The sequence below is a fragment of the Ensifer sp. M14 genome (genome assembly GCF_003355565.1).
In the GTDB taxonomy this organism is placed as follows: domain Bacteria; phylum Pseudomonadota; class Alphaproteobacteria; order Rhizobiales; family Rhizobiaceae; genus Ensifer.
Genome location: NZ_QJNR01000004.1, coordinates 4281983 through 4339653, shown reverse-complemented (window position 1 = coordinate 4339653; position 57671 = coordinate 4281983). Strand labels below are relative to the sequence as shown.

Annotated in this window: 47 protein-coding genes and 1 pseudogene (1 of these 48 cut by a window edge); 35 read left to right on the top strand and 13 right to left on the bottom strand. The window is 62.0% G+C overall.

Annotated features, from left to right (window positions below; genetic code table 11):
* The 4 genes from BLJAPNOD_RS21025 to BLJAPNOD_RS21010 all read right to left on the bottom strand — a co-directional run.
* Window positions 1-2400: the 5' portion of an efflux RND transporter permease subunit gene (locus BLJAPNOD_RS21025; protein ID WP_115421028.1), read on the bottom strand. 720 nt of this gene lie to the left of the window's left edge; the window shows 2400 of its 3120 coding nt (coding positions 1-2400); its start codon is at window positions 2398-2400; its stop codon lies off the left edge, out of view.
* An 8-nt stretch (window positions 2401-2408) separates the two neighbouring features.
* Window positions 2409-3617 (bottom strand): efflux RND transporter periplasmic adaptor subunit, encoded by a 1209-nt coding sequence (locus BLJAPNOD_RS21020; protein ID WP_244610985.1) that lies wholly within the window; start codon window positions 3615-3617, stop codon window positions 2409-2411.
* A gap of 107 nt (window positions 3618-3724) precedes the next feature.
* Complete coding sequence (gene hemA, locus BLJAPNOD_RS21015) at window positions 3725-5080, bottom strand: 5-aminolevulinate synthase (protein WP_115421026.1); 1356 nt, start codon at window positions 5078-5080, stop codon at window positions 3725-3727.
* 512 nt (window positions 5081-5592) lie between these two features.
* Window positions 5593-6381 (bottom strand): DeoR/GlpR family DNA-binding transcription regulator, encoded by a 789-nt coding sequence (locus BLJAPNOD_RS21010; protein ID WP_077504665.1) that lies wholly within the window; start codon window positions 6379-6381, stop codon window positions 5593-5595.
* A gap of 259 nt (window positions 6382-6640) precedes the next feature.
* On the opposite strand from BLJAPNOD_RS21010, the gene BLJAPNOD_RS21005 reads away from it, so the two are divergent.
* From BLJAPNOD_RS21005 to BLJAPNOD_RS20970, 8 genes and pseudogenes are all read left to right on the top strand, one after another.
* Window positions 6641-7459 carry an inositol monophosphatase family protein gene (locus BLJAPNOD_RS21005; protein ID WP_115421025.1) on the top strand — a complete coding sequence of 273 codons (819 nt, stop codon included), beginning with the start codon at window positions 6641-6643 and terminating at the stop codon, window positions 7457-7459.
* Between the two features lie 26 nt (window positions 7460-7485).
* On the top strand, window positions 7486-8547 hold the full coding sequence (locus tag BLJAPNOD_RS21000; protein ID WP_077504667.1) for an ABC transporter ATP-binding protein: 1062 nt from the start codon (window positions 7486-7488) through the stop codon (window positions 8545-8547).
* A complete protein-coding gene (locus tag BLJAPNOD_RS20995; RefSeq protein WP_077504668.1) occupies window positions 8544-10184 on the top strand; it encodes an iron ABC transporter permease in 1641 nt (546 codons plus the stop codon). Before BLJAPNOD_RS21000 ends, BLJAPNOD_RS20995 begins: the two co-directional genes overlap by 4 nt.
* Window positions 10185-10249: 65 nt before the next feature.
* Window positions 10250-11230, top strand: coding sequence for an extracellular solute-binding protein (locus BLJAPNOD_RS20990; RefSeq protein WP_077504669.1), 981 nt, complete (start codon window positions 10250-10252; stop codon window positions 11228-11230).
* A 146-nt stretch (window positions 11231-11376) separates the two neighbouring features.
* Window positions 11377-11484 (top strand): annotated as a pseudogene (locus tag BLJAPNOD_RS36030) (peptide-methionine (R)-S-oxide reductase); the annotation flags it as partial.
* Window positions 11481-11987, top strand: coding sequence for a peptide-methionine (S)-S-oxide reductase MsrA (gene msrA / locus BLJAPNOD_RS20980; protein WP_077504671.1), 507 nt, complete (start codon window positions 11481-11483; stop codon window positions 11985-11987). The pseudogene BLJAPNOD_RS36030 and the gene msrA, both read left to right, overlap by 4 nt.
* Window positions 11988-12262: 275 nt before the next feature.
* Entirely contained in the window at window positions 12263-13495 is a 1233-nt protein-coding gene (locus BLJAPNOD_RS20975) for a putative DNA modification/repair radical SAM protein (RefSeq protein WP_077504672.1), read from the top strand.
* Window positions 13495-14964: a UdgX family uracil-DNA binding protein gene (locus tag BLJAPNOD_RS20970; RefSeq protein ID WP_115421024.1), complete on the top strand. Its 1470-nt coding sequence runs from the start codon at window positions 13495-13497 to the stop codon at window positions 14962-14964. The genes BLJAPNOD_RS20975 and BLJAPNOD_RS20970 overlap by 1 nt, the downstream gene beginning before the upstream one ends.
* A gap of 139 nt (window positions 14965-15103) precedes the next feature.
* Here BLJAPNOD_RS20970 and BLJAPNOD_RS20965 read toward each other — a convergent pair whose 3' ends face one another.
* Window positions 15104-16072, bottom strand: coding sequence for a LysR family transcriptional regulator (locus BLJAPNOD_RS20965; RefSeq protein WP_115421403.1), 969 nt, complete (start codon window positions 16070-16072; stop codon window positions 15104-15106).
* Window positions 16073-16235: 163 nt separating this feature from the next.
* Here BLJAPNOD_RS20965 and BLJAPNOD_RS20960 point away from each other — a divergent pair, with 163 nt between their 5' ends.
* The 9 genes from BLJAPNOD_RS20960 to pcaD all read left to right on the top strand — a co-directional run bounded on the left by BLJAPNOD_RS20960 (window position 16236) and on the right by pcaD (window position 24880).
* Window positions 16236-17426, top strand: a complete 1191-nt coding sequence (locus tag BLJAPNOD_RS20960) for a muconate/chloromuconate family cycloisomerase (protein ID WP_115421023.1) — start codon at window positions 16236-16238, stop codon at window positions 17424-17426.
* Between the two features lie 2 nt (window positions 17427-17428).
* Window positions 17429-17719: a muconolactone Delta-isomerase gene (catC, locus tag BLJAPNOD_RS20955; RefSeq protein WP_115421022.1), complete on the top strand. Its 291-nt coding sequence runs from the start codon at window positions 17429-17431 to the stop codon at window positions 17717-17719.
* 73 nt (window positions 17720-17792) lie between these two features.
* Entirely contained in the window at window positions 17793-18731 is a 939-nt protein-coding gene (gene catA, locus BLJAPNOD_RS20950) for a catechol 1,2-dioxygenase (protein WP_115421021.1), read from the top strand.
* A gap of 108 nt (window positions 18732-18839) precedes the next feature.
* Entirely contained in the window at window positions 18840-20198 is a 1359-nt protein-coding gene (locus tag BLJAPNOD_RS20945) for a Rieske 2Fe-2S domain-containing protein (protein ID WP_115421020.1), read from the top strand.
* The gene (gene benB, locus BLJAPNOD_RS20940; RefSeq protein WP_115421019.1) at window positions 20195-20683 is read left to right on the top strand and encodes a benzoate 1,2-dioxygenase small subunit; all 489 of its coding nucleotides are present in this window, start codon (window positions 20195-20197) and stop codon (window positions 20681-20683) included. The genes BLJAPNOD_RS20945 and benB overlap by 4 nt, the downstream gene beginning before the upstream one ends.
* 42 nt (window positions 20684-20725) lie before the next feature.
* On the top strand, window positions 20726-21748 hold the full coding sequence (benC, locus tag BLJAPNOD_RS20935) for a benzoate 1,2-dioxygenase electron transfer component BenC (protein WP_115421018.1): 1023 nt from the start codon (window positions 20726-20728) through the stop codon (window positions 21746-21748).
* Window positions 21745-22533, top strand: a complete 789-nt coding sequence (gene benD / locus BLJAPNOD_RS20930) for a benzoate diol dehydrogenase BenD (protein ID WP_115421017.1) — start codon at window positions 21745-21747, stop codon at window positions 22531-22533. The genes benC and benD overlap by 4 nt, the downstream gene beginning before the upstream one ends.
* 42 nt (window positions 22534-22575) lie before the next feature.
* Window positions 22576-23922 (top strand): MFS transporter, encoded by a 1347-nt coding sequence (locus BLJAPNOD_RS20925; RefSeq protein ID WP_115421016.1) that lies wholly within the window; start codon window positions 22576-22578, stop codon window positions 23920-23922.
* 139 nt (window positions 23923-24061) lie between these two features.
* Window positions 24062-24880, top strand: coding sequence for a 3-oxoadipate enol-lactonase (pcaD, locus tag BLJAPNOD_RS20920; protein WP_077504682.1), 819 nt, complete (start codon window positions 24062-24064; stop codon window positions 24878-24880).
* A gap of 358 nt (window positions 24881-25238) precedes the next feature.
* Here the strand turns inward: pcaD and BLJAPNOD_RS20910 are convergent, their stop codons facing one another.
* On the bottom strand, window positions 25239-26162 hold the full coding sequence (locus BLJAPNOD_RS20910) for an AraC family transcriptional regulator (RefSeq protein WP_115421014.1): 924 nt from the start codon (window positions 26160-26162) through the stop codon (window positions 25239-25241).
* Between the two features lie 190 nt (window positions 26163-26352).
* Here BLJAPNOD_RS20910 and BLJAPNOD_RS20905 point away from each other — a divergent pair, with 190 nt between their 5' ends.
* From BLJAPNOD_RS20905 to BLJAPNOD_RS20880, 6 genes are all read left to right on the top strand, one after another.
* Window positions 26353-27825 (top strand): alpha-glucosidase/alpha-galactosidase, encoded by a 1473-nt coding sequence (locus BLJAPNOD_RS20905; RefSeq protein WP_115421013.1) that lies wholly within the window; start codon window positions 26353-26355, stop codon window positions 27823-27825.
* A gap of 150 nt (window positions 27826-27975) precedes the next feature.
* Entirely contained in the window at window positions 27976-30054 is a 2079-nt protein-coding gene (locus BLJAPNOD_RS20900; RefSeq protein WP_115421402.1) for an ABC transporter substrate-binding protein, read from the top strand.
* Window positions 30055-30132: 78 nt separating this feature from the next.
* Window positions 30133-31146, top strand: a complete 1014-nt coding sequence (locus BLJAPNOD_RS20895) for an ABC transporter permease (RefSeq protein ID WP_077504685.1) — start codon at window positions 30133-30135, stop codon at window positions 31144-31146.
* The gene (locus BLJAPNOD_RS20890; RefSeq protein ID WP_115421012.1) at window positions 31143-32264 is read left to right on the top strand and encodes an ABC transporter permease; all 1122 of its coding nucleotides are present in this window, start codon (window positions 31143-31145) and stop codon (window positions 32262-32264) included. Before BLJAPNOD_RS20895 ends, BLJAPNOD_RS20890 begins: the two co-directional genes overlap by 4 nt.
* A gap of 10 nt (window positions 32265-32274) precedes the next feature.
* Window positions 32275-33945: an ABC transporter ATP-binding protein gene (locus tag BLJAPNOD_RS20885; RefSeq protein WP_077504687.1), complete on the top strand. Its 1671-nt coding sequence runs from the start codon at window positions 32275-32277 to the stop codon at window positions 33943-33945.
* A 17-nt stretch (window positions 33946-33962) separates the two neighbouring features.
* On the top strand, window positions 33963-35333 hold the full coding sequence (locus BLJAPNOD_RS20880) for an alpha-glucosidase/alpha-galactosidase (protein WP_115421011.1): 1371 nt from the start codon (window positions 33963-33965) through the stop codon (window positions 35331-35333).
* A 212-nt stretch (window positions 35334-35545) separates the two neighbouring features.
* On the opposite strand, the gene ugpC is transcribed toward BLJAPNOD_RS20880, so the two are convergent.
* From ugpC to BLJAPNOD_RS20850, 6 genes are all read right to left on the bottom strand, one after another.
* Complete coding sequence (ugpC, locus tag BLJAPNOD_RS20875) at window positions 35546-36634, bottom strand: sn-glycerol-3-phosphate ABC transporter ATP-binding protein UgpC (RefSeq protein WP_077504689.1); 1089 nt, start codon at window positions 36632-36634, stop codon at window positions 35546-35548.
* A gap of 9 nt (window positions 36635-36643) precedes the next feature.
* On the bottom strand, window positions 36644-38890 hold the full coding sequence (locus BLJAPNOD_RS20870; RefSeq protein ID WP_115421010.1) for a glycoside hydrolase family 2 TIM barrel-domain containing protein: 2247 nt from the start codon (window positions 38888-38890) through the stop codon (window positions 36644-36646).
* A gap of 11 nt (window positions 38891-38901) precedes the next feature.
* On the bottom strand, window positions 38902-39717 hold the full coding sequence (locus tag BLJAPNOD_RS20865) for a carbohydrate ABC transporter permease (protein WP_077504691.1): 816 nt from the start codon (window positions 39715-39717) through the stop codon (window positions 38902-38904).
* Entirely contained in the window at window positions 39714-40610 is an 897-nt protein-coding gene (locus BLJAPNOD_RS20860; RefSeq protein WP_077504692.1) for a sugar ABC transporter permease, read from the bottom strand. The genes BLJAPNOD_RS20865 and BLJAPNOD_RS20860 overlap by 4 nt, the downstream gene beginning before the upstream one ends.
* A gap of 105 nt (window positions 40611-40715) precedes the next feature.
* Window positions 40716-41984: a sugar ABC transporter substrate-binding protein gene (locus tag BLJAPNOD_RS20855; RefSeq protein ID WP_077504693.1), complete on the bottom strand. Its 1269-nt coding sequence runs from the start codon at window positions 41982-41984 to the stop codon at window positions 40716-40718.
* A gap of 134 nt (window positions 41985-42118) precedes the next feature.
* Window positions 42119-43165, bottom strand: coding sequence for a LacI family DNA-binding transcriptional regulator (locus BLJAPNOD_RS20850; RefSeq protein WP_115421009.1), 1047 nt, complete (start codon window positions 43163-43165; stop codon window positions 42119-42121).
* 378 nt (window positions 43166-43543) lie between these two features.
* Between BLJAPNOD_RS20850 and BLJAPNOD_RS20845 the strand changes: the two genes are divergently transcribed.
* The 8 genes from BLJAPNOD_RS20845 to BLJAPNOD_RS20810 all read left to right on the top strand — a co-directional run bounded on the left by BLJAPNOD_RS20845 (window position 43544) and on the right by BLJAPNOD_RS20810 (window position 51778).
* Window positions 43544-44431, top strand: coding sequence for an amino acid ABC transporter permease (locus BLJAPNOD_RS20845; RefSeq protein WP_115421008.1), 888 nt, complete (start codon window positions 43544-43546; stop codon window positions 44429-44431).
* Window positions 44431-45192, top strand: a complete 762-nt coding sequence (locus tag BLJAPNOD_RS20840; RefSeq protein WP_115421007.1) for an amino acid ABC transporter ATP-binding protein — start codon at window positions 44431-44433, stop codon at window positions 45190-45192. Before BLJAPNOD_RS20845 ends, BLJAPNOD_RS20840 begins: the two co-directional genes overlap by 1 nt.
* 31 nt (window positions 45193-45223) lie before the next feature.
* On the top strand, window positions 45224-46051 hold the full coding sequence (locus BLJAPNOD_RS20835; protein WP_115421006.1) for an ABC transporter substrate-binding protein: 828 nt from the start codon (window positions 45224-45226) through the stop codon (window positions 46049-46051).
* 167 nt (window positions 46052-46218) lie between these two features.
* Complete coding sequence (locus BLJAPNOD_RS20830) at window positions 46219-47109, top strand: polysaccharide deacetylase (protein WP_115421005.1); 891 nt, start codon at window positions 46219-46221, stop codon at window positions 47107-47109.
* On the top strand, window positions 47106-47999 hold the full coding sequence (locus BLJAPNOD_RS20825; protein WP_115421004.1) for a polysaccharide deacetylase family protein: 894 nt from the start codon (window positions 47106-47108) through the stop codon (window positions 47997-47999). Before BLJAPNOD_RS20830 ends, BLJAPNOD_RS20825 begins: the two co-directional genes overlap by 4 nt.
* Window positions 47992-49353, top strand: a complete 1362-nt coding sequence (locus tag BLJAPNOD_RS20820; protein ID WP_115421003.1) for an MmgE/PrpD family protein — start codon at window positions 47992-47994, stop codon at window positions 49351-49353. Before BLJAPNOD_RS20825 ends, BLJAPNOD_RS20820 begins: the two co-directional genes overlap by 8 nt.
* A gap of 63 nt (window positions 49354-49416) precedes the next feature.
* The gene (gene argH, locus BLJAPNOD_RS20815; RefSeq protein ID WP_244610984.1) at window positions 49417-50796 is read left to right on the top strand and encodes an argininosuccinate lyase; all 1380 of its coding nucleotides are present in this window, start codon (window positions 49417-49419) and stop codon (window positions 50794-50796) included.
* 73 nt (window positions 50797-50869) lie between these two features.
* Window positions 50870-51778, top strand: a complete 909-nt coding sequence (locus tag BLJAPNOD_RS20810) for a LysR substrate-binding domain-containing protein (RefSeq protein ID WP_077504702.1) — start codon at window positions 50870-50872, stop codon at window positions 51776-51778.
* Between the two features lie 37 nt (window positions 51779-51815).
* On the opposite strand, the gene BLJAPNOD_RS20805 is transcribed toward BLJAPNOD_RS20810, so the two are convergent.
* Entirely contained in the window at window positions 51816-52685 is an 870-nt protein-coding gene (locus BLJAPNOD_RS20805) for a DMT family transporter (RefSeq protein WP_115421002.1), read from the bottom strand.
* A 369-nt stretch (window positions 52686-53054) separates the two neighbouring features.
* On the opposite strand from BLJAPNOD_RS20805, the gene BLJAPNOD_RS20795 reads away from it, so the two are divergent.
* The 4 genes from BLJAPNOD_RS20795 to BLJAPNOD_RS20780 all read left to right on the top strand — a co-directional run.
* Window positions 53055-54578 (top strand): sugar ABC transporter ATP-binding protein, encoded by a 1524-nt coding sequence (locus tag BLJAPNOD_RS20795; protein WP_077504705.1) that lies wholly within the window; start codon window positions 53055-53057, stop codon window positions 54576-54578.
* A gap of 15 nt (window positions 54579-54593) precedes the next feature.
* Window positions 54594-55598: an ABC transporter permease gene (locus BLJAPNOD_RS20790; protein WP_115421000.1), complete on the top strand. Its 1005-nt coding sequence runs from the start codon at window positions 54594-54596 to the stop codon at window positions 55596-55598.
* Between the two features lie 74 nt (window positions 55599-55672).
* Entirely contained in the window at window positions 55673-56632 is a 960-nt protein-coding gene (locus tag BLJAPNOD_RS20785) for a substrate-binding domain-containing protein (RefSeq protein ID WP_077498022.1), read from the top strand.
* Window positions 56633-56776: 144 nt separating this feature from the next.
* Window positions 56777-57671, top strand: an 895-nt coding sequence (locus BLJAPNOD_RS20780) for a sugar phosphate isomerase/epimerase (protein WP_147294566.1), incomplete at its 3' end; no start/stop codon positions are given.

The following is a 57671-nucleotide window of genomic DNA, read 5'->3' as shown; positions in this document are numbered from 1 at the left end:
CTCGGCCGGGCCGGAACCTGCCACGACTTCGGCGATTGCCGCCAGCGGCACGACGTTTCCATCGGCCGTCCTCAGTGGCATGCCTTCGATCAGCGAAATATCGACCTCATCGCCAGCCTCCACCTGTACCCTTACCGGGACCCGACGGCCCTGCAGATCGATGTGGGCAAGCTCGCGACTGATATCTCCGACAGTGGCCACGCGCACGGCATCCGATAGCGCGTCGAGACTGATACCGAGTTCGGAAACGAGATCCCGGTCGGGGACGATCTGCAGCTCGCTGCGAAGGGCGGGGCGCAGAGACATCACGGTTCGGAACTCAGGCATCTGTGCCATCGCCGACGACAGGCTGTCGCTTGCCAGTTCCAGGCGGCCGGGGTCATCGCTGAGAAGAGTGAGTGCGAATTGGCGGCTGCCGGTCAACCCCAGTTCGCTGCTGCGGATATCCGCAATTGCTGCCAGTTGTCTGGTGACATCGGCGGCGACCTGCTGGCGTGTCCGGCTGCGTTCGCCCGGCGCCGTCAGCATCAATTGAACGGTGAAGGACTGCTGGTTCGGCGGACCGAAATTGAGGTCGCCGCGGTAGGCGTAGATGTGCTGGACATCCGGGTCCTTCTTCAGGGAGCGCGCAATCTCGACGGATTTCTGCATCATCGACGAGGCGCTGGCGCCGTCGGCCATGTCGATTGCGAAAGCCAGGCGGGTCCCGTCTTCCGTCGGAATGAACCCGCGTGGCAAGGTCGGCAGCACCGTCAGGAAAGGCACCACGACGGAAAGCAGGCCGAGCGTTACCGTCACGAGGGTCATGTCGAGGCGGAGGCTTCGCCCGCCGAGCGACACTGTCTGCCGGCCGATCGATAGCCGAAGCAGTCGCGTGTAAAAACCATGGCTACTTCCGGATTTGCTGGGCTTGCCGGCTGGCTCGGGCTTCAACAGCGCCACTGCCAGCAACGGCGTGATCACGCGTGCGACCAGCAGCGACAGAAGCGTCGCGACGGCAACGGTCAGTCCGAATTCCCGAAAATATCGACCGGGCAAGCCCTCGATCAGCGCAAGCGGCAGGAAAACCGCGGCAACGGTCAGCGATATCGCGGTGACCGAGCCGCCTATTTCTTCCGTCGCATCGATGACCGCGCGCCAGATCGTCTTTCCCATCTCGCGGTGACGCGCCACGTTCTCGATCTCCACGATGGTGTCGTCGACCAGAAGGCCTATTGCCAGCGTCAAGCCCAACAGGGAAACGAGATTGAGAGAGAAGCCGAGCGCTTCCATGGCAAGAAAGGTCGGGATCACGGCCAGCGGCAGACCGATGGCAGCGATGAGCGTCGAGCGACGATCCCGCAGGAACAGAAAGACGACTGCGATGGTGCACAGCGCGCCCTCGGCCATGGTCCGCATCGTGCCGGTAAAATTGTTGCTGATATAGCTGGCGTTCTCGTCGAGCAGCGTGAATTGCACCATGGTTTCGGCATCGTCGAGACTCTGAACTGCAGATTTTATCTGCTCGAACGTCTCAACCTCGTTGGCCCGCTTTTCGGCAAAGATCGTCAGGGCGACGATCGGAACGGCATCGAGCGTTGCGAAACTCGAAGGGTCGCTCCAGGCATCCTCGATCCTGGCAATGTCGGAAAGCCGGTCGCTGGATCCGGCACTGGTTCTGACAGGAAGCGTGCCGAGATCCTCGACCGACATCGGTGTCGACACGGTGCGGATCGGCTCATCGAAACCGCCGGTCTTCACCGCACCGGAAGCCCGGTTGTCGCCGACCGTACGCAGCGCCCGACTGACATCCTGTGGCGCCAGGCCACGGGCGACCATTTCATCCCGCTGCAGCCAGACCCTGATCTCCCGTTCGCTGCCGCCAACCCGGGCAATCCTGCCGACGCCGGGCACTTTTTCCAGGGCGGGGCGGATGCGGTCGTCGACGCGCCGGGAGATCGCCGGCAGCGACAACTGGTCGGAGCGCAGAGCATAGGTGGCGATTGCGAGCCGCCGTATGTTGGAAAGCTCGATCGAAGGCTCATCGAGATTGACCGGCAATTGGCTCCGGATCACCCGCATCGCGGCCTGTATCCGATCCAGGGCGACTTCAGGCGGAACGTGGGCGGCGAATTCTGCATTCAACACGACGCTGCCGTCGCCGATCGTGGCGTCCAGCCGATCAAGCCCTTCGATGTCCTCGAAGGCATCTTCGACCTTTTGCGCCACCTGCATTTCCAGGTCACTCGGCGATGCCGCCTGCTGGCGCAGCATGACTGTGACGACTGGAAACTCCATTTCCGGGAAGCGGTTGACCGGCAGCGAGGTCAAGGACAGCCACCCCATCGCCGTCAAGACGAGAAACAACGCAACACCAACGGCAGGACGCTCGATCGACCATTTCGAGACGTTGATGGCCATCGGATGCCTCACAGGTTGGAAGCGACGACGGCGGCGGGCAGAACCGGCGTGACGCGCATGCCGGCGCGCACCAGACCGCCCGCGCGCAAGACGACCTGCTCGCCGGCCGATATCCCGGACACGATCTGAACAGCCTCGGCGGTCTTGCGACCGGTGACGACGGCGCGCGTTTCGACGGTTCCGTTCGCCACCAGCTGCACCTGGCTGCCATCGGCCGTGGGCTGGACGGCGCTGAGTGGAAGGACAATCTGCATCTGCTCCGTCGTGCGGATTTCCGCCCGCGCAAAAGCGCCGAGCCTGGGCGTGGCGGTCGGCGGAAGGGCAATGCGGACGCGCGCCATTCTGGTCGATTGTTCGATCCGCGGCGATAGATGCCGGACGGTGCCGGCAAGCGGCCCCATGCCCGAGATGTAGATCGACGCCGTCGTGGCAGGTCCGATCCGATCCATCATGCGCATGGGGACCAGAGCCTCAAGCTCGAAAAGTCCGCCCCTGGCGATGCGAAACAACGGCGTCTTGCCCGTGGCGATGTCGCCCACACGCGCGAAACGCTCGACGATGATACCGGAGGCGGGGGCACGCACGCGTGTTCGCTCGAGATGGGCAGTCAGTTCACGACGCTTGACCAGCGCTATGGCTCGCTCCGCCAGGGCGACGCGTTTCGCCTGTTGCGCGGTCGCGCGCTTGGCCTCGGCGACAAGGACATCGGCCTGACGCTGCTCGAGAACGTCGAGCGACGTTACTCCGGATTTCGAGAGCGGGTCGGCGCGAGCCAGGGCCTTGCTGGCGAGATCGAGGTTCGTTTGCGCAAGGGCTATGTTGCTCTCACTCTGGGTCAAAAGGGCATCGGCGCGCTCGATCTCGACGTCGTTCATGGCGAGCGCGATCTGGTCGAGGTCGGATGTCAAGACGGCCAGAACCTGGCCCTCTTGCACCGTATCGCCTTCCTCGACCAGGATGGAGAGAATGCCGGCGCCTTCGCTCTCCGTCCCCACAAGCACATCCTCCCGGGCGACGATCGACCCGGAGACGGTGCTTGTGGTCGTGAGGGCGCCGGGTGAAGCGTTGACGACCGATACACTCATCACGACGGCATCCTGGGCAGAGGTGGCGACCGCCAGTGCCGACCCTGCGGACGGGAAGAGGTTGCCGACAACCATCGGGTAAGCTGCCGCAAGCAGGGCCGCAACGGCAACGAGTGCGACCGAACCGACCATTCGCCTCCGCCCGCGTTTCGTTTCCGGCTCGGCCTCGGGTTCTCCGGGTGCTGGTGATGCATCGAAACATGTCGGTCGTCTGTGGATCATGACGACACCTCTTGCGCCTATGAGTGCATCTCGTGGACGGGGACATCGTCGCCCACCGTCGCGGGCATCAATGCCATCACTTTTCGACAGCCCTGGCATTGCGCGGGGTCGGGCAGAGACAGCCTGTTTGCCACGCGCCAGCGAGGCATCGTCGGTCCGATCGGCCGGGTGCGGGCGAGGTGATGCTCCGACCAGACCACATCGAGCGCGTCGACGAGATAGTCGATGTCTTCGTGACTGTGCAGCGGCGACGGGGTGATCCTCAGCCTCTCTGTGCCGCGCGGCACGGTCGGGTAGTTGATCGGCTGAATGTAGATATCGAAGCCATCGAGCAGCCGGTCGGAAACGGCCCGGCACTTGGCCGCGTCGCCGACGACGACCGGAACGATATGGCTCGGATTGTGCATATGCGGGATGCCGGCGGCGTCGAGCTTGTCGCGCAGCATGCGCACCCTGTCCTGCTGCGCCCTGCGCTCGCCCTGGCTGGTCTTCAGATGCCGGACGGAGGCAAGCGCACCGGCTGCGAGCATCGGCGGCAGTGCGGTTGTAAAGATGAAGCCGGAGGCGAAGGAGCGTACGAAATCGACAACTGGTCCCGTCGAGGCAATATAGCCCCCGACTACGCCGAACGCCTTTCCAAGCGTGCCCTGTACGATCGTCAGGCGATCCATGACGCCGTCGCGCTCGGCGACGCCCGCGCCACGGCGACCATAAAGCCCGACCGCATGGACTTCATCCAGATAGGTCATGGCCTTGTAGCGGTCGGCAACGTCGCAAAGCTCCTTGATGGGGGCGATATCGCCGTCCATCGAGTAGACGGATTCGAAGGCGACGAGCTTCGGCAGATCCGGCTCGACTTGGGCCAGACAGCGGGCGAGATCCTCCGGACTGTTGTGCTTGAAGATCCGGTAGTCGGCGCGCGAATGGCGGATACCCTCGATCATCGAGGCGTGATTGCCAGCATCCGATAGAACCACGCATCCCGGCAACTTGGCTGCAAGCGTCGACAGCGCCGCCCAGTTCGACACGTAGCCGGATGTAAACAGCAGTGCTGCTTCCTTGTGGTGAAGATCGGCCAGTTCGCGCTCGAGCAGCACATGCGCGTGGTTGGTGCCCGCGATGTTGCGCGTGCCGCCGGCTCCGGCGCCGGACAGGTCCAGCGACTGGTGCATGGCATTTCGGACTTTTTCGTGCTGTCCCATCCCGAGGTAGTCGTTGGAACACCAGACCATGACCTCGCGAACACGATCTCCCTCGTGGAGTCTGGCGTGCGGAAAGGCGCCGGCCATGCGCTCGATATCGGCAAAGACGCGATATCGCCCTTCCTGGCGCAGTCCCTCCAGGGCGTTGGTAAAAAAGACACCGTAGTCCATTGCCCCCTCCTCAGTGCGGTTGCCCGTGCTGTTGGCTCGATCTGTCCGGAATGGTCGATCTCGAGCCCTCGTATGGTAGGGCTTTCAGGGAAGGCGTGACACAGACTTAGGTTCCGCGAGGTTTTCGACGTAGGTGCCCGCCCTGCAAGACCAAAGTCTGATGCAAGATCTTGCCATCGGTAGATCGCACGACGGAAAAGGGTGCGAGGATCGTGGCCACGACCTGGAGACCGACCTTGGCGCAATCGTTGCATGACCGTTGTGCGTTGGATCCGGCAATGTTGGCATTGCTGCCGAGGCGCGGGTCGGTGATCGGCTGTCAATATCGATGCCCTGAAGCATTGGCACGGTTATCGCGTGCACCCCGAAGTTCGCGCAATCGGCTGCGAGGGCGCAAGCCCGCATGAGACGGAGCGAAACACGATGTCCTCACGGTGAAGAGGGTACGGCTTCGTGCGAAACCCTTTCGGTCCTGCAACCGGGATGACCGGTTCCGCGCGATGAAAAACGGCCTACTCGCCCGCGACGACGAGCCCCGGCACGGCCGCTGCAAGCGCTTCGAAGCCGGGTTTCTGGCGGGCTTTGGCATCGGTGATGAGGTGGGCCATCTCGCCGGTCTCACAGAAGACTGAACGGCTGACGACACCGACCTTGGAATGGTCGGCCAGGATGATCGCGCGGCCGGAGTTGCGCACCATGGCACGCGCGATCTCGGCGCCATGGAGGAAATAGTTCATCGCGCCCATCGTGGCGTCGACCCCCCAGGGGGCAAGCAGTGCAATGTCCGCGCGGTAGCGCTGGATGTCGTTGATGGTTGCCTCGCCATACGTCTCCATCGGGTCCTGCTTGACGTTTCCAGCGAGCAGGATGACGCGCGTGCCGCGCGAAAGCTCGCCCGCCCGTTCCGTCAGCTGGCTGGCCACGTCGATGGAATTGGTGAGGATGGTGAGGTTGCTGAGGCCGCTCGGGCCGGCGAGTGCCTCGGCCATGGTCGAGCTGGTCGAGCCCGCATCCATGAAGATGGTCTGCCCGCTTTCGAGGAAGGCGAGGGCGGCCGCGCAGATCGCGCGCTTCTCTTGCAAACGCTGCGAGATGCGCACGCCGAAGGTCGTGTCTTCCCGCGTTACCGGCACAGCGCCGCCGCGCACCCGACGCAACTCCCCGGCCATCTCCATTTCCATGAGATCGCGGCGGATCGTTTCGCGCGACACGCCGAAATCATCGACGATGCGGTCGATCGATACCTGGCCATAGGCCGCAAGCAGCGAACGGATTTTCTGCTGACGCTCTTCTTGCCACATCGCGAAGCCTCCCTTGCCGCTTCTTGATATGCGACGCCTCGCATTGCCACAAGTGACATGTGGATCGCCGCATAAAAACACATATTGCCACTAAAAACACATATTGCCACATACGCAAATTGCCTGTAGGTAGATCGCAGAGGTCGCAGACGGCCCGAACAATTTCTTCAATCAGTCGGAAGCCAGAGCCGGCGCCCATCCTGCATGCACTGCGGGAGCGATGGCGGCTGCCGACAAACGGGAAAGCGTAAAACAGAGAATGACCAGCGCCGCCCTCATCGAAGACAAGCATGTGGCATTCGCCGTGGAACTGGCGGATGTCGCTCGGGCCGTGCTCAGGGAAAACCGCCTGGCGCGGGTCGACGTCTCGGTCAAGGCGGACCGCAGCCTTGTGACGGCCATGGACATCCTCATCGAGGACCGGCTGCGCAGCATGATTGCAGCGCGGTATCCCTCCCACGGCATCATCGGCGAGGAGCGCGACTGGGTGCGCCCCGGCAGCGAGCATGTCTGGGTGCTCGATCCGATCGACGGTACGACCGCCTTCATCGCCGGCATGCCGGTCTACGGCACGTTGATCGCGCTTGCCATCGGCGGCGTGCCGCATCTCGGCGTTATCGACATTCCGGCAATCGATTCCCGCTGGATCGGCGCTGAAGGCCGGCGCACGACGCGCAATGGTCAGAAGGTCAGCGTGCGTTCCTGCCCCTCGCTTGCCGAGGCGATCATGACCAACAGCAACCAGGATTATCTGGCACAGAACGAACGTCCGGCGCTCGACCGGCTGCGCGCGGCCACCAGCGCGCGGGTCTATGGCGGGGCGAGCCTCAACTATGGCCTTCTTGCCGATGGGCGCACCGATCTGGCGCTCGACGGGGGCCAGAAGGTTTTTGATTTCGCGCCCTTCCGGCCCATCGTCGAAGGCGCCGGCGGTATCGTCACGGACTGGTCCGGCGCGCCGCTGACGCTGGAAAGCTCCGGCCAGCTGCTGGGGGCGGGCGACGCCAGGGTGCACGCCCAGGCGCTCGATCTCGTCAAGGACATGAAATCCGGCTCTGCCGTTTCGGCCAACGCATAAGCCTGAAGACAAAGAAGAGGGAACTCATGGGCATAGCGATCTCCAACCTGTCGGTGCGATACGGCGCCGAGACCGTCATTTCCGGCTTGTCGCTGGATATTCCGCAAGGCTGCTTCTTCACGCTGCTCGGCCCCTCCGGTTGCGGCAAGACCACACTGCTGCGCACCATTGCCGGCTTTGCGCCGGCAAGCGGCGGCCAGATCCGTTTCGGCGGCCGCGATGTCACCGAACTCCCGCCCCACAAGCGCGCGATCGGCATGGTGTTCCAGGACTATGCGCTCTTCCCCGACAAGACGGTGGCCGACAACGTCGCCTACGGCCTGCGCGCCCGCGGCGAAAAGGGCGGGGGTGTCGAGCGCAAGGTGAAGGCCGCACTCGAGCGGGTCGGCCTTGGCCATCTGCTTTCGCGCCATCCGGCAGCGCTTTCCGGCGGCCAGCGCCAGCGCGTGGCGCTCGCCCGCGCGCTGGTCATCAAGCCGACTGTCCTGCTGATGGACGAGCCGCTTTCCAATCTCGATGCGAAACTCCGCGTCCAGATCCGCGAGACGATCATCGAATTGCAGCGCGAGGCGAACATCACCACGGTCTTCGTGACGCACGACCAGGAAGAAGCCCTGTCCATGTCCGATCTGATCGGTGTGATGAACAAGGGCAAGGTCGAGCAGCTGGGCACGCCGCAGCAGATCTATGCGACGCCGCGCACCGGCTACGTCGCCGATTTCGTCGGAGCGGCGAACCGCACCGAAGTTGCCGTGCGCCCGACCGCTCCCGGCCGCGTCGAGGTCGATGTCGCCGGCAGCCGCCTGCTGGCAACCGACGCGCTGGAAGGCCCCGCCGAGCACGGCCTCCTCGTTCTTCGACCGGAGGATCTGAAGATTTCTTCAGCACCGGTAGCCGGTCTGCAGTCGTTGCCGGCGACCATCCGTGGCCGGCAATATCTCGGCGCCCGCACCAGCTACAGCGTCGAATGCGCAGGCGGCCTCGTCCTCAATGCCGAAATGCACGGCGCAGGGCACGACGCCTTCCTGCCGGGTGCCGCTGTCCACCTCGGCTTCGATCCCGCCGCGGCAAGGGTGATCCGGTCATGAACCCGTCCGCTCTGCGCTCCCCCTGGCCCTGGTTTTCCGCGCTGGCGCTTGCTCTTCTCGGCGTCTTCGTCGTCTATCCGCTGCTTTACATCTTTACCGCGAGCTTCTTCGGAGACGGCGGCTCGGGTTGGGTCCAGCTCATGCATGATGGGCGCAGCCTAGCGGCCATCGGCAATACGCTGGTGCTCGCCTGCGTCGTCACCTTGTGTTCGACGCTGATCGGCGTGCCCCTTGCCTATGTCTCGGCGCGCTTCCGTTTCCGCGGCAAGCTGCTGATCACGCTGCTGCCGCTTATCACCTTGGTCATTCCGGAAGTCGTGACGGCGCAGACCTGGCTGATGATCCTTGGTAACAACGGCGTCATCACCCGCTTCCTGAAGGGCCACGGGATCTTCCTTCCGAGTTTCTACGGCTGGTTCGGCCTCATCACCTCGATGAGCTTCATCTACTACACCTATGTCTACATCGGTACGGTGGCGGCCATCGGCAAATTCGATGCGCAGCTCGAGGAAGCCGCCCAAAGCCTCGGAACGGCGCCGGTGCGCTCGCGCTTCCATGTCATGTTGCCGGTCATTCGCCCGGCGATCCTTGCCTCGGCGCTGCTTGTCTTCACCATGGTCGTCGGCAATTTTGCGATCTCGACCATCCTTGGCCATAACGTGCCGCTGCTCTCGGTCGCGATCTACCAGGCGGCCGTGGCGGAGGGGGCAAGCAACCTCACCATGCAGAGCACGCTTGCCAGCACCTCCGTGTTGATCGTCATGGGTCTGCTCTTCGTCAACCGCCGCATCATCGCCGGGGGCCGCTACGAGATCGTGCAGGGCAGGGGCGCCAAGCCCCAGCCGCTGAAGGGTGGCCAGGGCGTGCTCGTCAGCGCTGCGGCCGGCGTCGTCGTTGCCATCTCGCTCTTGCCGCTCGTCACCATTGCCGTCGGCGCCTTCACGGTTTCGCGCGGCCCCGTCATGCGCTGGGGCGAATGGACGCTCGACAACGTGGCCCGCGTCTTCATCACGGCGCCCGGTCCGTTGGTCAACTCGATCCTCTACGCCGGCATCGCAACGCTCATTTCGGTCGCCTTCAGCACGCTGGTCAGCTACCTCGTCGTCAAGAAACCGAACCTGGTGACGCCGCTGATCGACTATGTCTCGGCCATTCCGCTGGCGCTCTCGGGCACCGTTCTCGGCGTCGGGCTTCTCGCCTCCTTCAACGATGGCTTCCTTTCGCTGACCGGCACCTCGACGATCATCGTGCTCGCCTATGTCATCCGCCGCATGCCCTTCGGCATGCGCAACGGTCAGGCGATCCTGCACAACATCCCGAACTCCATCGAAGAAGCCTCGATCAGCCTCGGCTCGCCGCCGTTCAGGACGTTCCTGCGCGTGGTGCTGCCGATGATGCTGCCCGCCGTCGCCTCGGCCGCGATCCTGACCTGGACGACCACCGTTTCCGAACTCTCGGCCTCGCTGCTCGTCTATTCCGGCGGCCGCGAAACCTTGCCGATCCAGATCTTCCGGCTGATCGACTCGGGCCTGATGGCCTATGCCTCGGCCTATGGCCTGGTGCTGGTCGCCGTGATCCTGCTGCCGGTCGTGATCGCCACGACCGTGTTCAAGGTGGACCTGTTCGGTTCGAAGTGAAGATCAACGACCATCCGGCCGCGTGAGGGACGCGGCCGATCTCAGACCAACCAGGAGGAACTGCCATGATGAAACTTGCCGCAACGACCATGCTTCTCGCCGGCTTTGCCGCCGCGGGCGCCGAGGCCGCCGATCCCGTAATCTACACCACCAACCCGGTCCCGGCCGTCGAGGCCGTGCAGGCCGTCATCAAGGAGAAGACGGGGGTGACGACCGGCATCATTACCGGCGGCAGCGGTGTCTTGCTGCGCCGCATCGAGGCGGAGAAGGCCGCCCCCCAGGGCGACGTCTTCTGGTCGTCCTCGGCCAACACCATGGGCGCTTTCAAGGATGTGCTCGAACCCTACACCTCGCCGGAATTGGCCGCGATGCCTGCGGACCTGCGTGTTCCCGAAGATTACTTCCAGCCCGCCAACGTCCATGTCGTTACCGTGATGGTGAACACCGAACAGCTGAACGGCGCCGCAGCGCCGGCCGACTGGAAGGACCTCGCCGATCCGACCTGGAAGGGTCGTATCGTCCTGCCCGATCCGGCCAACAGCTCGACCGGCTACACGATCGTCTGGGGTCTGTCGAAGCTGCTCGATGAGACGACCTACAAGGCGCTGGTTGCCAACCTCGTCGTCAGCAGTTCGTCTTCGGCCGTGCCGAAGGGCGTGGCCATGGGCGAATATGCCGTCGGCTTCACCTTCGAGACGAACAGCTACAGCTATGTCGACGGCGGCCAGACGGAGATCAGCATCGTCTACCCGTCCTCGGGAACCTTCACGACGCCGGAATTCGCCGCGCTGGTCAAGGGTGCGCCGGCTGGCGACAACGCCAAGAAGACAATCGATACGCTGCTCTCCAAGGAAGCGCAGATCGAGCTGCTGAAGGTCGCCTTTCGCCGTCCGAGCCGCACGGACATCCAGGTTTCCGACTTCGTGAAGCTGCCGGAACTCGCCTCGATCAAGGTCTTCAAGATCGACGAGGAAGAGGCCGCCCGCAGCCGCGATGCATTCCTCGCGGAATGGGCGGCTCTGCCGAAGGCCGGGTCGAGCAAGTAGCGATCCTGCCGCGCAAGGAAGCCGCCTCGGGCTCGCGCCTCAACGCGACTTCCTTACGGCGTGGGGTGGTGTGCGGGCAACTCTCCCGCCTGCACGCCACCATCCCTGACTTGCGTTGCGCCGGGTCTGAAGTCTTTGCCTGCGCCGGGCTGCGTTCTTGGATCAACTCCGCGGCACTGCGGTTCATTCCGCTCGGCGAAATGGACGCCGGGCGCTATGGTGCCTATCTCAAGCAAGTGGAGACTAACAAATGACCGAGAAAGCTGTTTTGGCTGGTGGCTGCTTCTGGGGCATGCAGGATCTGATCCGAGCGCTGCCCGGTGTCATCGAGACCCGCGTGGGCTATACCGGCGGCGATGTGGCCAATGCCACCTATCGCAACCATGGTACACACGCTGAAGCCATTGAGATCGTTTTCAATCCCGAGATGATCAGCTATCGCCGGATTCTGGAGTACTTCTTCCAGATTCACGATCCAACCACGCTCGACCGGCAGGGCAACGATATCGGCACCTCCTACCGATCGGCGATTTACGTTCTTGGGGATGAGCAGCGGCGAATAGCCGAAGATACCATCGCGGATGTGGACGCGTCGGGCCTTTGGCCAGGAAAAGCCGTGACATCGGTCGAGCCGGCTGGCGACTTCTGGGAAGCGGAGCCGGAGCACCAGGACTACCTGAAGCGTTATCCGAACGGCTACACTTGCCACTTTCCGCGGGCGAATTGGGTGCTGCCCAAGCGGGAGGCGGCCGCCTAGGCTGCAGCCTGCCTGGCAACGGTGGAAGGCGTTCCGGCTCGAAAGCTGGAACGTCGGATACCCTCGCCGTTGCGGCCCCATGCCCATCGCTGGCCCGCCGGAACGAGTGGCTCCAACCGCCTCGCTCGAAGGTGCCATCGATATCGCCCGGCCCGCGGCCGTCGCTATCCCCAACGGTCTTCGGCCAGCCTGCAAAATCGCAAAGCCGCGCACGAGCCGGATTGCAGCAGCTTGAATGTTGACGCAAGTGCGAATGGAACATATAGTGAACAAACATGAAGAAGTCACTCAAAGAACGGCTCGCAATCCTCTCGGATGCGGCAAAGTACGACGCCTCGTGCGCTTCGAGTGGAACCGTCAAGCGAAGCTCGGCGGACACCGGCGGGTTGGGGTCGACGGAAGGCTCCGGCATTTGTCATGCCTACGCTCCCGATGGCAGATGCATTTCGCTCCTCAAGATACTGCTGACGAACTTCTGCATCTACGACTGCGCCTATTGCATCAACCGGTCGTCAAGCAATGTCGAGCGGGCCAGGTTTACGGTCGAAGAAGTCGTCTGGCTGACGATGGAATTCTACCGGCGCAACTATATCGAAGGGCTGTTTCTCTCATCCGGTATCATTCGGTCATCGGATTACACGATGGAAGAGATGGTCCGCATCGCCCGGGCTTTGCGCGTTGACCACAATTTCTCAGGATACATTCATCTGAAATCCATCCCCGAGGCGTCGCCGCTTCTGGTCGAGCAAGCCGGTCTTTATGCCGACCGGCTTTCCATCAACATCGAACTTCCGACCGATGCGGGCCTTGCGGCCTACGCGCCGGAAAAGCGGCCGGGTAATATCCGCAGATCGATGGGGGAGTTGCGGCTGAAGATCGATGAGGCCAATGACGCGACACTGCAGACCAAGCGAAGGAAACGCTTCGTGCCGGCGGGTCAAAGCACACAGATGATCGTCGGAGCCGACGAGGCAAATGACCGAGTGGTCCTTGCCACGAGCGCCAGGCTCTATGGCAGCTACGGATTGCGCCGGGTGTACTATTCGGCCTTCAGTCCCATTCCCGATGCGTCCCGCAAGCTGCCGCTGATCAAGCCACCGATGATGCGCGAGCACAGGCTTTATCAGGCGGACTGGCTCTATCGTTTCTATGGGTTCGACATCGATGAGATTACCGCCAACCAGCCGGATGGCATGCTCGATCTCAAGCTTGACCCCAAGCTTTCGTGGGCGCTGGCCAATCGGCATTTTTTCCCGCTCGACGTCAATGCCGCGTCGAGAGAGGCGCTGTTGCGCGTTCCAGGCCTTGGCACGAAGGCCGTGAGGGCCATTCTTTCTGCACGTCGTTTGCGTCGTCTGAGGTTGGAGGATCTCGCCCGCCTGCACGTCTCGGTCAAGAAGGTGCGTCCATTCCTGTCGACGGAGGGCTGGACGCCGCACAAGTTGATCGACCGATCGGATTTGCGCTCGATGTTCGAGCCCAGGCCCGAACAGCTGGATCTGTTTTGATGCGGGTCGTTGCCCTGGAAGGACGTGGAGAGCTGGGCGAATGGCGCGATGCGGCGCGCAGGCTGCTGCTGGCGGGTGTGCCGCCAGAGGCGGTTGAATGGCATCAAGGGGCCGGTGCAAGCGCCGATCTGTTTGATCGGGAGCGCGGTGATCCGGAGAAGCAAGCGCCGTTGGAGCATGCCTCACCGGCGTTGACTGTGCCCAGGCTGTTCCTTGACCTTGCGGTCGCTGCCATTTGTCATGCCGATCCGGTTCGTTTCGGCGTTCTCTACCGCGTTCTCCATCGGCTGCAACGGGATCGAAACCTGCTGGGTATCGCAACGGATGGCGATGTCGCGGCTCTGCACGGATTGGCGAAATCGGTCCGGCGCGACAGCCACAAGATGACGGCCTTTGTTCGTTTCAAGGAGGTCGGTCCGTGTGGAGAGGCCGTCCGCCGCCGGTTCGTCGCATGGTTCGAACCGGATCATTACATCGTCGCTCGGGTCGCACCGTTCTTTCACAGGCGGTTTTTCGACATGGATTGGATGATCGCAACCCCGCGCGGCATCGCCGCTTGGGACGGCAAGGTGCTGGAGGTGTCGTCAACTCCGGGCCAAAAGACCTCGTTGTCGGACGACACCGAAGAACTCTGGCGCACCTATTTTTCCAGCATTTTCAATCCTGCGCGACTGAAGGTGAAGGCGATGCAGGCGGAAATGCCGAAGAAGTATTGGAAAAATCTGCCGGAGGCCTCGCTCATACCCGCGATGATCGCAGGTGCGGAGGCGAGCGTCGTTGCCATGGGCGAGCGAATAGCTAGAGACCCGCCGGCCTTTCATGCGCGCATTGAGGCCGCAGCAAACGCGCCGCGAGATGAGCCGCCGCCGTTGCGCGGGACATGGGAGGGCCTTCGTGCCGAGGCTGCCGGCTGTACGCGGTGCCCGCTCCATTGCAGCGCCACGCAGACGGTGTTCGGAGAAGGGCCGACCGATGCCCCAATCATGATCGTCGGCGAACAGCCCGGAGACCAGGAGGATCTGGCAGGGCGACCCTTTGTCGGACCGGCCGGCAAGCTTTTTGACGCGGCGGCGCACGAAGCCGGGCTCGATCGCCGTTCCCTCTATGTCACCAATGCCGTCAAGCATTTCAAATACGAGATGCGTGGCAAGCGGCGCCTGCACCAAAGACCCGATGCCGGCGAGGTCGAACATTGCAGATGGTGGCTCGATCTGGAGCTGGCATTGGTCAAGCCGAAGCTGGTCGTGGCGCTGGGGGCGACAGCGCTGTTCGCGCTCACCGGCGAGCGCCCGAAGATGGCCGATGTCAGGGGATCGATACGGCGCTCAGACCATGGTCCGGCCGTGTTCGTCACAGTTCATCCATCCTTCCTGCTGCGCATTCCGGATGCCGCGCGCCGAGAGGTCGAGATGGCCCATTTTAAGCGGGACCTTGCCACAGTCGCTGCGTTCGAAGCGCGCTGGTCATGAAAATGGTTCGGCTGGTCGCGAAACTCCGGCCGGCAGAGATGGCCGATTGCCGTGCGCGGCTGTCAGGCCGGGACGCACGTCGCTCCGGCGATGGCTCGAAGTCGAAGCGACCGTCTTGCCAGGCCGGGTATGGTGCCTGTTAGAACGTCTCAAGGTGCGCGGCTGGGCTGCCGTCCGAGCCATGGTTGGGAACAAAGTTGTATGCCGGATCCAGCCAGGGCGGGTTTTCCGCGTACATTTCCTCGATCAGCCGTTTGACAAGTTCGATGTACCGGGAACTGTCGCCGACGCGATGGCTGAGGATGACCGGCGAGGTTGCGCCCTCTCCCTCAAGCAGACGGTAGTGCACGTCTGACCGCATCTGCCGTGCGGAGGAGGGGATGATGCACACGCCGGCTTCGGCGGCCACAAGTCCGAGGGCGGTCTGGATTTCCCGCACTTCCTGAACCTCGGCCGGACGCGCGTCATGGCTCTGCAGCAGGTTCAGCACATGGTCGGCATAGCCGGGGCGGGGTTCCTTGGGGTAGACAATGACCTTCTGACCGGCAAGGGCGGCGACCGCAAGCGGCGAAGCGTCTTCCGCAAGGGCGGTATCCTTCGGTATTGCCACGACAAGACGTTCCTCGCGCAACACCATGCCGACCACGTTCGGGTCGCTGTGCCGCAGACGACCGAAGCCGATGTCGATGCGGCCCTCCTTGAGCGCCGGGATCTGCTGGACGGAGACCATTTCCAACAGCTGGATGTCCACTTCCGGGGCGTGCTGGCGCAGTTTTCGCACCAGCGACGGCAAACCGCCGTACAAGGTCGAGGCAACGAAGCCGATGGACACGACGCTGTTCTGGTTCAAGCCGACGCGGCGGGTTGCCGCCTGCATCTGTTCGACCCGGCCGAGCACCTGCAGCGCCTGTTCGTAAAACAGGCGTCCCGCCTCAGTCAGCCGGACCGGGCGGCTCTTGCGGATGATGAGCGGGACGCCGAGGTCCTCCTCAAGCAACTGGATCTGCCGGCTCAGGGGCGGTTGGGCGATGTGCAGCATCTGGGCTGCGCGGGTAAAATTTCGCTCGCGTGCGACGGCGACGAAATAGCGAAGCTGGCGAAGATCCATCATTTGCTTGCACCCCTTATACCGATTTCGCAGGTGTCGAGGATATGCTGCACCGCGGGAAGTGCAGATAGCGTGACACTTTTTCGCCTATGATACCAGAAAGGTATCGTAGCAGACGCAATTGATGTTGGACGGGACTTCGCGCCCGGCGCAAAGTCGCCTCATGAACACGACCTTGACATCCGTTGGCCCGACCGCAGCAGCGTTCCCCGTCGTGGAACGCATCGAGACCCTGCTCGTCGATCTGCCGACCATCCGGCCGCACAAGCTCTCGGTGGCGACCATGAACGGTCAGACCCTGATGCTGGTCAAAGTCTATTGCAGCGACGGCATCGTCGGCATCGGCGAGGGCACCACGATCGCGGGGCTGGCCTATGGCGGCGAAAGCCCGGAGAGCATGAAGCTCGCGGTCGATACCTATTTTCGGCCGGTCATGGTCGGTCAGGACGCAACCGCTGTTCGGGCGCTGATGGCGCGCATCGGCAAGATGGTCAAGGAGAACCGCTTCGCCAAATGTGCGGTTGAAACCGCGCTGCTCGATGCGCATGGCAAGCGGCTCGGCCTGCCCGTCAGCGAGCTGCTGGGTGGGCGCATGCGAAGCCGTCTGCCTGTCGCCTGGACCCTGGCGTCCGGTGATACGAAGACCGATATCGCCGAGGCCGAGAAGATGCTCGACCTGCGCCGGCACCGGATTTTCAAGCTGAAGATCGGCGCACGACCGCTGCGCCAGGACATCGCCCATGTTGCGGCAATCAAGCGGGCGCTGGGCGAGCGTGCCTCGGTGCGGGTCGATGTGAACATGGCGTGGAGCGAGATAGATGCTGCCTTCGGTATGGCCGCCCTGGCGGACGCCGGTTGCGACCTGATCGAACAGCCGGTCGCCTCGGCTGCGGCACTGGCGCGGCTCGTGCGTCGCTTTCCCGTCGCGCTGATGGCCGATGAATCGCTGCACGGCCCCGAAAGCGCGTTCGAGATCGCGAAAGTCAGCGGTGCGGACGTGTTCGCCGTCAAGATCGAACAAAGCGGCGGGCTGTTCAATGCCCAGCGGGTGGCGGCGATCGCCGACGCTGCCGGCATCGGCCTTTATGGCGGCACGATGCTCGAAGGAGCCTTCGGCACGGTGGCATCGGCGCAGGTGTTCTCCACCTTTCCGAACCTTCAATGGGGCACCGAGCTGTTCGGGCCGCTGCTGCTGACGGAAGAGATCCTGGCGACACCGCTCATCTACAGCGAGTTTGAGCTGACGGTTCCCTCCGGACCTGGGCTCGGCATCGAACTCGATGAAGAGCGTCTGGCCTTCTTCACGCGCGATGAACTGCGCAAGACAATCAGCGTTGCCGGGCAAGGAGGCTGAACATGCTCTTTCATGTGCGCATGGACGTGAACATTCCAGGCGATCTCCCTCAGACCGAGCTGGCGGACGTCATCGCCCGGGAAAAGGCCTATTCGCAGGACCTGCAGAAGAGCGGCAAATGGCGCCACATCTGGCGCATCGTCGGCCAGTACGCCAACTACAGCGTCTTCGACGTCAAGGACAATGCGGAACTGCACGAGATCCTTTCCGGCCTTCCGCTGTTCAAATTCATGGATATCGAGGTGACGCCGCTCGTGCGGCATCCCTCGGCGGTTCGCGACGACGATAGCTAGACCATCTCTGGCGCCGCGCCCGGGAGGACGCGAATGGCGCGAATTTATTGAACAATCCAAGAGGAGGATGAAAATGAACGTGCAGATCTTCGACAGGCCGGAGACACAGGACTTTCTCAAGGTTCTGAGCGGCCTCAGCAACAGCAACGGCAACCCACGCGTCAAGCAGATCGTCCATCGGATCATGTCGGACCTGTTCAAGGCGATCGACGATCTCGATATCACCCCCGATGAATACTGGACCGGCATTGCCTGGCTCAACGAGATCGGCGCCACCGGCCAGGCGGGGCTGATCTCGCCCGGTCTCGGCCTCGACCATTTCCTCGACGAGCGCCTCGACGCGATCGATGAGGCTCTCGGCATCGAGAACCCAACCCCACGCACCATCGAAGGCCCGCTCTATGTGGCAGGCGCGCCGGTATCGCACGGCTTTGCCCGCCTCGACGACGGCACCGACGAAAACGGCCACACCCTGATCATGCATGGCACCGTATTTGGCGCCGGCGGCAAGCCTTTGCCGGGCGCCACCGTCGAAGTCTGGCACTGTGATACGCGCGGCTTCTATTCCCATTTCGACCCGACGGGAAAACAGGCGCCGTTCAACATGCGCCGCACGATCGTCGCGGATGAAAACGGCTGTTACAAGTTCCAGAGCATCGTGCCGCATGGCTATGGCGTGCCACCCGGCAGCCCCACCGAGCGGCTGTTGTCGGCACTCGGCCGTCATGGCCAGCGCCCGGCGCATATCCACCTGTTCATCAGCGCCGGCGACCATCGCAAGTTGACGACCCAGATCAATATCGAAGGCGATCCGCTGGTTGACGACGATTTCGCCTATGCGACGCGAGACGGCCTGGTTCCGGCCGTCACCGAACGGACCGACGAGGCCAGCATCAAGGCCAACGGTCTGGCCGGCCCCTTTGCGGAGATCAGGTTCGACATCCACCTGACGGCCCTGGTCGACGGCATCGACAACCAGGTCAACGAACAGCGCAAGCGCGCAGCCGCCTGAGCGGCAAAACCGGCGGCCCGGATGGGCCGCCCCCCCAACAATCATCGTCATCGACGACTGTGTTGCAAAGGCTGCGCCCGATGGTGCGCGCTTTGCGGGAGATAGATCATGTCTGCGATCATCGACAAAGCCCGGGACCTCAATCATCTGCTGGCCACCGCCGTGCAGGACGACAAGGAGGCCGGCATATTCCGTTGCCGCCGCGATATCTTCACCAACGAACACCTGTTCGAGCTGGAGATGAAGCACATCTTCGAAAGCAACTGGGTCTATCTCGCCCATGAGAGCCAGATCCCTGACAACAACGACTACTACACGACCACTATCGGTCGGCAGCCGGTGGTCGTCACGCGCGACAAGCACGGCGAGTTGCACGCGGTCATCAATGCCTGCGCCCATCGCGGCGCGATGTTGTGCCGTCGCAAGCACGGCAACAAGGGCAGCTTTACCTGTCCGTTCCATGGCTGGACTTTTTCCAACAACGGTAAGCTTTTGAAGGTCAAGGACGAGAAGTCGACGCAATACCCGCCGCAGTTTGCCAAGGATGGCTCGCACGACCTGAAGCGCGTCGCCCGGTTCGAAAGCTATCGCGGCTTCCTGTTCGGCAGCCTCAAGCAGGATGTGCCAGCGCTCGAGGACTATCTCGGCGAAACCAAGGTGATCATCGACCAGATCGTCGACCAGGCGCCTGATGGCCTGGAAGTTCTGCGGGGCAACTCGTCCTACGTCTATGACGGCAACTGGAAACTGCAGATGGAGAACGGCTGCGACGGCTATCACGTCAGCTCCGTGCACTGGAACTATGCCGCCACCATGGGGCGGCGCAACGAGGAGGGCACGAAGGCGGTTGACGCCAACAGCTGGAGCCGCTCGGTCGCAGGCGTCTACGGGTTCGAAAACGGCCATATCCTGTTGTGGACCAACACCATGAATCCCGAGGTCCGGCCGGTCTACAGCCGGCGGGAGGAGATCACGGCGCGGGTTGGTGAGGACAAGGCCGATTTCATCGTCAACCAGACGCGCAATCTCTGCCTCTACCCGAATGTCTTCCTGATGGATCAGTTCAGCACCCAGATCCGCGTCACACGGCCGATCAGTGTCGACAAGACCGAGATCAGCATCTTCTGCTTCGCGCCGAAAGGTGAGAGCGCCGCCGACCGCGCGTTGCGCATCCGCCAATACGAGGATTTCTTCAACGTCTCCGGCATGGGCACGTCCGACGACCTGGAGGAATTCCGGGCCTGCCAGCAAGGCTATGCCGGAACGACAGCGCTCTGGAACGACCTGTCGCGCGGCGCGCCGTTGTGGATCGATGGCCCCGACGAAAACGCCAAGCGCATGGGCATCGAGCCGTTGTTGTCAGGAGAGCGCAGCGAGGACGAGGGGCTCTTCGTCCGCCAGCATGAATACTGGGCCAAGGTGATGCGTGACGCGCTGACAGCCGAAAAGAGCGGAGTGGTGGCATGAGCATTTCCTACGACGCCATCTGCACCTTTCTCTATCGCGAAGCGCGCCTTCTGGACGATCGCCAATGGGACGAGTGGCTGACCTGCTATGCCCCGGACGTGACCTACTGGATGCCGGCCTGGGACGATGATGACCAACTCACCGAGGATCCGCATTCCGAGATTTCGCTGATCTATTACCCAAGCCGCGACGGGCTCGAAGACCGGGTGTTTCGCATCAAGACCGAGCGCTCCGGCGCCTCCACGCCGGAGCCGCGCACCAGTCACAATGTGACGAATGTCGAGGTGCTGGAGGATCGGGGCGATGAGGTCGATCTGCGCTACAACTTCCAGACCTTGAACCATCGCTACAAGGTCACCGACCAGTTCTTCGGAACCATGTTCGTCACGCTGCAAAAGCACGGCGACAGGCTGCTGATCGCCAGCAAGAAGATCGTGCTGAAGAACGATTACATCCGCCAGGTCGTCGACGTCTACCACCTGTGACGCGCGTCGGCGGTCGGAACAGGGACTGAAGAGGAGGGTTCCATGAGCTGCTACAAGATCGCATTGAACTTCGAGGACGGGGTCACCCGTTTCATCGAATGCAAGGCCGGCGAGAAAGTACTCGACGCCGCCTTCCGCAACAAGATCAACCTGCCGATGGACTGTTCCGATGGCGTGTGCGGCACCTGCAAGTGCCGGGCCGAGAGCGGCAGCTACGACTTGGGCGACGACTTCATCGACGATGCGTTGACCTCGGATGAGGCCGAGAGCGGCCTCGTGCTGACCTGCCAGATGAAGCCGACGTCGGATTGCGTGGTCGCAGTTCCAACGACATCAGCGGCGTGCAAAACCGGACAACAGAGTTTCGCCGCGACGGTTTCTCGGGTGAACCCGCACAATGACGCGGCGATTGTTCTCGAGCTCGACGTCGACGCAGCCCCCGCCTTCCTGGCTGGCCAATACGCCAACATCGACGTGCCGGGAAGCGGCCAGAGCCGCTCCTACTCGTTCAGCACGGCGCCAGGGCAAGGGCGCATCGGCTTCCTCATCAAGAAGATCCCCGGTGGGCTGATGAGCAATTGGCTGGAGCACGCCGAGATCGGAACGACGCTGCAACTGACCGGGCCGCTTGGCAGCTTCTATCTCCGTGAGGTTCAGAGGCCGCTTTTGTTCATCGCCGGCGGTACCGGGCTTGCGCCGTTTCTGTCGATGCTGGAAGTGCTCGCCCGCGAAAATTCCACGCAACGCATCCACCTGATCTATGGCGTCACGCGCGATCTCGATCTGGTCCTCGTCGACGAGATCGAGGCCTATACAAAGCTGCTTGCCAACTTCAGCTTTACGACCGTCGTGGCCGAGGAAACCTCCAGCCACCCCCGCAAGGGCTGGGTCACGCAGCACATGCCGGCCGAAATGCTCAACGATGGTGACGTCGACGTCTATCTCTGCGGCCCGCCGCCGATGGTCGATGCGGTCCGTGGGCATTTCGACGAAAACGGCGTGACGCCGAACAGCTTCCACTACGAGAAGTTCACGCCGAATGCGGTTGCGAAGGTGGCCGCATGAGTGCGCAGCGCTTTAAAGATCGATTTTCCGGCAAGGTGCTGGTGGTGACCGGCGCGGCGCAGGGTATCGGTCGTGCGGTGGCGATCCGCGCGGCAGAGGAGGGCGGGCGGGTCCTGTTCGTCGACCGCGCCGGCTTCGTCGCCGATGTTGCGGCCGAGGCCCGGGACGCTGAAACCGCGGCTTTCATCGCCGACCTCGAAACCTATGAAGGGGCTGCAGCCGCAATGCACTTCGCAGCGGAGACCTTCGGCGGCATCGATGTGCTGATCAACACGGTCGGTGGGGCAATCCGCATGCGCCCCTACGGCGAATTCGAGCCGCAGCAGATCGATGCGGAAATCCGCCGCTCGCTGATGCCGACGCTCTACTGCTGTCACGCCGTATTGCCGCATCTGTTTGCGCGTGGGGGCGGCACGATCGTCAACGTCTCGTCGAATGCAACGCGGGGCATCCACCGTGTGCCCTATTCGGCGGCGAAGGGCGGGGTGAACGCCCTGACGCAATCGCTCGCCATGGAACTCGCCGATCGCAACATCCGCGTGGTCGCCACGGCACCGGGAGGCACCGAGGCGCCGCCGCGCCGCATCCCACGCAATGCCGCGGGCGACAGCGAGGCCGAGAGGGGCTGGATGGGCGAGGTCGTGGAGCAGGTGAAGCAATCCACCTTCATGAAGCGGTATGGGACCATCGAGGAGCAGGTGGCGCCGATCCTGTTTCTGGCCTCGGATGAGGCGTCCTACATCACGGGAAGCGTGCTTCCCGTCGCCGGGGGCGACCTCGGCTGAACACACAAGACATCCACGCGTAGGCTTCGGGGAGGAGTGATCATGCGCACCATCGATGTGAATGAAGCGATAGACAACAATCCGTTCGGGAGATTCCAGTGGTTGGTGGTCGCACTTTGCGCCCTGCTGCTGATCGTCGACGGCTACGACGTCTTCGTCGCCGGCACCGTGCTGCCGACGCTGATAGCCGAGTGGGGCCTGAGCAAGCCGCAGGCTGGTGCGCTCCAGGCCTGGGCACTGTTCGGCATGATGTTTGGCGCCCTCTTCTTCGGGTCGCTGGCCGACAGGATCGGCCGCAAGAAGGGCATAGCGATCAGCTTCCTGCTGTTCACCGTGTCGACACTGCTCACCGGCTTTGCCAACTCGCCCGAGCAGTTCAAGATCTTTCGGTTCTTTGCCGGTCTTGGTTGCGGCGGGCTAATGCCGAATGCGGTGGCGCTGATGAACGAATATGCGCCCAAGCGCCTTCGCGGCACCATGGTGGCCATCATGTTCTCCGGCTACTCGGTCGGCGGCATGGTCGCAGCAGGTCTCGGTATCGGTATCATTCCACAATTCGGCTGGAAGCCGATGTTCTTCGTCGCGGCGCTGCCATTGCTGCTCTTTCCGGTCATCTTGTGGAAGCTGCCGGAATCGCTCGGTTTCCTCATTCGTCAGGGCGAACAGGAGAAGGCGAAACGGATCTACGCGAAGCTCGCGCCTGCATCAGCCCTTGGCGCCAATGACAGGGGCGCCAATGACAGGCTGGTCTTTTCCGAGGCGAAGGGCGCGTCCGCATCGATCGCGGAACTGTTCCGTCACCAGCGCGCGTTGCGCACGCTCATGTTGTGGACCGCCTTTTTCTGCTGCCTGCTGCTCGTCTACCTGCTGTCGTCCTGGTTGCCGAAGGTGCTGCAGGAAGCCGGCTATGCCGAGAAGGCGAGCCTGCTCAGCCTCTTCTCGCTCAATTTCGGTGGTATGGCCGGCGCGATCGTCGGCGGCCGGCTGGGCGACCGCTTCGGTCTGCCGAAAGTCGTGGTCGGCTTTTTCGTTGCGGCCACCGCATCCATCGCGCTGATCGGCCTGAACCCGTCGGCGGGGATCCTTTTCCTCATGGTCTTCGTCGCCGGCGCCACCACCATCGGCACGCAGATCCTGCTCTATGCCAGCGTCGCGCAACTCTACAATCTCTCGGTCCGCTCCACCGGGCTTGGCTGGGCATCGGGCGTGGGTCGGATCGGCGCTATCGTCGGCCCGACGCTCGGCGGCGTGCTTCTGGCAAAGGAGTTTCCGCTTCAACAGAGCTTCCTGATCTTCTCGATCCCGGCGGCAGTCGCCGCGCTTGCCATGCTGGTGTTTGCGATCAGCAATGCCCGCCGATCCGACGTCGCCCGGCTTGCGACCGCCTGAGGCTATCCGGCGAACATGGCAAAGCCGATAGCTCGTAGGGGATGGTTCCTCCGCCCATTCTGGCCAGTGCTTAATGGGCGCGGGGCTATCGGCAATCCGGACACCAATCCCTCACCGCAACCACTGGAGCAATTGAGCTTTGGCCTATCTCAAGCTTTCCAATCACCGTCTGCATTACCGCATCGATGGAGGCGCTGGTGACGACAAACCCTGGCTCGTGTTCTGCAACTCCCTCGGCACCGACATGCATATGTGGGACGCTCAGGTGGATGCCCTATCGGCGCAGTACCGTATCTTGCGCTACGATTGCCGGGGGCACGGCCGGTCGTCCGCGCCGCCTTCGCCCTATTCTCTTGATGATCTCGGTGGAGATGTGCTTGCGCTGCTGGATGCGCTGGGCATCGAGTGGACGCATTTCTGCGGCCTTTCGATCGGCGGTCTTACAGGACAGTGGTTGGGCATTCATGCCGGGGAGCGCTTGAGGAAGCTCGTCCTGTGCGCGACCGCTGCGAAGATCGGCACTGCGCAAAGCTGGTCGGCTCGCATCGACGCTGTGCAAACCGGCGGGCTGGAGGCACTGGTGCCCGCGACGGCAGAGCGTTGGTTCACACCGAAGTTCCGCGCTTGCGAAGCGCGCGCTGTCGCCATGGTGCTCGACAGTTTCGCCGCCACATCGCCCGATGGATATGTAGGGTGTTGCGCGGCTCTGGCAAAGGCCGACCTGCGGGATGCGCTTGCGCAGATCGAAAACCCGCTGCTTGCCATCTCCGGCGAGCAGGATCCGGTTTGCCCGCCGGCGGATCTGGACGATATCGCGGCCAGAGTTCGGCGTGGTCGTCACGTGTCGTTGCCGGGGCGGCATATCGTCAATATTGAATCCGCCTCTTCGTTCAACGCCGTGCTTCTGGAATTCCTTGGGAGCGAGGCCACAACATGCCAATACGAACCTGGCAACTGACGCGGGCTGGCATCATCGGTGAGTCCGCCAAGGGCTGCAGCTGGCGCCAGATGGCATTGCCGAAGGCGCGGACTTGCGGAAAAAGGCCAAAAAAAGGGGCCGTCGGAAAACCGCGGCCCTTAAGTGTGAAGGTCAATAAACCTCCAGAGGGGAACAGCTGCTGCGGCGGAACTGGGAGGAGACCGCCATGTGCATCAGCTGCAGGCGTTATGCTCGTTTTTTGATCACTTGGAAAACATTTTTTGTGCAATGCAGCTATGCGTGCGTTGCACTGCACCTCGATCCCCGCCGTGCAGGTCGGTGCTTGTTTGCGCGCCGCCCTTGGCGACGTCGGCCCTTATGGATGCAGCGCCGCCACTCAGTTCCGCTTTGCCGAATTCATCGCCTCCTGGTTTTTGGCGGCGACGCTCGAATACATTCCGGTCGTGCGGAACTCGGTGGGGCTCGCCCCAAAATGGCGTCGGAAGACTTTGGCGAAATAGTTCGGATCCTCGAAGCCGGACATGATCGATACTTCCTTGACGGACAGATGCGCCGCCTTGGTCAGCAGCTTTGCCGCTCTCTGCAGCCTTTTGCGCAGCACGAATTCCGCGGGCGGCATGCCCTCGCTGGCGGCAAAGACGCGCGAGAAATGTGCACGGCTGAGCCCCGAGACGTCGGCCAGTTTCTCGACGGGCAGGGGATGCTCAAGGTTCGCCATGATATGCTGGATGACGTGTTGCATCGTCCGGTACTCCTGGCTGAAAACCGGATGGGCGCCGAAGACGTCGTCGTAGAGGGCCATCGCTGCCTCATAGGCGATGGCCGATGCACTGCCGGACGCTTCGCCGCCACCTGGAATCAGTCGCAGGCTGCAGTCCGCCAGATGCTCGATCGTCTCGGGCTTCAGGCTCAGGATCGGCCCGGTTGTCGAAAGGATGGCCTTGTGGATGCGCAACGCCTCTTCGCCGTTCATCGAGATCCAGAAAAACTCCCACCGGCCGCCCGGTTCGAGCCAGTAGCGGTGATTGTGTGGCACCATCAGGAGTAGCGTCTCGCCTTCGCGCACACGGTGGTTGCGGGTCTCGTAGCGCAGGTTTCCAGCGCCCGAGAGTGTGTGCTGCAGCACTGTAAACGGTGTCTGCCCCCGTTTGCGGCCATCCCAATCGTAACTTGCATCGGTGCGGATCTCATAGCCCGTGCTGGTCGGCATCGTGTGCAGGCTATGACGTCCGCGCGGCAGCGAGACCGTCTTCATGGCCGGTCCGTTCTCGACCAATCTTTTCAGCACAGAATTACCCATGAAAGCACAATACCTCTCTGGTGACACCCATCATTATACGCATAATGCCTCACAGCAAAGCAAGATGACTGATTTCGATGGGATGGTAGGCGAAGATCGGCAAAGGCACCGCGCTCCAGGGCGATCTCCACGGCGCACCAATTTTACCCAAAGCATCACAATCAGCCGACCGAACAGCGACGAGGACAGCATGAGCCACTTCAAGATTGCCATCATCGGCGCCGGCAGCGTCGGGTTCACCAAGAAACTCTTCACCGACATCCTATGCGTGCCGGAGTTCCATGATGTCGAGTTCGCGCTCACCGACGTCAGCGCGCACAATCTCGAGATGATCAAGTCGATCCTCGACAGGATCGTCGAGGCCAACAACCTGCCGACCAAGGTCACCGCGTCGACCGACCGCCGCGAGGCGATCGCAGGGGCGCGCTATATCATCAGCTGCGTGCGGGTCGGTGGGCTCAATGCCTATGCGGATGATATCCAGATCCCGCTGAAATACGGCGTCGACCAGTGCGTCGGCGATACGATCTGCGCCGGCGGCATTCTCTATGGCCAGCGCAACATCCCGGTCATCCTGGATTTCTGCAGGGATATCCGCGAACTGGCCGAGCCCGGCGCGAAGTTCCTCAACTATGCCAACCCCATGGCGATGAACACCTGGGCTGCGATCGAATACGGCAAGGTCGACGCGATCGGGCTTTGCCACGGTGTCCAGCACGGCGGCGAACAGATCGCCGAAATCCTCGGCGCCAAGGACGGCGAACTCGACTTCATCTGCTCCGGCATCAATCACCAGACGTGGTTCGTCGACGTGAGGGTGCGCGGGCGCAAGATCGGCAAGGACGAACTGGTTGCCGCCTTCGAGGCGCATCCGGTCTTTTCGAAGCAGGAGAAGCTGCGGATCGACGTCCTCAAGCGGTTCGGCGTCTACTCCACCGAGAGCAACGGTCACCTGTCGGAGTACCTGCCCTGGTACCGCAAGCGGCCAGACGAAGTGGCGCGCTGGATCGACATGTCGGACTGGATCCATGGCGAGACCGGCGGCTATCTGCGCCACTCGACCGAGACCCGCAACTGGTTCGAGACCGAGTTCCCGCAGTTCCTCGAAGCCGCCGCCAAGCCGATCGATCCGGCGCGCCGTTCCAACGAGCATGCGAGCCACATCCTCGAAGCGCTTGAGACCGGGCGCGTCTACCGCGGCCACTTCAATGTGAAGAACAACGGCGTGATCACCAACCTGCCGGCGGACGCAATCATCGAATCGCCGGGCTTCGTGGACCGCTTCGGCATCAACATGGTCGCGGGCATCACGCTTCCCGAGGCTTGTGCAGCCACCTGCATCTCATCGATCAACGTCCAGCGCATGTCGGTCCACGCGGCGATATCCGGCGATATCGATCTGCTGAAGCTTGCGGTGCTGCACGACCCCCTGGTTGGCGCCATCTGCACGCCCGAGGAGGTCTGGCAGATGGTCGACGAAATGGTCGTCGCCCAGGCGCAGTGGCTTCCCCAATATGCCGATGCCGTGCCTGCCGCACGCGAGCGCCTGAGCAAGGCAACGGTCAGGACCCGCGAATGGAAGGGGTCTGCCCGCCGCGACATCCGGTCGATCGAGGAACTGCGCGCCGAGAAGGAAGCAACGAGATTGCGCGCGGCCGGCTGATACGCCGAGGCAACGGCGGAGGCGAGCGGCAACCTGGGAGGGGCGCCGCTACGCCTCCCATGCGCCATGACTGAAGGAAAATGCTTGAGGAGCAAGCCGTACCGCCTCGGTCCGGCGTGAAGCATGAGGGAGAGAGAAACGATGAACGCAATGCGCCATTTTAGACTGCGAACCGCCCTGATGGTCGGCGTATCGACCTTTGCCGTGCAGGCCTGGGCTTCCGAGCCGACTGTCGTGCCCGAACAGCCGCCATTCCCGGCACAGGGCAAGATCACCTACGTTCCGCGCGATTCCATCCTCGAATACAAGGCTCTGCCGGAGTATCGCGAGCCCGACTGGGTCACGGAGAAATTCGTGAAAACCGGCAAGCTGCCGCCGGTGGCCGAACGCCTGCCGAAGGAACCGCTTGTCTTCAAGACGGGCAACATGCCTGACGGCGTCGGCGTCTATGGCGACACGATGCGTCACGTGGTCGGCGGACGTCCGGAGGGGTGGAACTATTCGGCCGGACAGACGCAGGGCTGGGGCGGCATCGATATCGAGATGTTCGAATGCCTGACCCGTACCGCGCCGCTCTATCAGGTCGAGGCAAAGGATATGGAACCCTTGCCGAATCTTGCGAAAAGCTGGGAGTGGTCGGCTGACGGTCACAAGCTGACCATGCACCTGATCGAGGGTGCCAAATGGTCTGATGGCGTTCCGTTCTCGTCTGATGACGTGATGTTCTACTGGCAGGACAATGTCGTCGATCCGAACGTCTCGCCGCTCAACGGAGCGACGCCGGAAACGTTTGGCGAAGGCACGACGCTGAAGGCCATCGACGCCAACACCGTCGAATGGACCTTCAAGGAAGCGTTCCCGCGCCAGCATCTCTATTCGATGGCCTATGGCACTTTCTGCCCGGGACCGGCGCATATCCTCAAGACCAAGCATCCCAAATACAACAAGGACATGACCTACGATCAGTACAAGAACGGCTTTCCGCCCGAGTACATGAACATGCCGGTCATGGGTGCCTGGGTGCCGGTCGACTACCGATCGGACGACATCATCGTGCTGCGGCGGAATCCGTACTACTGGAAGGTCGACGAGGCCGGCAACCAGCTGCCCTATCTCAACGAGATGCACTACAAGCTGTCGACCTGGGCCGACCGGGATGTGCAGGCGATCGCCGGCTCAGGCGATTTCTCCAACCTCGAGCAACCGGAGAACTTCGTCGAATCCCTGAAGCGCGCCGCATCGGAGACGGCACCGGCGCGCCTTGCCTTCGGCGCCCGCCTGATCGGCTACAATCTGCACATGAATTTTTCGGGCAATGGCTGGGGCGATCCGGATGAACGCGCCAAGGCCGTGCGCCAGCTCAATCGCAACGCCGACTTCCGCAAGGCCGTCACGATGGCGATCGACCGAAAGAAGCTCGGGGAGTCGCTCGTGAAAGGCCCCTTCACCGCAATCTATCCCGGCGGACTGTCGTCAGGCACCAGCTTTTATGATCGCCAGTCGACGGTCTATTATCCCTTCGATCTCGACGGAGCGAAGGCGCTGCTTGAAACGGTCGGCCTGAAGGACACGGATGGCAACGGCTTCGTCAACTATCCCGCCGATACGCTGGGCGGTAAGGATGTCGAGATCGTGCTACTCGTCACCTCCGAGTACAATACCGACAAGAACCTCGCCGAAGGCGTGGTCGGCCAGATGGAAAAACTCGGGCTGCGCATCGTCCTCAACTCGCTCGATGGCAAGCAGCGCGACGCCACCAACTATGCCGGACGCTTCGACTGGATGGTGCATCGCAACGGCGCCGAATTGTCGTCCGTCGTGCAGAACACGCCGCAGCTGGCCGCCACCGGCCCTCGCACCAGTTGGCATCACCGCGTGCCGGAGAGCGGCGAGCTTGATCTGATGCCGTTCGAAAAGGAACTCGTCGACATCGTCAACAAGTTTATCGCCAGCAACGACAATGACGAGCGGACCGATCTGATGAAGAAGTATCAGAAGGTCTCGACGAGCAATGTCGATACCGTCGGCCTGACGGAATATCCGGGTGCGCTGGTCATCAACAAGCGCTTTTCCAACATTCCGAGCGGCGCGCCGATCTTCATGTTCAACTGGGCGGAAGACACGATCATCCGGGAAAGGGTCTTTGTCGCTGCCGACAAGCAGGGGGATTACGAATTGTTCCCCGAGCAGCTGCCGGGCAAGCCGGGTGAGGGCGGCCCGATCAACTGATCACTCACAGCGTTCGTTCCGGCCGCAGCCGATCGCGGCCGGAACGATCCTTCAACAACACAAGAGAACCTAACAGCCATGTTCCGATTTCTGCTTGTGCGCATCGCATCCGCCATACCCGTGCTCTTCGTGTTGAGCGTTGTCACGTTCGCGATCATTCAGGCGCCGCCGGGCGACTACAGTGACTATATCCGCTCGCAGCTGATCAATCAGGGCGGCGCCTCCTTCGAGGAAGCCGATGCCCAGGCGCAGGCCTACAAGGTCGCCAACGGCCTCGATAAGCCGATGGCCGTGCAGTACGTCAACTGGATCACCGGCATCCTGACCCGCGGCGATTTCGGCCACAGCCTGTTCTACAACAAGCCGGTGGCGGACGTGGTCGGCGAGAGGCTGCCGCGCACGCTGGCGTTGGCGCTGGTATGCCACATCCTCGCGTCGATCATCGGCATCACCTTCGGCATCCTTGCCGCCACGCGGCAATACTCCTGGGTCGACAGCCTGCTGTCGGGCATTTCCTTCCTGGGCATGACGGTGCCGCGCTTCCTGATGGCGCTGATCATCGTCTACATCCTGGTCTTCCATTTCAACGTGACGGAGATCAACAGCTTCCATTCCGCCCGCTACGGCGGTGCGCCCTGGTCCTTCGACAAATTTGTCGATCTGCTGAAACATGTCTGGCCGGTGATCGCCATCGCCACCTTCGGCGGGCTCGCCTACAACATGCGCGTTATGCGCGGCAATCTGCTCGATACGCTGAACGCCCAATATGTCGAAACCGCCCGCGCCAAAGGGCTTTCGGAAGGTGCCGTCATCATGCGCCATGCGGTGCCGAATGCGCTTCATCCGCTGGTCATGTATCAGGGCGTCGTTCTGCCCTATATGCTGACGGGCGAAATCGAGACCGCGATCATCTTCGCCCTGCCGACCGTCGGACCGGCCATTGTCGGCTCCATGTGGGTCGGCGACGTCTATGTCACCGCCACCTTCATGTTGGTGTTGTCGGCCACGCTCATCATCGGCAACATCATCGCCGACATGCTGCTGGCGATGCTTGACCCGCGGGTGCGTCTTGGCGGAGGTGCCCACGCATGAAGGCCGACGTTCAAGAGATCATCGTCGCTCCGATGCCGTCAGCGCACCACGGCAACGAAACCTACCTGGCGCTCGTCTGGCGCCGTCTCAAGCGTTCCTGGACCGGCATGGCCGGCCTCGTTCTCGTCTGCCTGCTGATGCTCATGACGATTTTTGCGGAATTCTTCTCGCCCGTCGATCCGAAGCTGACCGGCGTCGCCTTCGCGCCACCGCAGACGATAAGCGTCACCGACCAGAACGGCAAGCCCGTCTGGCCGCGCACCTACCAGGTCGGCGAGGGCACTGAACTCGACCCGATCACCTTCCAGCCGATCGTCGGCCCGGACTATGCCAATCCGAAGGACCTCGGTTTCTTCGTCAAGGGTTTCAGCTACCGGCTGCTCGGGCTCGTGCCGATGGACCGGCATTTCTTCGGCGCCGTCGATGGAACGCCGGTCAATTTCCTCGGTACCGACAAGTTTGGCCGCGATGTGCTGTCACGCATCTTCCACGGCTCTCGCGTGTCGCTGATGATCGCATTGACGGTGGTGTTCATCGTCACGGTTGTCGGCACCACGATCGGCATGGTGTCGGGGTACTTTGGTGGACGCTTTGACATCTGGATGCAGCGTTTCGTCGAGCTGGTGCTCGCCTTCCCGCAACTGCCGCTCTACCTGGCACTGACGTCGCTGATCCCCGTGACGGCGCCGACCAATGTCTTCCTCGCCTTCGTCATCTTCGTCATGTCGGCGCTGGGCTGGGCGCAGATGTCGCGCGAAGTGCGCGGCAAGACGCTGGCACTGGCGAGAATAGACTATGTGCGGGCAGCCATGGCGATCGGCGCCACGGACCGGCGCATCATCTTCCAGCACATCTTTCCAAACGTCATGAGCCACGTCATCGTCGCGGTGACGCTGGCGATCCCGAACGTGGTGCTGCTGGAGTCGTTCCTCGGCTTCCTCGGGTTTGCGGTCAAGCCGCCTTTGATGTCCTGGGGGCTGATGTTGCAGGATACGGCCACCTATTCCGTCATCGGGTCCTATCCCTGGATCCTGTCGCCCGTCGCTTTCGTGCTGATCACCGTCTTTGCGTTCAACGCGCTTGGCGATGGCCTGCGCGACGCCGTCGACCCGTATTGAGGAGGCGCCCATGGCACTCGTTGAGTTAAACCTGCTTGCGCCCGAACAGCGGCACGATCATGCCGCCGCCATCGGCTCTCCGATCATCGACGCGCGCCATGTGGCGGTGAAATTCAAGGTCGAGGGCGGCCTGGTCGATGCCGTCAAGGATGTTTCCTTCCAGCTCTATCGCGGCGAGACGATCGCCGTGGTCGGGGAATCCGGCTCGGGAAAATCGGTGACAGCCCGCACGGTGATGGGGCTTTTGACCAAGCGCGCCACGGTGTCGGAGCGTTCCAGCATCGACTATGACGGCCGGAACGTGCTGAAGCTCTCCGATCGCCAGCGCCGGGCGCTGCGCGGCAACCGCATCTCGATGATCTTCCAGGAGCCGATGAGTTCACTCAATCCGGTCTACACGATCGGCGCCCAGATCATCGAGGCGATCCGGGTGCATCAGAAGCTGAGCCGCAAGCAAGCAACTGAACGCACGCTGGAACTCTTGCGCCAGGTCCAGATCCCCGATCCGGAATCCCGTCTCAACCAGTATCCGCACCAGCTGTCGGGCGGCCAGCGGCAGCGCATCATGATCGCCATGGCGCTTGCCAACAACCCGGACGTGCTGATTGCCGATGAACCGACGACGGCGCTCGACGTCACGGTGCAAGCGCAGATCCTCAACCTCATCCGCGATCTGCAGAAGAGGCTGGGCATGGCGGTGATCCTGATCACCCATGATCTGACCGTCGTCAGGCAATTCTCCGACTATGTCTACGTCATGCAGAACGGAGAGGTGAAGGAGCACAACACGACGGCGGCACTGTTTGAAAACCCGCAGCACCCGTATACCCGGCATCTGCTCAACTCCGAGCCGAAGGGCAACGCCAACCCGATGCCGCCGGATTCGGCCGCCATCCTGGAAGGTCGCTCGGTGCGCGTTTCCTTCATGCTCAGGGCGGGCGGCTTCTTCAAGCCGCAACTCAAGGAACTGGTCGCGGTCGACAACCTCAGCCTGAAGCTCCATCGTCACGAGACATTGGGTCTGGTGGGCGAATCCGGATCAGGCAAAACGACGTTCGGCCAGGCTCTGGTCAAGCTGCTGCGAGCCGAAGGGGGCGAAATCCTGTTTGACGGCGAGCCGATCCAGGACAAGACGCGCGACGAGATGCGGCCGCTGCGCTCGCGCATGCAGATCGTCTTTCAGGACCCTTTCTCCTCGCTCAATCCGCGCATGTCGGTCGGCCAGATCATCGAGGAAGGGCTTGTTGTCAACAAACTCGGTGCCACCCGCAACGAGCGGCTGGAGCGTGTGCGCGACGCGCTGAACAGCGCCGGCCTGCCGAGCAACATCCTGTCACGTTTCCCGCATGAATTTTCCGGCGGCCAGCGGCAGCGCATCGCGATTGCCCGGGCGATCGCCTTGGAGCCCGAGTTTATCCTGCTCGACGAGCCGACTTCGGCGCTCGATCTCTCGGTTCAGGCACAGATCATCGAACTGCTGCGCAAGCTGCAGGACGAGAAGGGACTGAGCTACCTCTTCATCTCCCATGATCTCAAGGTCGTGCGCGCACTCTGCCACCGGGTGGTGGTGATGCAGCATGGCAAGATCGTCGAAGAGGGGCCGGTCGAAGACGTTCTTTCCCATCCCAAGACCGCCTACACGGAACGGCTCGTCAGAGCCGCGTTCGAAGTGGCCGCCTAGCAGAAAAGAGGCATTTCATGACGAGACAACCCAAGATCACCTTCATCGGCGCCGGATCGACCGTGTTCATGAAGAACATTATCGGCGACGTGCTGCAGCGTCCGGCGCTGTCGGGCGCAAAGATCGCTCTGATGGACATCAATCCGCAGCGGCTCGAGGAAAGCGAAGTCGTCGTTCGCAAGCTGATTTCAACGCTCGGCGCCAAAGCCACCATCGAGTTGCACGCCAACCAGCGCAAGGCCCTCGAAGGTGCCGACTTTGTCGTCGTCGCATTCCAGATCGGCGGTTATGAGCCCTGCACGGTCACGGATTTCGAAGTGCCGAAGAAGTATGGCCTGCGTCAGACGATCGCTGACACGCTTGGCGTTGGCGGCATCATGCGTGGACTGCGCACCGTACCGCATCTCTGGAGCATCTGCGCCGACATGACCGAGGTCTGCCCCAATGCGATCCTGTTGCAATACGTCAACCCGATGGCGATCAACACCTGGGCGATCGCTGAAAAATATCCTCACATCAGACAGGTCGGCCTTTGCCACTCCGTCCAGGGCACGGCGATGGAACTCGCCGAGGATCTGAACATTCCCTACGAGGAGATCCGCTACCGCTCGGCCGGCATCAACCACATGGCCTTCTTCCTCAAATTCGAGCACCGCCAGCCGGATGGCTCCTACCGCAACCTCTATCCCGATCTGCTACGCGCCTACCGTGAGGGTCGCGCGCCCAAGCCCGGCTGGAACCCGCGCTGCCCCAACAAGGTGCGCTATGAGATGATGACCCGGCTCGGCTATTTCGTCACCGAAAGCTCGGAGCACTTTGCCGAGTATACGCCCTATTTCATCAAGGAAGGCCGCGACGATCTGATTGAAAAGTTCGGCATCCCGCTCGATGAATATCCCAAGCGTTGCATCGAGCAGGTCGAACGCTGGAAGGGGCAGGCGGCCGCCTATCGCTCCGCTGACACGATCGAGATCAAGCCGTCGAAGGAATATGCTTCCTCGATCATGAACTCCGTCTGGACGGGCGAGCCCTCGGTCATCTACGGCAACCTGCGCAACAATGGCTGCATCACCTCGCTACCCGACAATTGCGCCGCCGAAGTGCCGTGCCTTGTGGACGAGAACGGCATCCAGCCGACCTTTGTCGGCGATCTGCCACCGCAACTGACGGCGCTGATCCGCACCAACATCAACGTGCAGGAACTGACGGTCGCTGCCCTGATGACCGAGAACCGCGAGCATCTCTACCACGCGGCGATGATGGATCCGCACACGGCCGCCGAACTCGATCTCGACCAGATCTGGTCGCTGACCGACGACCTTCTCGCCGCCCACGGCAACTGGATCCCGGAATGGGCGAGAAGTGCCAGAAAGGTTCACGCCGCGTAGCTTTTCTCCCGGTCGCGTGGCAGGAAAGCCCCGGAACCTCCCAGTTCCGGGGTTTTCCATTGGCCGTCAGGGCGTCAGGCGTGCTTGAAGAAAATCAGGACGTGGGTGGCACAGGCAAACCAGTCGCGGCGCCAGAAATCCAAGGCAGCCGATGGCAGGCAAGTGCCATCGGCGATGGGCGAGGCTCACACTCTTCCTGCTTTGACCCGGCGTCAGCGCAGTCGTTGGCCGTCCTTGTCGAAGAGGAAGGACCGGGACGCGGCGATGGCAACGGTCAGGGTCTCGCGGCTGGCGATGTCGCGGACGTCAACGTGCTCTATGATGATCCGCTCATCGGCGGAGACGTGGGCGTAGACATAGCTGGTGTTGCCGAGATGCTCGGCAACATCGACCTTGACTTTGACATCCGCGTCGCCTTTCCCCTGGCCGAGAAAATGCTCCGGCCGGACACCGAGCGTAACGGCATCCCCGACCGCGACGGATGGCGCGGCAATGGGAAGGGTCAGCTGGACGTCGGGCTGGCTTGTGAGCGTCACGGTCGCCTGCCCGCCGCCCACTGCGGCAACCCTTGCCTTGAGAAAGTTCATGCGCGGCGAGCCGATAAAACCGGCGACAAAGGTATTTGCCGGGTCGTCGTAAAGTGCGAGCGGCGCGCCCACCTGTTCGACCACACCCGACCGCAAGACGACGATCTTGTCGGCAAGTGTCATCGCCTCCACCTGATCGTGCGTCACGTAGATGATCGTCGACTTCAGTTCCTTGTGAAGCTTGGCGATCTCGACGCGCATATGCACGCGCAATTCGGCGTCGAGGTTCGACAGCGGTTCGTCAAACAGGAAGACGAGCGGATTGCGCACGATGGCTCGGCCGATCGCGACACGCTGCCTCTGACCGCCCGAGAGCGCCTTCGGTTTGCGGTCCAGAAGCGGCTCAAGCTCGAGGATGCGCGCCGCATCGTTGACTCGGGCGTCGATCTCCTCTCTCGCCATGCCGGCGAATTTGAGCGCGAAACCCATGTTCTCGCGCACGGTCATGTGCGGATAAAGCGCATAGGACTGAAACACCATGGCGATGCCGCGCTTGGACGGATCGACATCGTTCATCACCGTGCCGCCGATCGTGAGCTCGCCGGAAGAGATATCCTCCAGCCCGGCGATCATGCGCAGCAGCGTCGACTTTCCACAGCCCGAAGGTCCGACGAAGACGACGAACTCCCCGGCCTCGATCGACAGATCGACGCCCTTGATGATTTCGAGCGCGCCGAAGCGCTTGCGAATGTCGGTGAGACGGACTTCGGCCATGATGACTACTCAGTTGACGGTAAAGGTGATGGACTGGGTGTCGAAGCGGCGGCTCTTCACCGTCAACTCAAGCTTGCCCTTGGCCTCACCGGCCTCGACCCAGAAGCCTGTGGCGCCGCCCTTCAGCGTGTGCTCGGACGGACCGATGATCCTGCCCTGACCTTCGAGTGACAGCATGACCGGCTCCTCGAAATAGGGGAGCAGGTTGCCGCATTGGTCGAGGGCGCGCACCACCACACGTACGGCATCATTTTCGCCAGCGCGAAGCTCCGTGTCGTCGGCGATGACTTCGAGCGTTGCCGGGACGGGATCGGCCGGCAGCGTCAGCGTCTTCACGGGCTTTCCGTCGACATAGCCGGTAAAGGACCCCTCGCGCCAGACCCGGCCCCAGGTGCCGAATTCTTCCGGTGTCACGCTGCGCAGATCGAGCACGACGGGGGGGTGCGGCAGATGCGGGTAATTTTCCCTGTCCGGATAAATGCGCTTTGCCGGCCATTCGCCAAACTTCACTTCGACATAGTCGCAGTTCGTCAGCACGATCAGCGGCAGCACACCGCCGATATTGCGTTCGCCGCGCGCCCAGAAGGTGACCGGCTGAAGCACGACATTGTCCTTGGGGTCCCCTTGCGAGCTATAGGCATAGGCGGCGAGTTTCGGGATCCGGTACATGTCGAGCACGCCGTGGTAGCAGATGCGGTCACCGGCGCCGAAGTCCTTGTGGGTGTTGTAATCGAACATGCACCAGCCGGTGGAGCCGGAGATGTCCGGGTCGCCGGCAACGGCGTTGAGGATCAGCAGGTGGCGCGTCACGTGCTCTGCCTGGCGCTGTTCCTGGTCGAAACGCTTGGTCGGATACATGTGGCCGTTGTATTCGGTGATCATGTAGGGAATGGGCCGGGTAATGCCCGTCGTCTCGACGCGATCGCGCAACACCACACGCCCACGATTGTTGCCCGGCAGCTCTTCGTTGCCGAGAATGAAGTCGTTCATCGTGTAGACGTCTTCGAGCAGTTCCGAATTGGTGATGAAGCGCACGCCGCCGGTCTGGCGGGTGGGGTCAAGCTTACGGGCGAGACGGTTCGTCTCAGCGTAGAAAGCGTGGTTGTCCTGGCTTTCGTTGATGCGAACGCCCCAGATGATGATCGAGGGATGATTCCAGTCGCGCTCGATCATGCGGCGCACGTTTTTGATCGATTCCTTTTGCCAGGCTTCACCGCCGATATGCTGCCATCCGGGGATTTCCTCGAACACGAGCAGGCCGATCTCGTCGCAGCGCTCGATAAACCACTTCGACTGCGGATAGTGCGACGTGCGCACGATATTGCAGGCGAGCTCATGCTTCAGGATGTCAGCATCTTTCTCCTGTGCGCGCCGACCCATCGCGTAGCCGGTGTGCGGGAAAGCCTGGTGACGGTTCAATCCGCGCAGCTTCAACGGCCTGCCGTTCAGCTGGAAGCCCTCCGGCGTGAAGAGCGCCGTGCGGAACCCGAAGCGCTGGGTCAGCACATCTTCGCCGTGTTCGGTCTCGAGCTTGAGCGACAGGGCATAGAGCACCGGATTGTCGATATCCCAGAGTTCGATGTCCGTGAGATCGGGGAAAGTGAACATCACCTCGTTGCCATCGACCTTGATCGAGGCGGCCGCAACGTCACCACCACCCTTGCGGCGGATCTTGGCAGCAAGCGTGCCGGTCAAGGCGTGCTGCTGCGGATTGGCAAGGAAGACGCGCGCGGTGACGGACTTCGTCTCGGCAAGCGCATCCGGCGTCTCTATCTTCACATTGGCGATCGAGATCGGGCTTGTTACTTTCAGCCAGACGTCACGGTAGATTCCGGCATAGCAGAGATAGTCGATCTGGCCGCCGAACGGCGGTATTTCGGGGTTCTCGGAGCCGTCGATCTTGACTGTGATCAGGTTTTCGCCACGCACCAGATGCGGCGTCAAACGCGCCTCGAAGGGAGTGTAGCCATCCTTGTGCGCAATGATTTGCTTGCCGTTCAGATAGACGACGCTGTCGGCCATGGCGGCATCGAAGACGAGCGACACTTCGCGACCTTCGAACTCGGCACGCCAGTCGAAGCGCTTCTGATAGGTGAACGGCTTCTGGTAGTCCGTCTCGTCGAAATAGTTATAGGGCAGCTCGACGGCGCTATGCGGCAGGCGCACGGTTTCGCCCGTCTGAAGCGCGTGAACATGCGCCAGCTCGAAGCCGTCGCGAAAGACCCAATTGGCGTTGAAGTTTTCAGTAATGCGCATTGACGACGTTCCTATTTCACTGAACCGAGCATGCCCTGCACGAACTGGCGCTGCATGACGAAGAAGACGAGAAGGGTGGGGAGGGTGGCGAGGATCGTGCCGATCATGACCACGCCGTAGTCGGGGTAATAGGCGGACGCGAGCGAGGAGACGACGAGGGTGATCGTCTTCGTCTCGTTCGACTGGAGGACGATGAGCGGCCAGAGGTAGTTGTTCCAGTTGGTCATGAAGACGATGACGAAGGCGGCCGCGTAGGTGGAGCGCATCACCGGAATGTATATGTAGAGAAAGATCTGCCATTCCTTGAGGCCATCGACCTTGGCCGCGTCGCGAAGCTCCGTCTGAAAGGCCTTGGTGGACTGGCGGAAGTAGAAGATGATGAAGGCGGATGCGATCGTCGGCAGCATGATCGCAATGTGCGTGTTGATGAGGCCGCTTCTCGCCATCATCATGAACAGCGGGATCATCAGCGCTGCAAACGGCACCATCAGCGTCAGAAGCACAAGCGCGTAGATGCGATCGCGTGCCTTTGACCTGAACATCTCGAAACCGTAGCCGGCAAGCGACGACACGACGATCGTCAACAGCGTCGCAAGCACAGCAAGCTTGGTTGAGTTCCAGAAAACCAGCGGCACGTCGACCTGTGCGAAGAAATTGGCGACATTGGTGCCGAAGGCATCGCCGATGCCGGTTCGGCCGCCAATGATGTCGATAGACCTGTTGGTCGAGCTGATCACCATCCAGATAAACGGGAAAATCGACAGGAAGGCTGCCGTCCCCAGGAAGACGTATTGCAGCGCGGTTGTTGCAAGGCGCGAGACGTTCATGACCGGTCCCTCGCAGCGTAGAACTGGAGGAAGGACAGAAGCGCCACCATGATGACGATGACGTAGGAAATGGTTGCCGCGTAACCGAAGCTCGGCATGAAGCGGAAGGTGAGGTTGTAGATATAGAGCGAGAGGGTCAGCGTCGCATTGGCCGGGCCGCCGCGCCCCTCGGTCAGGTTGTAGACCTCGTCGAACAGCTGGATCGTGCCGATGGTCGAGATGATCGTCGTAAACAGGATCACCGGCTTCAACATCGGAACGGTGATGTAGACGAAGCGGGCCCAGGCGGGCACGCCATCTATCTTCGCGGCCTCGTAGATCGACTTGTCGACGTTCTGCAGCGCGGCCAGGTAGAAGATCATGTTGTAGCCGGTCCAGCGCCAGGTGATGGCGAGGATGACGAGCACCTTGGCCCAGAAAGGCTCCGTCAGCCAGCCGATCGGGGTCGAGATCAGACCGATCGCCAGAAGCGCTGAGTTCACGACGCCGTCAACGGAGAACATGCTTTTGAACAGCACGGAATAGGCCACCAGCGAGGCGACGCAGGGCAGGAAAATGGCGGTGCGGAAAAAGCCGATGAACTTCAGCTTGTCGTTGTTCAGGACCGAGGCGAGCATCAGCGCCAGCGTGATCATGATCGGCACCTGAACGATAAAGAAGGTGACGGTATTCGTCAGCGCCTGAAAGAAGACGGGATCGTTCCATAGCCGCACCACGTTTCCGAAGCCGGCAAACTTCATCATCATGCCCTTGCCCGAGAAGAAGGACAGATAAAGGGAGCGCAAGATCGGGTAGACGAGGAAGATCGCGATGAGAAGCAAGGACGGAGCGACGAACAGCCAGCCGTTCAGGTCGTAATAGCGCTTCAAACCGCCTGTTTTGCCGGCAGCCATGGGATGCCCTCGATAAATGGGATGACGGTGCGGAAGGCATGCGACGCATTGGTCGCATGCCGCTCCAGCGAAGAGGGCAGGCGGATGCCGCCTGCCTTTGGATCGCTACTGGATCTGGCCCTGGGCCTGGCTGTCGACGGCTTTCAAGACGTCGTCGATGGGCGCACCCTGGCCAAGCGACGGCAGATGCGCCGTTACTGCCGTGTCCACCTCGTTGGTGAAGACGCCGTAGTTGACCGCCGGAACCTTCGCCAGCCAGTCGGAGAAGTTCTGCCAGACCTTCTCGCCGCCGAAGAAAGCGTCGGCTTCGGAATAGGCCGGGCCGTTGCGCGCTGCCATCAACGAGCCGACGGCACCACGTTCCGTCAGGATCTTCTGATAGAAGTCGACATCCTTGGCATAGACCTCGTTGAGGAAATCGATGGCTTCGTCTTTCTCGGCGGAGCTTGCGGTCACGTACCAGCTGGAGCCGCCAAGGTTGGAAGCATGGGATGCACCCTCGACATCAAGCTTCGGAATGGGGGCCACGCCCCATTTGCCGGATTGATCGGCCTGGGCCTTGACGGTGCCGGTAATCCACACGCCCGTCGTCACGGTGGCCACATCGCCAGAGGTGAAGGACGCCACCCATTCGGTCCAACCGGCAGCGGGCTTGTGAATATTGGCCTGCAGGATCTTCTGCTCGGTCTGAAGCGCTGCCTTCAGGGCCGCATTGTTTTCGATCGACAGCGTGCCGTCCTTGTCGAAATACCAGCCGCCGGCAGACTGCATCAGGATGCGGATGAAGCCAGCGTCGTTGATGTCGAGACCGAGCATCTTCTTGCCGGTCTTGGCTTCGACCTGCTTGCCGATCTCGATGAAACGGTCCCAGGTCAGGTCCTGCATATCCTCGGGCTTGAAGCCGGCCTGCTCCAGATAATCCTTGCGGTAGTAGAGGCCGGTGACGCCGGAATCGAACGGCATGCCGTAAACGGCGCCGTCCATCGTCATCAGCTGAACCTTGTAAGGCGCGAAGCCGGAGAAATCGACCTTGCTGGAAAGCTCGGCGAAGGCGCCGGGGAAAGACTGAAGGTATTTCTGCGCGCCATAGTCCTCGATCAGCACGATGTCGGGCAGGGCGTCGGTTGTGCCCGACGACAGCGCCGTCTGCAGCTTCTGCTCGACATCGGCCTTGGCGAAGTCGACGATGTTGAAGGTCGTTTCGGGATGCTTTGCGCTATAGCGCGCCGCGGCTTCCTTCATGATCGCAACGTTGAAGTTGGGATCCCAACACCAGACCGTGACCTCACCGGCAAAGGCGGCGGTGGACGCAAGCAGGCTTGCTGCGGCGAACGCGCCAGCCGAAACGCGCGACAGTATCGTTTTGCGGTACATCGTTTCCTCCCTAGAAACTTGCTGAGGGCAGGTTCTCCTCTCCTGCCGTCCACGCAACAGTTACCGAAATTCAGGCAACACGCAAGGAAGATTTAGTAAATATTTATCACCGCCGCGAAACCGCTTCTCGATGCCTAGGATTCCTGCGGTTTGCGGCAGCTGTCGCGCCAAACGAGTTCGGTGGAGATGCGCACCTGCTTGCCGTAGCTGCGGCCGGAAAGGCGTTCGAGCAACAGATCGACGGCCGTCTCGCCGATATGCTCGCCATGGATGCGCACCGTCGTCAGCGATGGCGTCAGGAACTGCGCGACCGGGATATCGTTGAAGGAGATGACGCCAATGTCGTCCGGGATCGAAAGGCCGAATTCCTGGATCGCCCTGTAGGTGCCTATCGCCATGTTGTCGTTGGATGTCACGATCACATCCGGCCGGTCGGAGAGCGAAAGCAGTTCGCGTGCGAGACGGTAGCCGGTGTCGAGCCGAAGGCTCTGACCCGACGAGCAATCGGAGAGCGCCAGCAGCTCAGGCGCGAAGGTGCCGTTCTTCGTCTGCCAGTCGATATAGGCCGCACATCTGCGCTCGGCGAAATGCTGGACAGCGCCATTCAGATTTTCGTGGCTGCCGATAAAGCCGATGCGCCTGTATCCGCTGGATTTCAAGGCGTCGAGGATCTTCCGGGTGGCGAGGCCGACGTCGGAGAACACGCTGTCCAGCCGGTCGCTCCGGGGGTCGAAATCGGCAAAAACGACGTGGCGGGCATGCTCGTTCAGCCATGCAATCTCGTTGTCCGAGTGCTTGCCGATGACGATCACGCCCGATGCGCTTTCAAGCAGGGACGCTTCGGGGAGAGCATCGGAGTGGAAGACCTTGACGATCTCCGTTCTCAGGTCGCGGCAGCGGCTTTCGATGCCAAGTCGCACACCGACATAATAGGGATCGGCAATCTCATCCGACGGCTCGAGAAAATGCACGATGACAAGCTTGGTCAGAAGGCTGGGGGCAGCCTGTCCGTTGGCCTTGTTGCGATTGCGCGGGGTCTCGTAGTTCAGTGCCTCGGCCGTCTCGATGATCGCCTGGCGCTTGGCGGGCGAGATGGACAGGGCCGGGTCGTAGTTGAGTACCCTCGACACCGTGGCCGACGACACGCCAACGCTCTTGGCGATTTCCTTGATAGTGACCATGCCGTCATTCCATTGTTGTCATCGGGCGACTATGTCACATCCGCCCAAGTTCCGAAATCGATTTTAGTAAAGTTTTACTGCCCCTCAGGGCGGGATCAACCAATGTCTGGCCGCAAGCTCTAAAACGGCGCCGTTATAACCAAGCGACAGGTTGTTCTCAAGGAAACACACGGCTATCGGCAAGGAAGCGGGAGATCAGCCCTGCCTTGCTCCTGGCAGGTTTCCAAGGAAATCCGTCCGGCGGCAGTACCGGGTGGCGATTTATGCATTCAACGCATGAATTGCATGTCGATATCTCGTTTGCACAGGGCGAGCCGTCAGGACTAGGCTGCCCCCAATCCAGAACAACAGTGAAGCGCGAAGCTTCGGGGAACCTCCATGAGCGATACCAGACTTGCCGACCCGGGCCAGTTTGTCGTCGTGCCGCGGCACAAGATCGGCACGAAGATACTGGCCCTCGTATTCATCACAATGCTGGTCCTGCTTGTGAGGGCCTTTTGGCTCGGCGATATCGCCTGGAGCTATGTCGGAGAAAACCTGTTCTCGAAGGCCGTGATGGCCGGCGTGGTCAACACGATCATCATGACATTCTGCGCCATGGCGCTTGGCATTCTGCTCGGCGTGCTCGCCGCGGTCATGCGCATGTCCGACAATCCGGTTCTGAGAAGTGTTTCCGTCGGCTATATCTGGCTGTTTCGCGGTACGCCGGCGCTGCTACAATTGCTCCTGTGGTTCAATCTGGCGCTGATCTTCCCGACCATCGGCATCCCCGGTCTGTTTTCGCTGCGCACCGTCGACGTGATGACGCCTTTCGTCGCTGCCTTTCTCGGCCTGGGGATCCAGCAGGGTGCCTATACGGCCGAAGTCGTGCGCGCCGGCATTCTCTCCATCGACAAGGGGCAGACTGAGGCGGCCCTGTCGATCGGCATGACCAAGCTACGTGCGACACTGAAGATCGTGCTGCCGCAGGCGATGCGTGTCATCGTGCCGCCGATCGGCAACGAGACGATCGGCATGGTCAAGCTGACCTCGCTTGCCAGCGTCATCCAGTATTCCGAGATGCTGCGCAGCGTGGAGGACATTTACTATGTCAATTCGCGCGTCATCGAGCTGCTGATCGTTGCCGCCATCTGGTACATGGCCGTGGTCACGGTCCTCAGCATCGGGCAGATGTATATCGAGCGCTATTTCTCCAAGGGATGGGGAGCTACCGGTCGCAAAGAAACCGCCCCGGCTCCGCCGGCCACCATCGAGGAGGCCGTCTGATGGAAGCGCTTATCGTAGCCCATGGCCTCCAGAAATACTTCGGCACCTTCCATGTGCTCCAGGACATCGATTTCAGCATCCGCAAGGGCGAAGTCGTCTGCATCATCGGTCCGTCCGGCTCCGGCAAGAGCACGTTCCTGCGCTGCATCAATCAGCTCGAAAGCATCGAAGGCGGCTATGTGAGCGTCGATGGCGAGATTGCGGGCTACCGCCGTGACGGAAATCACCTCTATCCGCTGTCCGACCGCGACGTCGCGCGCCAGCGCCAGTCCGTTGGCATGGTCTTCCAGCGTTTTCATCTCTTCCCGCACCGCACCGTGCTCGAAAACATCATCGAAGGCCCGGTTGGCGTCCAGAGACGCCCGAAGCAGCAATGCGCCGAGGAAGCGCGTGCCCTGTTGAAGCGCGTCGGCCTGGCCCAAAAGGCGGACGCCTATCCGGGCGAACTGTCCGGCGGCCAGCAGCAGCGTGTGGCAATTGCTCGGGCGCTGGCGATGAAGCCGAAGGCGATGCTGTTCGACGAGCCGACGTCGGCGCTCGATCCCGAACTGGTCGGCGAAGTGCTTGGCGTCATGAAGGAACTGGCTGCCACGGGCACGACGATGATCGTCGTTACTCACGAACTCGGCTTCTGCCGCGAGGTGGCGGACCGGGTGGTGTTCATGGACGCAGGCCGGATCATCGAAACCGGAACGCCCGCGGAGATCCTGGAGAATCCGACCAATCCCAGAGTGAAGAGCTTCATCTCTGCGGTGCTTTGACAACGAAAAATAACCTCAAGAGGAGAATGACATGAAATTTCTAAGAGTGGCCGTGTCTGCGCTGGCGCTTCTTTCCGCAGGCGTCGCTTCGGCCGAGACCAAGCTCAACCTGGTCAACGACGGCGAGCTTCGCATCCTGACCAATCCGATCTATCCGCCGATGGAATTCGTCAACCCGGAGAAGGGCACGCTTGACGGTTTCGATGTCGATCTGGCGACGGCGATCGCGGCCAAGCTCAAGCTGAACCCGCTGTTCGTCACCTCTGCCTTCCAGGAATTGCAGAGCGGGCTTCAGACCGGCCGCGGCGACGTGATCATCTCCGGCATGAGCGACAACGTCAAACGTCAGGAGAGCATGGATTTCGTCGACTACCTGACGAGCGGCCCGATCCTGTTCACGACGAAGGCCGGTGCCGAGCAGTACAAGCAGCCGGAGGATCTCTGCGGCAAGACGGTGGCCGGCAGCCGCAGCACCAGCTTCGGCGAAAACGTCACCGGCTGGAGCGAGGCCAATTGCGTGGGCAAGGGCAAGCCGGCGATCAAGTTCGAAGGCACGGCCGATTCCAACGCCGCCCGCCTCGGCATGAAGCAGGGTCGCTACGATGCGGTCGTGCAGGGCATCGAAACCATCGCCTACCAGATGCGCGTCGAGCCGGACACGTTCACGCTCGTCGGCGACCCGCTCCTGAGCAACGACACGTTCGGCATGGGCTTCAAGAAAGACAATTCGGCGCTGCGCGACGCTATCGCCGGTGCTCTGGACGAATTGATCAAGGATGGCACCTACAACGAACTGCTGACGAAGTGGGGTCTTGTGCACAATGCCGTGCCGAAGGCCGTGATCAACGGCGTCAAGTAAGCCGTCATCTCCCGCTCGCGCACCTGATCTCTCCGAGATAAGCGGGAAGTAAACCCTTCAAAGCTCTTTTCTTTTCAACCGGCCCCAGCGCCGGAACGGGAGAGCTTTGTCTTGCGAAAACCGCTCCCGGCGCTTCCGCCGGGGGTGGCAAAAACCGGACAAAGACCATGCTGACCGAAACTAACTTTGCTGCCGATCGTCTGGCCCCGTTGTGGCCGCCAGGAAAACAATCCGCGGTCGCGCTTGCCTTCGATGTCGACGGTCCGACGGGCGACGCGATGCTCGACGGTTCGCTGCTTCTAAACCCGCGCTATTTCTCGCAGGGCGCCTATGGGCCATGGAAGGCCCTGCCGCGCTTGCTCGATCTGCTATCGGCCTACGAGCTCAAGGCCACCTTCTTCATTCCTACATGGGTTGTTTTGCATTGGGGCGCTCACTGCGAGCGGATCGTCCGCGAGGGGCACGAAGTCGCCTATCATGGCCATCGCCACGAGGTTTTCATCGATCTTACTCGTGAGCAGCAGCTCGCGATCATGGAGCGCTCGCGTGCCATCTTTCAGGAGCGGCTGGGCGTGACGCCGATCGGCTTCCGCACCCCCTCCGGCGACTGGAGCGCCGAGACTGCGGATCTGCTGCGCGCCTTCGGTGTTCTGTATTCGAGCTCGATGCGCGGCGACGACCGTCCCTATTTCCATCCTGGCGCAGCAGCGAAACCGGGTCTCGTCGAAATTCCCGGTCGCTGGGACATCGATGATTATACGGCGCTCGCCTACACGGAAGAGCCTGATTTCCCTGTTGGTCTCGACCGGATCTCCGACTACCGGACCGTCGAGCAGAACTGGCGTGCGGAGTTCGAAGGATACCACCGCGAAGGCCTGTGCTGGACCACGATCCTCCACCCCAAGGTTTGCGCCAAGCCGGGTCGTCTCGCGATTCTCGACGGGCTTTTCAGGGCGATTGTCGCGCATGGCGATACGGTCTGGACCGCCCGTTGCGGCGACATCGCGCGCTGGTGGATCGATCGCCACAGCCAAGACATCGGAAGGACGCCGGCATGAACGAACAGGCGACAACGATGTGGCCCGAGGGCAAGCGCTGCGCGGTACTGATCTCGGTGCTGTTTGACGACGGGATGGATGCGGTGGCGGCCGCCCCGGACCTTCTCCAGCGCAGCAAGAGTTTTTCCGTCTGGAAGTACGGTGCAGCGCGCGGCGTGGAACGCTTGTGCCGGACCTTCGCATCCTTCGATATCGCCGCCAGCTGGTTTGCGCCGGGGCAGGTCGCCGAAGAGCATACCGGTTTGCTGAAGGCAGTCGCCGGCGCCGGTCACGATCTTGAAAGCCATGGCTGGGCCTTCGAACGCCATGATCGCATGTCGGCGTCGCAGTCGGTGGATCTGCTGAAACGGTCACGGGAAACACTCGGCCAGCTCTCGGGGAAAGCGCCCACCGGGTTCCGGCTCCCGGCCGGGAACTGGCCACGAGGCTTCGATCAATCGTTGCTGGAGGCGGGGTACCATTGGTCGGCCTCCCTCAACGGCGACGACGTTCCCTATCTGCACCCCTCCCGCCTGGTCGAGATCCCTGTGCACGTTGAGCTGGAGGATCGGCCCTACTTCCAGTTCAATTTCACCCCGGCCTTTCCGAAAGGGCAGAGCCGGATCCCGTCTTACGACGGTGTCCTTCACAACTGGATCGCGGAGTTCGATGCCTATCGTCGCTTCGGCCTTTGCTACGTGCTGCAACTCCGGCCGGAGTGGTCAGGTACGCCCGGACGGATCTCCATCGTCGAAGACCTGTTGGCCCATATCCGCGGCTTCGACGACGTCTGGATCGCCACCGGCGCCATGATCGCAGACTGGCATCGCAAAAACGGTGTCGCGCCGCCGCTAACCCATCCCCTTCATGTTTACGATGCCTACCTGCAGGAGCAGCAATCCAATGGCTGACACGATCCTTCAGTCGCTGGCGCTCAAGATCGCAGCCACGGCGTTCGACGACTTTCCACAAGCAACCGTCCGCAAAGCGAAGCAGCATGTGCTCGATACCTTCGGCGTCGCAGTCGCCGGCTCCGCGTCGGCCGAGACGCGCATGGCGCTTGCTGCAACAGGGGTGAGCGCGGCGAACGGTTCTTCACTCATCTGGGGGACGCCGCTTTTTACCGATGCGCGCACCGCCGCGCTCGTCAACGGCATTTCGGCCCACGCCCTCGAACTTGATGACAGCGGTGGATGCGATCACTCCGGCGCAGTCGTGCTGCCGGCGGCTGTCGCCGCCTTGGGCGAGATGACGCGCCCCGTTCATGGCAGGGAGTTTCTGAAAAGCGTGCTGATCGGGTACGAGGTCGGCCGGCGTGTTCTGGAAGCCGCCGGCGGCTACGAGACGCATAACGGCCTCGGATGGCATTCGACCGGCACCTGCGGCGCCTTCGGGGCGGCGGCCGCCGCCGGAACCTTGCTCGGCTTTGACGCGCAGCGCATCGACTCGGCGCTCGGCCTTGCCTGTTCCTTTGCCGGTGGCACATGGGCGTTCATCCACGACGGCAGCCCGGCCAAGAAGCTTCATGCCGGTCGGGCCGCGGAAGGCGGGTTTCTCGCCGCGCGCCTCGCCGCCAGCGGCTTTGTCGGGCCGGGCGATGTTTTCGATGTGGACGCCTGGGGGAGTTTCTTCCAGGCCTTTTGTCGGGGCGAGGGGGATCCGGCGATGCTCGTCCACGGCTTCGGCGAAAACTGGCGCATCGAGCGTTGCTCGATCAAACCGCATGCCACCTGCCGCGGCACTCATGCGGCGATCGACGCGGTCGACAAGCTGATGGGCGATCTGGAACTCGCAAGCGAAAACGTCGCCGCAATTACTGTCGACATGAGCGGCTTCCAGTTTGGCATGTGCGGCGGCAAGGTGCTGACATCGCGCGCGCAGGCGCAGATGAGCCTTCCCTATGCGATCGCCGCGCGGCTTCAGTACGGCAAGGTATCGCTCGCGGAACTTGAGGAACGCGCCTGGCGCGACCCGGGCATTGACCGGTGGCTCCAGCGCATGGACGTCCGGGTCGATCCGACCATGCTTGACGAGGCGGAACCGGCGGTCGCGCTCGCCACGAGCGACGGCCGACATGTGAGGACGACGATCGATTTCCCGCTTGGAAGCCCCGCGAACCCGCTGAGCGACGACCGCCTGATCGGAAAATATGACGACCTGGCCAGCTCCGTGTTGCCGCGGGCGAAGGCTGATGGCCTGCGCGATCGCGTCCTCACGCTCGACACATGCACCGATGCGCGGGAGCTTTTGCAGTGGCTGCATTGACGCTGGATCGGCCAGGCCGCGTAACAACAACCGCAAGAATGCCGAGAGGATAAGATGACTACGATGGCTGAGACGACCTGGTCGCCGCTCTTTAAGGAAGCGGTATCCACAGACTTCCGCGATTTCCACGAATGCCTCGACCAGGACAAGCGCATCGCGCTTTATGATGTCGCCGGCTCCAAGGTCCACGCGCACATGCTGGCGCGAGCCGGCATCCTGACCACGGAGGAAAACGAGCAGATCCAGGTTGGCCTCGATCAGATCGCCGACGAAATGCGCGCCGACACGTTTGTGTGGAAGAAGGAGCTCGAGGACGTTCACATGAACGTCGAAAGCCGCCTGACGGCGCTCGTCGGCGACGCCGGCAAGAAATTGCATACGGCGCGTTCACGCAACGACCAGGTGGCAACGGACATCCGCCTTTACGCCCGCGCCGAACTGGATGCGCTCGCGTCCGAGCTAAAGGCACTGGTGCTGGCTTTCGTCGATCTCGCCGATCGCCACGCCGAGACCATCATGCCGGGCTTCACCCATCTGCAGGTCGCCCAACCCGTCACCTTCGGCCATCACATGATGGCCTATGCCGAGATGTTCCTGCGTGACCTTGAACGCGTAAGGCAGGCGCGCGAGCGGCTGAACGTCTCGCCGCTCGGGGCGGCCGCACTGGCCGGCACTGGCTACCCCATCGACCCGGCCTATAGTGCGGCGGAACTCGGTTTTAGCCGGGCGTTTCGCAACTCGCTCGACGCCGTATCCGATCGGGACTACGTCGTCGATATCTGCGCGGCCGGGGCCATCATCATGGGGCATCTCTCGCGCTTCTCCGAGGAAGTCATCCTGTGGTGCACCCCGATGTTCGATTTCATCGAGGTCGGCGACCAGTTCTGCACCGGTTCCTCGATCATGCCGCAGAAGCGCAACCCCGATCTCGCCGAACTGGTGCGCGGCAAGGCGGCGCGCATCATCGGCAATCTGGCGACATCGGCAGCGCTGATGAAGGCACAGCCGCTGGCCTTCAACAAGGACCAGCAGGAATCTAAGCCTCCCCTCACCGATACGCTGGAGAATGTGCGCGGTGCCGTCACGGTGACCACTCAGATGCTGCCGACGATCAAGGTGCGTGCCCCGAAGATGCTGGCCGCTGCCGAACAGGGGTATTCCACGGCGACGGATCTGGCAGACTATCTGGTGCGCGCCGGCCGGCCTTTCCGCGATGCCCATCACGCTGTAGCGGCGATCGTCGGCTTGGCGCGAGAGAAGGGTCTGGCGACGCTCTCCGAAATGCCTCTGGCCGAGATGCAGGCCTTCGCGCCGGCCCTCGGTGAGGATGTCTATGAGGTGCTGAGCGTGGAAGGCTCCGTTGGCAGCCGCAACCATCCGGGCGGAACGGCTCCGCAACAGGTCAGAAGCGCCATCGCCGAGCTCCGCACGCTTCTTGCCTGATCGCGCCAGTCTGCGCTTTACCAACGCGATGGCGACTGTTTAAATGCCGCAGTCGCCATCGCGGAGGAGCCCTTTGAAGCCGGTATTCGAGCAGAATCGCTTGCCGCCCTTGCAGACGCTCCAGACATTCTCGATCGTTGCGGAAACCGGCAGCTTCACGGCCGCAGCCACGGAACTCAACCTCAGCCAGAGTGCGATCAGCCGCCAGATCCAGCAACTGGAACACTATTTCGGCTGCAGTCTTTTTGAGCGCCACACCCGCAAGGTGGTGATCACCGAGCAGGGCGCGGCGATCATGCCGATCGTCAATGGATTGCTCGTCTCGCTGCGCAACTCCTTCGAGGCGACGCGAACGAAGAGCCGGTCTCTCACCATCAGAATGCCACCGACCTTCGCGCGGCGCTGGTTGTTGCCCCGGTTGCCCGAACTCCAGAGCCGTCACGAAGACCTGAACATTACGATCGACACGGCATGGTTTGCCCGCCCGACCTTCACCGTCGGCGACATCGATCTCCTGATCACCTACGGCAACGGCCATTGGCCGGGCATGGATGTTTTCCTGCTGCTTCCGGAAAAGCTGACGCCGATGTGCTCGCCGGCCGTTGCCGAAACGCTCGGCGATCCGGCGGCGCTCGAGAACCTGTCGGCTTGCGTGTTGTTGCACTCCAATCCGCGACAAAGCGACTGGACATTGTGGCTGCAGGCGGAAGGGGCCTATGACTTTCGCGCCGCCCGCAACCAGATCTTCGACACGCAGGATTTTGCGATGACGGCTGCCGCAAGCGGTTACGGCGTCACGATGGGCGACCTCTATCTTGCAAGGCAGGACCTGCAAAACGGCGAGCTGGTGACGCCGTTCCCGCGCATCATCGACAGCGGCTACGGCTATTACGCTCTCTATCCGGCCCGCGTGGAGACGCGCAGGAAGGTTGCCGATCTCGTTGAATGGCTGACGGAAGCACGCCCCGTCGAGGAGCCTTAAAGGACGAGCGCGTGTCGGGCGTGCAACTCGTCAGAGTTTAAGATCGCTTCGCCAACTGATGCTCGCGCCAGATGGTGAAAAGGCCAGCACCGACAACGATGGCTGCACCGGCCACCATGTTCAGCGTCACGATCTCGTTGAACAGGACGACAGCGATGATGACATTGAGGACCAGTTGGAAATAGGTGACGGGTTGCACCTCTGCGGCCGGTAGCAGCCCATAGGCTCTGATGAGAAAATAGTGGCTAAGCGTGCCGCAGACGCACAGCGCGGCAAGGGCGAACCAGTCGGACGGCTGCACTTCGGTCCAATAGAATGGGCCAATCAATGAGATCGCGACTGCGCCTGCGACGCCGGCATAAAACAGGCTCGTGACGGCCGAATCCTCGTGACTGACGGCGCGGGTGGCGATGCTGTAGAGGGCAAACAGCACGGCTGCCGCAAGCGGTAGCAGCAGCGACAGGTCGAAGTGAACGTCGATCGGATTTATGATCACCAGAACGCCGATCAGGCCGACCATGACCGCCATCCCCCGTCTCCAGCCGACCGCCTCTCCGAGAAGCGGTATCGAAAGGACGGTAATGATCAGCGGCGTTGCCTGGAAGATCGACTGACTCATGGCGAGCCCGGCATGCACATAGGAAAAGACGATGATGACGATTTCCGCAACCAGCAACAGACCGCGGACGATCTGCAGCCAGGGGCGGCGCGTCTGAATGGCCCCACGAATCCCGCCCGGTGACGTTGCGGCGAAGCAAAACACGAAAAGCGCGAATGCCCAGAACCGGATCATGGTGATGAAGAGTGCGGGGTAACGATCGCCAAGATACTTGGTAATCGCATCCTGGCCGGCAAAGATGCAGATCGCCAGGAAAGCGAACAGGTAACCGCTGGTCTTCGTGCTCATGATGCAAACGGACTCTCATTCATAGCGCACTGCGATAGCATGAAATATGCGCAAAGGCTCAAGCCATTTGCAGGCTGTTCGGTGCCAGGCGGGCGGGAATCACTCCCAAGAAAATCGATCATTCGTCTCGGTGTCCGGGCCTGAACCGGCCGGGCTGTTCCTTCGTTTCGCGCTCCGCTTCGAGGCTGCCACGCCGCTGGCGCTTCAAATCTGCATCGATCAAAACAAATTCTGATTTACGTACCTCAGAAAATGGGCTAGCAGTGATTTCGGAGGAGTTCTTATGACATTATTTCGTTGCGTTCGTGCCCGCGCACGGGGCGTGGCGGCCGAGCCCATGTGGCATGGCTTGACCATTGCGGTCGCCATATGACGGCTGCGACATCCCAGAGTGCGCCGCCTGTGCTACAGGCAAAGGGCGTTTCCAAGACGTTTGGTATCGTCGAAGTGCTACGCGACATCGATGTGTCCGTGCGATCAGGCGAAGTCCACGCCATCATCGGCGAAAACGGCGCCGGCAAATCCACGCTGATGAAGATCCTGGCCGGCAACCATTTGCCGACCCGGGGCGAGCTTGCGATCGACGGAAAGTCTGTGCATTTTTCCGGTCCCGTCGATGCCGAAGAGGCCGGCATCGTCCTCGTCCACCAGGAAATCCTGCTCGCACCGGATTTGACGGTGGCGCAGAACATTTATCTCGGTCGCGAACTGCGCAAGGGGCTGACCGTCGACGACCGCGCCATGAACGATGGCGCAGCCAGAGCGATCCGCGATCTCGGTGCCGAAATCGACCCGAAGACCATCGTGCGCCGGCTGTCGATCGCCCAGCGTCAACTGGTTCAGATCGCGCGGGTGCTGCTGGTACCGCATCGGGTGGTGATCTTCGATGAACCGACGGCGTCGCTGACGCCACATGAAACCGAAGCGCTGCTCAAGGTCATCAAGGATATCCGCGCCAAGGGTGTGGGCGTGCTCTACATTTCGCATCGCCTGCCCGAGGTGAAGGAAATTGCCGACCGGGTGACGGTGCTGCGCGACGGCCGGGTCGTGGCCGCCCACGATGCCAGCGAATTGCAGCCGGCCGACATGGCGCGGCTGATGGTCGGACGCGATGTCGCAAAGCTCTACCCCGAACGGCATGGCGGGCCTGCACGAGACGTCGTGCTCGAGGTCGAGGATTTTTCGGTGCCGGGCTTTGCCCGCAATGCGAGTTTTCAGCTGCGCAAGGGCGAGATCCTGGGCTTTGCCGGCCTTGTCGGCGCCGGCCGCACTGAACTGATGGAAGGCATCACCGGGCTTCGTCCGGGCCATGGCAGGATCAGGCATCATGGCCGGCCGGTCGACTTCTCCAGCGTTCAGGCAAGCCTGAAAGCCGGGCTGGTCTATCTGAGCGAGGACCGCAAGGGCAAAGGCCTGTTGCTGACCAAGGACCTCCGGGTTAACCTGACGCTGGCATCGCTTTCGAGGTTTGTCAAAACCCTGCAGATCGACGGCAGACAAGAAACCGAAGCGCTCGACACGGCGATCCGCGAGTTCGACATCCGAACCGGCCGCAAGGATATCCTTGCCGGGCAGCTGTCGGGTGGCAACCAGCAAAAGCTTCTGCTTGCCAAGATGATGATGCTGGATCCGGAGATCGTCATCATCGACGAGCCGACGCGCGGCATCGACATCGGCAACAAGGAACAGATCTACAAATTCATCGCCAAGCTCGCGGAGGAGGGGCGGTCGATCATCGTCGTCTCATCGGAAATGCCGGAACTGATCGGTATCTCCGATCGCATCCTGGTCATGCGGGCGGGCCATATCGTCGGCGAAGTTACGGGAGACAGGATGACCGAAAACGAGATCGTCGTTCTTGCGACAGGCGCCAATACCGGGGAGGCCGCGTAAGCGCGGGACATGACTATGACGAATGTTGCAACCGAAACGCAGAAGGCGCCGAGAACGTCACGAGACTGGGACATGGCGGCCATTGCGCCCTTTGTCGCGCTGGCACTGCTGCTGATCCTTGGCTATTTCGCCAATCCGAACTTTGTCTCCGTCGCCAACCTTTTGAACGTCATCACCCGTAGCGCCTTCATCGCCATCATCGCGCTGGGCGCCACCTATGTGATTTCGTCCGGCGGGCTCGATCTTTCCGTTGGCTCGATGGTCGCCTTCGTCGCGAGCCTGATGATCCTGTTCATGAACAGCGGCGTCATCGCCGATCCGGTGCTGATGCTGATCTGCGCCGCAATGCTGACTCTGCTACTGGGTGCTGCCTGTGGACTTGTCAACGGGCTCATCACCACTGTCGGCAGGATCGAACCCTTCATTGCCACGCTCGGCACCATGGGTATCTATCGCGGGCTGACGACGTGGCTGTCGCAAGGCGGGGCGATCACGCTGCAGGACCGCGAGCTGCAGCAGATCTATCGGCCTGTTTACTTTGGCTCGGTCGCCGGCATTCCCGTGCCGATCATCGTGATCTTCGCCACCGCTGCGATTGCCGCCTTCGTGCTCTATCGCACCCGCTATGGCCGCCATGTGGTCGCTGTCGGTTCGAGCGAGGATGTCGCGCGCTATTCGGGCATCTCGGTCAACCGCGTCAGGACGATCGCCTATGTGATCCAGGGCCTTTGCGTTGCCGTTGCAGTGCTTCTTTATGTGCCGCGTCTCGGCTCGACGTCGGCGACCACCGGTATCCTCTGGGAATTGCAGGCAATCACCGCGGTGGTCGTCGGCGGCACGGCTCTGAGGGGCGGCGTCGGTCGCGTCTGGGGCACGGTCTGCGGCGCGTTCATCCTGGAGATCGTCGGCAACATCATGCTGCTTTCGAATTTTGTCAGCGAGTATCTGATCGGCGCCATCCAAGGTGCGATCATCATCATCGCCATGCTGGTGCAGCGGTCGCTGATGCGCCGCGCCTGAAAATTGACCGGGCCATTGGGGCGAGCCCGGTTTCATTGCAATCGAGGCCCCGTGGAACTCTTGGGAGGGAGACTATGCGTAGGACAATTATCGGTTTGACCGTCGCCGCCGTGGCGGCATTTGCAGGCGCTGCACCGGGCGCCTGGGCACAAGACAAGAAAGTGACGATCGGCGTATCGATCCCGGCCGCCGACCATGGCTGGACGGCCGGCGTCGTCTTCCACGCCGAGCGCGTCGCCAAGCTGCTGATGCAGGAACATCCGGGCCTGAACGTCATCGTCAAGACCTCGCCCGATGCCGCCACACAGGCAAATGCCGTGCAGGACCTCGCGGTACAGGGCCTCGATGCACTGGTCATCCTGCCGTCGGATCCGGATCCGCTCGTCAACGCCATCCAGCAGGTCAAGGATTCCGGCGCCTTCGTCGCGCTCGTCGACCGCGCGCCGTCGGTCAACGACAGTTCGATCCGCGATCTCTATGTCGCCGGCAACAACCCGGCGCTCGGCCAGGTCGCCGGCGAATACATCAAGAAGACGACGCCGGACGCCGAAGTCGTCGTCATCCGCGGCCTGCCGATCCCGATCGACCAGCAGCGCCAGGATGGTTTCGACAAGGGTATCGCCGGCTCCAACGTCAAGGTTCTCGATCGCCAATACGGCAACTGGAACCGCGACGACGCCTTCCGCGTCATGCAGGACTACCTGACGAAGTATCCGAAGATCGACGTGGTCTGGTGCCAGGACGACGACATGGCCGTCGGCGTTCTCGAAGCTATCGGCCAGGCAAAGCGCACGGATATCCAGTATATCGTCGCCGGCGCCGGCTCGAAGGACATGATCAAGAAAGTCATGGACGGCGACAAGATGGTTCCGGTCGACGTGCTCTATCCGCCGGCGATGGTGGCAACCGCCATGCAGCTGACTGCCGCCAAGTTCTATGATCAGGTTCCGGTGAGCGGCGAATACATCCTCGACGCCACGCTGGTGACCAAGGACAATGCCGAGCAGTTCTACTTCCCGGATTCTCCGTTCTGATCAACATGGCGCGCCCGCATGTCGGGCGCGCCATTTCGTTTCACAAACATTCTGCAGGTCGAAATCGCGCCTGGCCAACCCTGTGCCCGGCGCCACCTGACCATGGCGCCAACCTGGCCACGGCAGCTTAGACGAGGAAAAATCATGAAAACGATCAAGGGCCCCGGCCTGTTTCTGGCGCAGTTTGCCGGGGATGCGGCACCGTTCAACTCGTTTGCGTCCATCACGAAGTGGGCTTCCGACTGCGGCTACAAGGGCGTGCAGGTGCCGACCTGGGATAGCAGGCTGATCGATCTGAAGAAGGCGGCGACGTCAAAAACCTATTGCGACGAGCTTGCCGGCATTGCGAGTGACAACGGTGTGGAGATCACCGAGCTTTCGACCCACCTGCAAGGCCAGCTGGTCGCCACGCATCCGGCCTATGACGAGGTGTTCGACGGTTTTGCCGTGCCGGAGGTGCGCGGCAACCCGAAGGCGAGGCAGCAATGGGCGGTCGAGCAGGTGAAGCTGGCGCTGACGGCCTCGAAGAATTTGGGGCTCGATGCGATGGCGAGCTTTTCCGGCGCGCTCGCCTGGCCGTTCGTCTATCCCTGGCCGCAGCGTCCTGCGGGCCTGGTCGAAACGGCGTTCGACGAACTGGCGAAACGCTGGAAACCGATCCTCGACCATGCCGAGGATTGCGGCGTCGATATCTGCTACGAGATCCATCCGGGCGAGGACCTGCACGACGGCATCACGTTTGAGATGTTTCTGGAGCGCACCGGCAACCATGCCCGCGCCAACATGCTCTACGACCCCTCGCACTATGTGCTGCAGTGCCTCGACTATCTCGACAACATCGACATCTACAGGGATCGCATCCGGATGTTCCACGTCAAGGATGCCGAGTTCAACCCGACGGGGCGGCAGGGCGTCTATGGCGGCTACCAGGGCTGGGTCAACCGGGCCGGCCGCTTCCGCTCGCTCGGTGACGGCCAGGTTGATTTCGGCGCGGTGTTTTCCAAGATGGCGGCCAATGATTTTGCCGGCTGGGCGGTGG

Excerpts from the sequence above, each read along its gene's own strand:
- BLJAPNOD_RS20865 (WP_077504691.1), bottom strand. The coding sequence starts at position 39,717 with ATGAACGTCTCGCGCCTTGCAACAACCGCGCTGCAATACGTCTTCCTG.
- BLJAPNOD_RS20900 (WP_115421402.1), top strand. The coding sequence starts at position 27,976 with ATGCGCCATTTTAGACTGCGAACCGCCCTGATGGTCGGCGTATCGACC.
- BLJAPNOD_RS20945 (WP_115421020.1), top strand. The coding sequence starts at position 18,840 with ATGTCTGCGATCATCGACAAAGCCCGGGACCTCAATCATCTGCTGGCC.
- BLJAPNOD_RS21010 (WP_077504665.1), bottom strand. The coding sequence starts at position 6,381 with ATGTGGCAAGAAGAGCGTCAGCAGAAAATCCGTTCGCTGCTTGCGGCC.
- BLJAPNOD_RS20885 (WP_077504687.1), top strand. The coding sequence starts at position 32,275 with ATGGCACTCGTTGAGTTAAACCTGCTTGCGCCCGAACAGCGGCACGAT.
- BLJAPNOD_RS21020 (WP_244610985.1), bottom strand. The coding sequence starts at position 3,617 with ATGGTCGGTTCGGTCGCACTCGTTGCCGTTGCGGCCCTGCTTGCGGCA.
- BLJAPNOD_RS20880 (WP_115421011.1), top strand. The coding sequence starts at position 33,963 with ATGACGAGACAACCCAAGATCACCTTCATCGGCGCCGGATCGACCGTG.
- BLJAPNOD_RS20855 (WP_077504693.1), bottom strand. The coding sequence starts at position 41,984 with ATGTACCGCAAAACGATACTGTCGCGCGTTTCGGCTGGCGCGTTCGCC.
- BLJAPNOD_RS20830 (WP_115421005.1), top strand. The coding sequence starts at position 46,219 with ATGCTGACCGAAACTAACTTTGCTGCCGATCGTCTGGCCCCGTTGTGG.
- BLJAPNOD_RS20995 (WP_077504668.1), top strand. The coding sequence starts at position 8,544 with ATGAACCCGTCCGCTCTGCGCTCCCCCTGGCCCTGGTTTTCCGCGCTG.
- BLJAPNOD_RS20890 (WP_115421012.1), top strand. The coding sequence starts at position 31,143 with ATGAAGGCCGACGTTCAAGAGATCATCGTCGCTCCGATGCCGTCAGCG.
- BLJAPNOD_RS20910 (WP_115421014.1), bottom strand. The coding sequence starts at position 26,162 with ATGGGTAATTCTGTGCTGAAAAGATTGGTCGAGAACGGACCGGCCATG.
- msrA (WP_077504671.1), top strand. The coding sequence starts at position 11,481 with ATGACCGAGAAAGCTGTTTTGGCTGGTGGCTGCTTCTGGGGCATGCAG.
- BLJAPNOD_RS20990 (WP_077504669.1), top strand. The coding sequence starts at position 10,250 with ATGATGAAACTTGCCGCAACGACCATGCTTCTCGCCGGCTTTGCCGCC.
- BLJAPNOD_RS20825 (WP_115421004.1), top strand. The coding sequence starts at position 47,106 with ATGAACGAACAGGCGACAACGATGTGGCCCGAGGGCAAGCGCTGCGCG.
- BLJAPNOD_RS20845 (WP_115421008.1), top strand. The coding sequence starts at position 43,544 with ATGAGCGATACCAGACTTGCCGACCCGGGCCAGTTTGTCGTCGTGCCG.
- BLJAPNOD_RS20850 (WP_115421009.1), bottom strand. The coding sequence starts at position 43,165 with ATGGTCACTATCAAGGAAATCGCCAAGAGCGTTGGCGTGTCGTCGGCC.
- BLJAPNOD_RS20785 (WP_077498022.1), top strand. The coding sequence starts at position 55,673 with ATGCGTAGGACAATTATCGGTTTGACCGTCGCCGCCGTGGCGGCATTT.
- benB (WP_115421019.1), top strand. The coding sequence starts at position 20,195 with ATGAGCATTTCCTACGACGCCATCTGCACCTTTCTCTATCGCGAAGCG.
- benC (WP_115421018.1), top strand. The coding sequence starts at position 20,726 with ATGAGCTGCTACAAGATCGCATTGAACTTCGAGGACGGGGTCACCCGT.
- BLJAPNOD_RS20805 (WP_115421002.1), bottom strand. The coding sequence starts at position 52,685 with ATGAGCACGAAGACCAGCGGTTACCTGTTCGCTTTCCTGGCGATCTGC.
- BLJAPNOD_RS20835 (WP_115421006.1), top strand. The coding sequence starts at position 45,224 with ATGAAATTTCTAAGAGTGGCCGTGTCTGCGCTGGCGCTTCTTTCCGCA.
- BLJAPNOD_RS20975 (WP_077504672.1), top strand. The coding sequence starts at position 12,263 with ATGAAGAAGTCACTCAAAGAACGGCTCGCAATCCTCTCGGATGCGGCA.
- argH (WP_244610984.1), top strand. The coding sequence starts at position 49,417 with ATGGCTGAGACGACCTGGTCGCCGCTCTTTAAGGAAGCGGTATCCACA.
- hemA (WP_115421026.1), bottom strand. The coding sequence starts at position 5,080 with ATGGACTACGGTGTCTTTTTTACCAACGCCCTGGAGGGACTGCGCCAG.
- BLJAPNOD_RS21000 (WP_077504667.1), top strand. The coding sequence starts at position 7,486 with ATGGGCATAGCGATCTCCAACCTGTCGGTGCGATACGGCGCCGAGACC.
- BLJAPNOD_RS21005 (WP_115421025.1), top strand. The coding sequence starts at position 6,641 with ATGACCAGCGCCGCCCTCATCGAAGACAAGCATGTGGCATTCGCCGTG.
- BLJAPNOD_RS20970 (WP_115421024.1), top strand. The coding sequence starts at position 13,495 with ATGCGGGTCGTTGCCCTGGAAGGACGTGGAGAGCTGGGCGAATGGCGC.
- BLJAPNOD_RS20905 (WP_115421013.1), top strand. The coding sequence starts at position 26,353 with ATGAGCCACTTCAAGATTGCCATCATCGGCGCCGGCAGCGTCGGGTTC.
- BLJAPNOD_RS20870 (WP_115421010.1), bottom strand. The coding sequence starts at position 38,890 with ATGCGCATTACTGAAAACTTCAACGCCAATTGGGTCTTTCGCGACGGC.
- catC (WP_115421022.1), top strand. The coding sequence starts at position 17,429 with ATGCTCTTTCATGTGCGCATGGACGTGAACATTCCAGGCGATCTCCCT.
- BLJAPNOD_RS20820 (WP_115421003.1), top strand. The coding sequence starts at position 47,992 with ATGGCTGACACGATCCTTCAGTCGCTGGCGCTCAAGATCGCAGCCACG.
- BLJAPNOD_RS20840 (WP_115421007.1), top strand. The coding sequence starts at position 44,431 with ATGGAAGCGCTTATCGTAGCCCATGGCCTCCAGAAATACTTCGGCACC.
- BLJAPNOD_RS20795 (WP_077504705.1), top strand. The coding sequence starts at position 53,055 with ATGACGGCTGCGACATCCCAGAGTGCGCCGCCTGTGCTACAGGCAAAG.
- BLJAPNOD_RS20790 (WP_115421000.1), top strand. The coding sequence starts at position 54,594 with ATGACGAATGTTGCAACCGAAACGCAGAAGGCGCCGAGAACGTCACGA.
- BLJAPNOD_RS20965 (WP_115421403.1), bottom strand. The coding sequence starts at position 16,072 with ATGGATCTTCGCCAGCTTCGCTATTTCGTCGCCGTCGCACGCGAGCGA.
- BLJAPNOD_RS20860 (WP_077504692.1), bottom strand. The coding sequence starts at position 40,610 with ATGGCTGCCGGCAAAACAGGCGGTTTGAAGCGCTATTACGACCTGAAC.
- BLJAPNOD_RS20960 (WP_115421023.1), top strand. The coding sequence starts at position 16,236 with ATGAACACGACCTTGACATCCGTTGGCCCGACCGCAGCAGCGTTCCCC.
- BLJAPNOD_RS20925 (WP_115421016.1), top strand. The coding sequence starts at position 22,576 with ATGCGCACCATCGATGTGAATGAAGCGATAGACAACAATCCGTTCGGG.
- benD (WP_115421017.1), top strand. The coding sequence starts at position 21,745 with ATGAGTGCGCAGCGCTTTAAAGATCGATTTTCCGGCAAGGTGCTGGTG.
- catA (WP_115421021.1), top strand. The coding sequence starts at position 17,793 with ATGAACGTGCAGATCTTCGACAGGCCGGAGACACAGGACTTTCTCAAG.
- ugpC (WP_077504689.1), bottom strand. The coding sequence starts at position 36,634 with ATGGCCGAAGTCCGTCTCACCGACATTCGCAAGCGCTTCGGCGCGCTC.
- BLJAPNOD_RS20895 (WP_077504685.1), top strand. The coding sequence starts at position 30,133 with ATGTTCCGATTTCTGCTTGTGCGCATCGCATCCGCCATACCCGTGCTC.